This window comes from Acinetobacter sp. YH12208, assembly GCF_013418055.1.
GTDB lineage: Bacteria > Pseudomonadota > Gammaproteobacteria > Pseudomonadales > Moraxellaceae > Acinetobacter > Acinetobacter pseudolwoffii.
This window is the reverse complement of the sequence record NZ_VPCT01000015.1, coordinates 1-57671: the sequence shown is the minus strand read 5'-3', so window position 1 is coordinate 57671 and position 57671 is coordinate 1. Positions and strand designations below refer to the sequence as shown.

General features: G+C 45.4%; 48 protein-coding genes and 5 tRNA genes (1 of these 53 running past the window's edge). 28 read left to right on the top strand and 25 right to left on the bottom strand.

Features of this window, described 5'->3' with window-relative positions:
* The 4 genes in view from mnmC to FTU95_RS12575 are tightly spaced (at most 39 nt apart) and all read right to left on the bottom strand, a layout consistent with a single transcriptional unit that may run on beyond the window.
* Window positions 1-1690, bottom strand: the 5' portion of a protein-coding gene (gene mnmC, locus FTU95_RS12590; RefSeq protein WP_180078698.1) for an FAD-dependent 5-carboxymethylaminomethyl-2-thiouridine(34) oxidoreductase MnmC. The gene continues 209 nt to the left of window position 1, outside the view; only the first 1690 of its 1899 coding nucleotides appear in the window; the start codon lies at window positions 1688-1690; its stop codon lies beyond the left edge, outside the window.
* A 39-nt stretch (window positions 1691-1729) separates the two neighbouring features.
* Window positions 1730-2236, bottom strand: coding sequence for a hypothetical protein (locus FTU95_RS12585; protein ID WP_100329844.1), 507 nt, complete (start codon window positions 2234-2236; stop codon window positions 1730-1732).
* A gap of 5 nt (window positions 2237-2241) precedes the next feature.
* Window positions 2242-2544 (bottom strand): YciI family protein, encoded by a 303-nt coding sequence (locus tag FTU95_RS12580; RefSeq protein ID WP_005098111.1) that lies wholly within the window; start codon window positions 2542-2544, stop codon window positions 2242-2244.
* A gap of 28 nt (window positions 2545-2572) precedes the next feature.
* Complete coding sequence (locus tag FTU95_RS12575) at window positions 2573-3184, bottom strand: septation protein IspZ (RefSeq protein WP_005168649.1); 612 nt, start codon at window positions 3182-3184, stop codon at window positions 2573-2575.
* Window positions 3185-3228: 44 nt separating this feature from the next.
* Between FTU95_RS12575 and FTU95_RS12570 the strand changes: the two genes are divergently transcribed.
* The gene (locus FTU95_RS12570) at window positions 3229-4083 is read left to right on the top strand and encodes a PHP domain-containing protein (RefSeq protein ID WP_005098107.1); all 855 of its coding nucleotides are present in this window, start codon (window positions 3229-3231) and stop codon (window positions 4081-4083) included.
* 74 nt (window positions 4084-4157) lie between these two features.
* Here FTU95_RS12570 and FTU95_RS12565 read toward each other — a convergent pair whose 3' ends face one another.
* Both FTU95_RS12565 and radC read right to left on the bottom strand, forming a co-directional pair.
* Window positions 4158-5069 carry a bestrophin family protein gene (locus FTU95_RS12565; RefSeq protein WP_004281608.1) on the bottom strand — a complete coding sequence of 304 codons (912 nt, stop codon included), beginning with the start codon at window positions 5067-5069 and terminating at the stop codon, window positions 4158-4160.
* A gap of 65 nt (window positions 5070-5134) precedes the next feature.
* Window positions 5135-5836 carry a DNA repair protein RadC gene (gene radC / locus FTU95_RS12560; RefSeq protein ID WP_180078696.1) on the bottom strand — a complete coding sequence of 234 codons (702 nt, stop codon included), beginning with the start codon at window positions 5834-5836 and terminating at the stop codon, window positions 5135-5137.
* Window positions 5837-5949: 113 nt separating this feature from the next.
* Here radC and coaBC point away from each other — a divergent pair, with 113 nt between their 5' ends.
* The gene (coaBC, locus tag FTU95_RS12555) at window positions 5950-7224 is read left to right on the top strand and encodes a bifunctional phosphopantothenoylcysteine decarboxylase/phosphopantothenate--cysteine ligase CoaBC (RefSeq protein WP_180078694.1); all 1275 of its coding nucleotides are present in this window, start codon (window positions 5950-5952) and stop codon (window positions 7222-7224) included.
* Between the two features lie 230 nt (window positions 7225-7454).
* Window positions 7455-7967, top strand: a complete 513-nt coding sequence (locus FTU95_RS12550) for a hypothetical protein (RefSeq protein WP_180050879.1) — start codon at window positions 7455-7457, stop codon at window positions 7965-7967.
* A 75-nt stretch (window positions 7968-8042) separates the two neighbouring features.
* Here the strand turns inward: FTU95_RS12550 and dusA are convergent, their stop codons facing one another.
* Complete coding sequence (gene dusA / locus FTU95_RS12545) at window positions 8043-9068, bottom strand: tRNA dihydrouridine(20/20a) synthase DusA (RefSeq protein ID WP_100535415.1); 1026 nt, start codon at window positions 9066-9068, stop codon at window positions 8043-8045.
* A gap of 272 nt (window positions 9069-9340) precedes the next feature.
* Between dusA and FTU95_RS12540 the strand changes: the two genes are divergently transcribed.
* On the top strand, window positions 9341-9985 hold the full coding sequence (locus tag FTU95_RS12540; protein ID WP_180050882.1) for a hypothetical protein: 645 nt from the start codon (window positions 9341-9343) through the stop codon (window positions 9983-9985).
* A gap of 14 nt (window positions 9986-9999) precedes the next feature.
* On the opposite strand, the gene FTU95_RS12535 is transcribed toward FTU95_RS12540, so the two are convergent.
* Window positions 10000-11187: an MFS transporter gene (locus FTU95_RS12535; RefSeq protein WP_005168640.1), complete on the bottom strand. Its 1188-nt coding sequence runs from the start codon at window positions 11185-11187 to the stop codon at window positions 10000-10002.
* A gap of 972 nt (window positions 11188-12159) precedes the next feature.
* Here FTU95_RS12535 and FTU95_RS12530 point away from each other — a divergent pair.
* The 3 genes from FTU95_RS12530 to FTU95_RS12520 are packed head-to-tail and all read left to right on the top strand — an operon-like array spanning window position 12160 to window position 15071.
* Window positions 12160-13287, top strand: coding sequence for a Re/Si-specific NAD(P)(+) transhydrogenase subunit alpha (locus FTU95_RS12530; RefSeq protein WP_180072739.1), 1128 nt, complete (start codon window positions 12160-12162; stop codon window positions 13285-13287).
* Window positions 13288-13298: 11 nt separating this feature from the next.
* Window positions 13299-13622, top strand: a complete 324-nt coding sequence (locus FTU95_RS12525) for a proton-translocating transhydrogenase family protein (protein WP_004281642.1) — start codon at window positions 13299-13301, stop codon at window positions 13620-13622.
* Window positions 13623-13625: 3 nt separating this feature from the next.
* Window positions 13626-15071, top strand: coding sequence for an NAD(P)(+) transhydrogenase (Re/Si-specific) subunit beta (locus FTU95_RS12520; RefSeq protein WP_180078692.1), 1446 nt, complete (start codon window positions 13626-13628; stop codon window positions 15069-15071).
* 559 nt (window positions 15072-15630) lie between these two features.
* Here the strand turns inward: FTU95_RS12520 and rsfS are convergent.
* From rsfS to FTU95_RS12495, 5 genes are all read right to left on the bottom strand, one after another.
* A complete protein-coding gene (gene rsfS / locus FTU95_RS12515) occupies window positions 15631-16038 on the bottom strand; it encodes a ribosome silencing factor (protein WP_005098092.1) in 408 nt (135 codons plus the stop codon).
* A gap of 81 nt (window positions 16039-16119) precedes the next feature.
* Window positions 16120-16908, bottom strand: coding sequence for a hydroxypyruvate isomerase family protein (locus FTU95_RS12510; protein ID WP_100329839.1), 789 nt, complete (start codon window positions 16906-16908; stop codon window positions 16120-16122).
* Between the two features lie 40 nt (window positions 16909-16948).
* Window positions 16949-17818 (bottom strand): NAD(P)-dependent oxidoreductase, encoded by an 870-nt coding sequence (locus FTU95_RS12505; protein ID WP_005168630.1) that lies wholly within the window; start codon window positions 17816-17818, stop codon window positions 16949-16951.
* 36 nt (window positions 17819-17854) lie between these two features.
* On the bottom strand, window positions 17855-18643 hold the full coding sequence (locus FTU95_RS12500) for a crotonase/enoyl-CoA hydratase family protein (RefSeq protein ID WP_005098089.1): 789 nt from the start codon (window positions 18641-18643) through the stop codon (window positions 17855-17857).
* Window positions 18644-18747: 104 nt separating this feature from the next.
* Entirely contained in the window at window positions 18748-21555 is a 2808-nt protein-coding gene (locus tag FTU95_RS12495; RefSeq protein ID WP_180078690.1) for an ATP-binding protein, read from the bottom strand.
* A 366-nt stretch (window positions 21556-21921) separates the two neighbouring features.
* On the opposite strand from FTU95_RS12495, the gene cysM reads away from it, so the two are divergent.
* The 5 genes from cysM to FTU95_RS12470 all read left to right on the top strand — a co-directional run bounded on the left by cysM (window position 21922) and on the right by FTU95_RS12470 (window position 28179).
* Window positions 21922-22851 carry a cysteine synthase CysM gene (cysM, locus tag FTU95_RS12490; RefSeq protein ID WP_005168623.1) on the top strand — a complete coding sequence of 310 codons (930 nt, stop codon included), beginning with the start codon at window positions 21922-21924 and terminating at the stop codon, window positions 22849-22851.
* An 18-nt stretch (window positions 22852-22869) separates the two neighbouring features.
* Window positions 22870-23688, top strand: a complete 819-nt coding sequence (locus FTU95_RS12485; protein ID WP_100535412.1) for a 3'-5' exonuclease — start codon at window positions 22870-22872, stop codon at window positions 23686-23688.
* A 6-nt stretch (window positions 23689-23694) separates the two neighbouring features.
* The gene (gene rlmD / locus FTU95_RS12480) at window positions 23695-25071 is read left to right on the top strand and encodes a 23S rRNA (uracil(1939)-C(5))-methyltransferase RlmD (RefSeq protein ID WP_005098083.1); all 1377 of its coding nucleotides are present in this window, start codon (window positions 23695-23697) and stop codon (window positions 25069-25071) included.
* Between the two features lie 44 nt (window positions 25072-25115).
* Complete coding sequence (locus tag FTU95_RS12475; RefSeq protein ID WP_005098082.1) at window positions 25116-27425, top strand: bifunctional (p)ppGpp synthetase/guanosine-3',5'-bis(diphosphate) 3'-pyrophosphohydrolase; 2310 nt, start codon at window positions 25116-25118, stop codon at window positions 27423-27425.
* Window positions 27426-27525: 100 nt separating this feature from the next.
* Window positions 27526-28179 carry a hypothetical protein gene (locus tag FTU95_RS12470; protein WP_074383521.1) on the top strand — a complete coding sequence of 218 codons (654 nt, stop codon included), beginning with the start codon at window positions 27526-27528 and terminating at the stop codon, window positions 28177-28179.
* Between the two features lie 47 nt (window positions 28180-28226).
* On the opposite strand, the gene secF is transcribed toward FTU95_RS12470, so the two are convergent.
* From secF to queA, 8 genes are all read right to left on the bottom strand, one after another.
* Window positions 28227-29201, bottom strand: coding sequence for a protein translocase subunit SecF (secF, locus tag FTU95_RS12465; protein WP_180078688.1), 975 nt, complete (start codon window positions 29199-29201; stop codon window positions 28227-28229).
* A gap of 8 nt (window positions 29202-29209) precedes the next feature.
* Window positions 29210-31108, bottom strand: a complete 1899-nt coding sequence (secD, locus tag FTU95_RS12460) for a protein translocase subunit SecD (protein ID WP_180078687.1) — start codon at window positions 31106-31108, stop codon at window positions 29210-29212.
* A 51-nt stretch (window positions 31109-31159) separates the two neighbouring features.
* Window positions 31160-31489: a preprotein translocase subunit YajC gene (gene yajC, locus FTU95_RS12455; protein ID WP_005098077.1), complete on the bottom strand. Its 330-nt coding sequence runs from the start codon at window positions 31487-31489 to the stop codon at window positions 31160-31162.
* A 101-nt stretch (window positions 31490-31590) separates the two neighbouring features.
* Complete coding sequence (gene tgt / locus FTU95_RS12450; RefSeq protein ID WP_180078685.1) at window positions 31591-32721, bottom strand: tRNA guanosine(34) transglycosylase Tgt; 1131 nt, start codon at window positions 32719-32721, stop codon at window positions 31591-31593.
* Window positions 32722-32840: 119 nt separating this feature from the next.
* On the bottom strand, window positions 32841-33692 hold the full coding sequence (locus FTU95_RS12445) for a DUF4303 domain-containing protein (protein ID WP_100329834.1): 852 nt from the start codon (window positions 33690-33692) through the stop codon (window positions 32841-32843).
* Window positions 33693-33803: 111 nt separating this feature from the next.
* Window positions 33804-34373, bottom strand: a complete 570-nt coding sequence (locus FTU95_RS12440; protein WP_005098074.1) for a LemA family protein — start codon at window positions 34371-34373, stop codon at window positions 33804-33806.
* Window positions 34374-34430: 57 nt separating this feature from the next.
* Entirely contained in the window at window positions 34431-35459 is a 1029-nt protein-coding gene (locus tag FTU95_RS12435) for a hypothetical protein (protein ID WP_005168601.1), read from the bottom strand.
* A gap of 15 nt (window positions 35460-35474) precedes the next feature.
* Window positions 35475-36509, bottom strand: a complete 1035-nt coding sequence (queA, locus tag FTU95_RS12430) for a tRNA preQ1(34) S-adenosylmethionine ribosyltransferase-isomerase QueA (protein ID WP_180078683.1) — start codon at window positions 36507-36509, stop codon at window positions 35475-35477.
* Window positions 36510-36676: 167 nt separating this feature from the next.
* On the opposite strand from queA, the gene FTU95_RS12425 reads away from it, so the two are divergent.
* Window positions 36677-36763: transfer RNA gene (locus FTU95_RS12425), tRNA-Leu, on the top strand.
* Between the two features lie 257 nt (window positions 36764-37020).
* Here FTU95_RS12425 and FTU95_RS12420 read toward each other — a convergent pair.
* Window positions 37021-39252: an NADP-dependent isocitrate dehydrogenase gene (locus FTU95_RS12420; protein ID WP_180078681.1), complete on the bottom strand. Its 2232-nt coding sequence runs from the start codon at window positions 39250-39252 to the stop codon at window positions 37021-37023.
* A 486-nt stretch (window positions 39253-39738) separates the two neighbouring features.
* On the opposite strand from FTU95_RS12420, the gene FTU95_RS12415 reads away from it, so the two are divergent.
* Window positions 39739-40248, top strand: coding sequence for a DUF1543 domain-containing protein (locus FTU95_RS12415; RefSeq protein ID WP_005098068.1), 510 nt, complete (start codon window positions 39739-39741; stop codon window positions 40246-40248).
* Between the two features lie 136 nt (window positions 40249-40384).
* Entirely contained in the window at window positions 40385-41377 is a 993-nt protein-coding gene (locus FTU95_RS12410) for a DUF2804 domain-containing protein (protein ID WP_180078679.1), read from the top strand.
* Window positions 41378-41438: 61 nt separating this feature from the next.
* Here the strand turns inward: FTU95_RS12410 and FTU95_RS12405 are convergent, their stop codons facing one another.
* Window positions 41439-42317 carry a metal-dependent hydrolase gene (locus tag FTU95_RS12405; protein WP_100329829.1) on the bottom strand — a complete coding sequence of 293 codons (879 nt, stop codon included), beginning with the start codon at window positions 42315-42317 and terminating at the stop codon, window positions 41439-41441.
* Window positions 42318-42459: 142 nt separating this feature from the next.
* Between FTU95_RS12405 and FTU95_RS12400 the strand changes: the two genes are divergently transcribed.
* Window positions 42460-43497, top strand: coding sequence for an AraC family transcriptional regulator (locus tag FTU95_RS12400; protein WP_005098065.1), 1038 nt, complete (start codon window positions 42460-42462; stop codon window positions 43495-43497).
* 48 nt (window positions 43498-43545) lie between these two features.
* Here FTU95_RS12400 and FTU95_RS12395 read toward each other — a convergent pair whose 3' ends face one another.
* Window positions 43546-44880 (bottom strand): Na+/H+ antiporter NhaC family protein, encoded by a 1335-nt coding sequence (locus tag FTU95_RS12395; RefSeq protein ID WP_180078676.1) that lies wholly within the window; start codon window positions 44878-44880, stop codon window positions 43546-43548.
* 365 nt (window positions 44881-45245) lie between these two features.
* Here FTU95_RS12395 and trpA point away from each other — a divergent pair, with 365 nt between their 5' ends.
* The 4 genes from trpA to FTU95_RS12375 are packed head-to-tail and all read left to right on the top strand — an operon-like array spanning window position 45246 to window position 49264.
* A complete protein-coding gene (trpA, locus tag FTU95_RS12390) occupies window positions 45246-46046 on the top strand; it encodes a tryptophan synthase subunit alpha (protein ID WP_100355753.1) in 801 nt (266 codons plus the stop codon).
* 1 nt (window position 46047) lies between these two features.
* Window positions 46048-46944 carry an acetyl-CoA carboxylase, carboxyltransferase subunit beta gene (accD, locus tag FTU95_RS12385; RefSeq protein ID WP_034608357.1) on the top strand — a complete coding sequence of 299 codons (897 nt, stop codon included), beginning with the start codon at window positions 46048-46050 and terminating at the stop codon, window positions 46942-46944.
* Entirely contained in the window at window positions 46941-48224 is a 1284-nt protein-coding gene (gene folC, locus FTU95_RS12380; RefSeq protein ID WP_180078674.1) for a bifunctional tetrahydrofolate synthase/dihydrofolate synthase, read from the top strand. The genes accD and folC overlap by 4 nt, the downstream gene beginning before the upstream one ends.
* Window positions 48215-49264 (top strand): SPOR domain-containing protein, encoded by a 1050-nt coding sequence (locus FTU95_RS12375; RefSeq protein WP_373683527.1) that lies wholly within the window; start codon window positions 48215-48217, stop codon window positions 49262-49264. Before folC ends, FTU95_RS12375 begins: the two co-directional genes overlap by 10 nt.
* Before the next feature lie 398 nt (window positions 49265-49662).
* Here FTU95_RS12375 and FTU95_RS12370 read toward each other — a convergent pair whose 3' ends face one another.
* Window positions 49663-50298, bottom strand: coding sequence for a peroxiredoxin (locus FTU95_RS12370; RefSeq protein WP_179999638.1), 636 nt, complete (start codon window positions 50296-50298; stop codon window positions 49663-49665).
* Window positions 50299-50631: 333 nt separating this feature from the next.
* Here FTU95_RS12370 and secA point away from each other — a divergent pair, with 333 nt between their 5' ends.
* From secA to FTU95_RS12330, 8 genes are all read left to right on the top strand, one after another.
* Complete coding sequence (gene secA / locus FTU95_RS12365; RefSeq protein ID WP_180078672.1) at window positions 50632-53358, top strand: preprotein translocase subunit SecA; 2727 nt, start codon at window positions 50632-50634, stop codon at window positions 53356-53358.
* Window positions 53359-53495: 137 nt separating this feature from the next.
* Window positions 53496-53849: a hypothetical protein gene (locus tag FTU95_RS12360; protein WP_179999636.1), complete on the top strand. Its 354-nt coding sequence runs from the start codon at window positions 53496-53498 to the stop codon at window positions 53847-53849.
* Between the two features lie 158 nt (window positions 53850-54007).
* Window positions 54008-55228, top strand: a complete 1221-nt coding sequence (argJ, locus tag FTU95_RS12355) for a bifunctional glutamate N-acetyltransferase/amino-acid acetyltransferase ArgJ (protein WP_074383508.1) — start codon at window positions 54008-54010, stop codon at window positions 55226-55228.
* 152 nt (window positions 55229-55380) lie between these two features.
* Window positions 55381-56448 carry a quinolinate synthase NadA gene (gene nadA / locus FTU95_RS12350; RefSeq protein WP_180078670.1) on the top strand — a complete coding sequence of 356 codons (1068 nt, stop codon included), beginning with the start codon at window positions 55381-55383 and terminating at the stop codon, window positions 56446-56448.
* 151 nt (window positions 56449-56599) lie between these two features.
* Window positions 56600-56676, top strand: a tRNA-Pro gene (locus FTU95_RS12345).
* A 34-nt stretch (window positions 56677-56710) separates the two neighbouring features.
* Window positions 56711-56787: transfer RNA gene (locus FTU95_RS12340), tRNA-Arg, on the top strand.
* A 33-nt stretch (window positions 56788-56820) separates the two neighbouring features.
* Window positions 56821-56896: transfer RNA gene (locus FTU95_RS12335), tRNA-His, on the top strand.
* Window positions 56897-56913: 17 nt separating this feature from the next.
* A tRNA-Pro gene (locus FTU95_RS12330) sits at window positions 56914-56990 on the top strand.
* Window positions 56991-57671: the final 681 nt, after the last annotated feature.

Here is a 57671-nt window from a genome sequence, read left to right as displayed (position 1 = left end):
CGAGTAAAGGAAAGTAATCCTGACTTTGGGCACGTAGCGCTGCACGGCCATGCCAGGTGTCCATCGGTGCTAATGACGCGGCATAATCTGGAAAGACGCTCTGGAGCAGCTCATGATTATGTGCATGATCTTCTGGGAGCACCTCTGTATCCTCCCGACCAGGATGGAAAGATGCACCGAGAATTAAATGTGTATCATCCAGTTGCATACAATACCCACCGTAGTTATAAGCAGTCTCTTTGCTTAAAGGCTGAGCGCTATTGTTTAGCCAGCTCACTTGTCCACGAATTGGCTTGAGTGCCGGATAATGCTCAAAGAATTGTGCTGTCTCGCGCGCGCTACAAACCAGCACATGATCAAACTGACCCAAACAATTTTCATTTTCAAAAAGTTTGGGTTGAGATAGCTGCTCAATTTTGGTGATTTTTGCTTGGATATATTTAATATTCGGATGCTGTAAAATTTCATCACGCAATTGATGCGGAGAAATAGTTCCTGCTGCTAAAAGTTTTAAACTTGAATATTCAGTATGCAGTTTCTGCTCATCCGCCGTTTGCACTGAAAGAATATGTGCTGGATATTCATTTGCCAGACTTAAAAGAGTCTCGGGATGTTTGAGTGCCAATTGACTGACCTGAATCGGTCGAAAGGCTTTGAATTTTGCATAATGAGTCAGCGCATGTTGCCAAGCCAAGGTCATTAAATGTTCTGCACTCTGCTCAATCGGGCAGAGTTTTGGGTTCAGGAGCGCAAGCGGGTTACCAGAACCACCAGCAAGTGGCGCTGATTGATCGTAAATCGTGACTTGGCGGCCACGCTGCGCAAAGGCCCAAGCAGCACTTAAACCTGCGATTCCGGCACCAATAACCGCAATCTGGCGTATGTTAAATTCAAGTTCAGGATTTAATGCTGTTTTTTTTTGAGTAATATCCTGATCTGCACCCGAATTGGCTGGTTCAGATGGATTCCAGATGGCTTTGAGCATTTCACGTTTATGTCCAAAACCTCTTGGACGTGAAATGGAAATCCCATGATTCTTTAGGCCACGTTTCAGGACACCTGCGACACTAAAAGAAGCGAAAGTGGTGCCGATCTCGGATAAACGCACAATATTATTTAAAACATTTTCTTCCCACATGTCTGGATTACAAGACGGCGCAAAACCATCCAGAAACCAGGCATTGACGGCAGCTGTTTTTTTCATGACAGGAAATACATCATGGGCATCTCCGAGCCACAAGTCGATTGAGAAACGTTCTTCCGGGAAGCTTAAACGGTGGCAGCCTGCAATTGGCATCGGATATTGGGAAATCAGGTGATCTGCCAATGGCTTGAGTTCAGGCCAGACATTTAAAGCGCGAATCAGATCGGGTTTAGAGAGCGGAAATTTCTCCACTGAAATCGCATGCAAATGACTGTGATTGTCCGGACGGGTCTGTTGCCAGAGCTGCCATAACGCCAGAATATTCAGGCCTGTGCCAAAGCCGGTTTCGCCCACACAAAAATATTCAAACGGTTTTAAGTCAGTCAGGCGGGTCGGCAGGTCATTGCCATTTAAAAAAACATGGCGGGTTTCCAGCAAACCATTGTCTTTAGAAAAATAAACATCGCCAAACTGTTTAGAGACAGGCACTTCAATGCCATCCACCAATTGCCAATCGAGATCGGCGGTTTGAATTGCATGCGACAAAACGACTACAACCTTAAATAAGTCCGAAAGGGGAGTAGATTACCATTGACGGCGACGTTTGGTATAAACGTAACTGGCAATCAGAAAGCCCAGCAAAACGCCCACGGCCAACGTGGCAGCACCATACAGGAACATCTGCGCACTGCGTTCGCTTTGTAAAACCTGTACTTGCACGCCAAGATTGTCATTTCTGAGCTGTAGTTCCTGATTTTGTGCTAACGCTTCCAGATTGGCTTTTTCCAGCTGTTGCAGACGTGTCGCCTGATCTTTCACCAAGGCTTTTACTTTGGCATCTTGCTGAGCTTTATTTCTGGCGAGTTCTTCAGCAGTCAGTGGCTTATTTCCAGTTGCCGGAAGGGCTTGAGATGCTGTTGCAGCCACAGGGATGATTGCAGGTTTTGGCGTAGCAGTGGGGGGTGCGACTGCAGCTTGTACAGCGGCGGCGGCGACACTGTTCGGTGTTGTCTGAACTGTGGCAACTTCTACTGCCCATACAGAATGAAAGGTACAACAGAGGCCAATAACACTGGCAAGAACAACACGCATAAACCTTATCCTTGAGGGAATGCTTTGTTAAACGGTTTCACATCAATCTGTGCATATACACCTTCTTTCAGGAAGGGTTCATCCTCTAGCCAGGTATCCAGGTCTTCACGGCTGTCAAAATCGACAATGATGGTACTGCCATAAAAGCCGGCTTGTGGATTACTCGGATCTTTCGGCATCGCGCCTGCAACAATCAGACGGCCTTCATCATTCAGCTTTTGCAAGCGGGCAAGATGTTGTGGACGAATGGCAAGACGTTTCTCCACTGTACCTTCCTGATCGGTACAGCTAACGACAAATAATGGCATGATGATTCTCAATCGTTTGTAGTTGGATTTATTCAGCAGTCTTAAAGTATTTACGCAATACAATAAACTGGATAATGATAAAGGAAAACATCACGATCATGTCACCGAATGCCGTGAATTCGCCCCAATATTTTCCATCCAGCCACAAGTAGGCAAAGAAGGTATGTAAAAATGACATCAGTGCAAACATGGCGACCCAGGCATAGTTCAGTTTGATCCAGCCTTTTTCACTTAAGTTGAAAACCGGGCCAAACAGACGCTGAATCAGTGGCTTTTTATCTTTACTAAACCAAGGCGACAGCAGGAATACGCCCGCAAAGACCAGATTCAGCAATACCGCCTTTAAACGGATATAGAAATCGTCGCTCAGCATCAGAGTGATCCCACCAAAAATCACGGTCATAAACAGCACAATCCATTGCTGCTTATCCAAGCGGAATTTTTGCATGACAAATAACGCACCATAGACCACCAGCATAGCAATAATCAGACCAGTGGTTGCCACAAGAATATTATTATTGTCGACACCCCCCGCAGAACCGATCAATTGCAAAAGTTGATGGTCAGTGTCTTTTGGATCTACAGTTTTATATAAATAAAAGAAAATAATGAGTGGCACAAAGTCTAAAAGTGCTTTCATGTTAGAGTATCTAAATCTGATTAAATAAATGTCATAGTATAGAGATGCACGGCGTAGATTTACATACACATAGCAATATTTCTGATGGAACTTTAACTCCACAGCAATTGGTCGAGGCTGCCGTAGAGAAATCGGTGCATACTTTGGCATTGACAGATCACGACACTATGGATGGCCTGGAACTGGCACAAGAAGCCGCTAAAAATCATGAGATTAAGATCATTTCTGGGGTGGAAATCTCCAGCCAGTGGTCACGTCCAGCCACCAAGAAAAATTATGGCGTGCATATTGTTGCACTGAATATGCAAAATCCTGAGCCTTTACAAAAAGCCCTCAATCAGCAGAAGAAAATCAGGGCGGAACGCTCGAAACAGATCTGTGACTTACTGATTCCTTTAATTGGTCAGGATATTTATGCCGATGTACTGGTCAAAGTCGATAATATCCCTGATCGGGTAACACGGACGCATATTGCCAAAACCTTAGTAGAAAAGGGCATTGTGACTCGCCCGCAACAGGCTTTTGATAAGTACATCAAGGAAGGTAAGAAAGCCTATGTCAAATTTGATGGCTTGAGTCTTGAAGACACGGTTCAGGTGATTCATGAAAGTGGCGGTTTTGCAGTGCTGGCACATCCGACCAAATATGACCTATCTGCAACCAACATTCGTTACCTGATCGAGATCTTTGCCAAGTTTGGTGGCGACGCCGTTGAACTGCCGCCAGCGGTAGATCCAAGTTCTACTCGCCAGATGGTCGATCGGATGATTGCGGAGCATCGTCTGAAAGTTTCGATTGGCAGTGACTTTCATGGCGACCATATGCCATGGATCAGACTCGGGAATGTGCCGAGCCTAAAACCGGGACAAGTCGGGATTTGGGAGAGTTTTGTTGATTGAGTGCTTTACTCGAACTTTGTTCTTGCAAAGCAGAAGTGCCCTTTGCTGATAGAAAAGGGCAAGAGAAAAATAAATTACAGTAGGTTATGATCTTTGGCCTGAATCGGTGGTGGGGTTGGTTTGCCTAATGTGCCTAAGAGTTCAATTTCAATGGTACGTACCATCGAATCGAGTGGCAAATCATTACTTTGCGTGCCAAAAGGTTCTTCAATTTCTGAGCTTAAGGCATCTAGTCCTAAAAAGGTATAAGCTAAAATACCGACCAGTAAAGGCGTAAATAAACCTAATGTTGAACCCAGGCTAAAGGGCAAAATAAAACAGAAAAAATAGACGGTACGATTCAGCAAGACTGAATAGGCAAAAGGTAAAGGCGTCGTCGCAATCCGGTCACAACCAGTCTGGACAATACTCAACTCCGCCACGTGATTATTCATCTGCATATAGATGATGTCTGAGATTTCACCTTCTTTGAGCGCCTGCATTAACTCCCATTGAATCAGGCTTAAGGTATATTGCGGCGCGTTGGCCTGTTGATAGAGCTGGGTCACAGCTTGCTGGCTCATGCCGCTGGTTTCAACCAGTTCGGTCGGATTGGCTGTCTGATGGCGTAGCCGGTCACGGAGAACATTGGCAAAGACAATCACGTGCTGAATTACACGTTCACGGCGACCTTGAGACAGCATCCGGCAATCCCGGTCAAAATGTCGTGAATTGGCAATCAGAATACCCCAGAGTTTGCGGGCTTCCCACCAGCGGTCATAACAGGCCGAATTCTTAAATCCGAGAAAGATCGACAGTACCACCCCAATCAGGGTAAAGCCGACTAGGGGCAATTCTGGAAAATGAAAATAACCAATATGTGACAAGCCACCAATGATGGCTGACATCAGCATGACCACGCCTAAAGGCGGTAAAACTTTAGGTAAAATCGTCCCCCGCCAGGAAAACAGCAGTTTAAAAACAGTCGGCTGGTCACGTACGATCATTTATTGGAATCATCACAATTTTTTTCATGATCTTGTGGAGTTGTGTCTGCTTTGTCAAGTGCTATTCAATACTGCATTTCCGGTTTGATGAGTTGCTGCTCGGCAAAGGAAAAACTTCCCTCCAAAGCGATAATGCAGTGGTCAATTAAATGGATATCTACCAGTTGGCAAGCCTGTTGAATCTGGCGGGTCAACCCCAGGTCGGCCTTGGATGGAGAGGGCCGACCCAGCGGATGATTATGCGCAATGACAATTGAGGTCGCCTGTTGGCTAATGGCATAACGCAATAACTGATTAATGGAAATATCACATGCATTGATGGAGCCATAAAACAGTTTTTTAAAGGCAATTTTTCTTAAACTGGCATCCAGACACAGCACGGCAAACACTTCCTGAGTTTCACCGAGCAGTTCAAAACGTAAGTAATCTCTCAGCCGTTTGGAATTGGTGAGTTCCAGTGCATCCTGTTTCAGGTGCTCGGCAATGTAACGCCGTCCCAGTTCCTTGACGGCCATCAGTTGGGTATATTTACTGATGCCCATGCCATGAAACTGGCTGACTTCCTGTAAAGGTGCATCCAGTAGCGCAGTCAAATGACCAAAATGCTGAACCAGCAAACGCGCCAGATCAACTGCCGAATGTTGCTGAGAACCGGAACGCAGGAAAATGGCCAGTAGCTCGGCATCGGACAGACTTTCTGCGCCATATTGAATTAAGCGTTCTCGCGGCCGTTCTTGTTCCGGCCAGTTTTTAATAGAAAATTGCATAGTTATTAGACTTATTTATTATGAATTATCAGTTTTCCCGCAAGCCGATCTCTTGGGAATGCGATTATTTAATGCTATTGTGAGCCCCACTGCAACAGCAAGGTAATCTGTTTGTGAGCTTTGATCTAAGTGTAATTCCTCATAAAAATATCATTTTGGCCGTCACTGGCGGCATTGCTGCCTATAAAAGTGCAATTCTGGTCCGCCGTCTGAAAGATGCCGGATTTGATGTGCGGGTCGTCATGACTCACGGTGCACAGGCTTTTATTACACCTTTAACCTTTCAAGCCTTATCGGGCAATCCCGTACATACTGAATTGCTGGATACTGAAGCAGAAGCCGGCATGGGCCATATCGAGCTGGCACGTTGGGCAGATCTGTTATTGGTAGCACCGGCCAGTTGTGACACCCTGGCAAAATTTGCCGCAGGCCTGGCTGATGATCTGCTCAGTACTTTATATCTGGCGACCAAGGCACCGGTCTGGGTAGCACCTGCCATGAACCAGCAAATGTGGGCAGCTAAGCCAACACAACGCAACTTGGCCACTTTAATTGAAGATGGTGTGCATGTGATCATGCCGGATGCCGGATCTCAAGCCTGTGGCGATGTGGGTTTAGGCCGTATGCCTGAGCCGGAAGATCTGGCACGACAAGTCACAGAATATTTCCATCAAGCACAGCGTGCGATCGCAGAAAAATTTGGTCAGCTTGCGGGTAAACGTGTCACCATCACCGCCGGTCCAACCCGTGAAGCGATTGATCCGGTACGTTATATTTCCAATCACAGTACCGGTAAAATGGGCTTTGCTCTGGCAGCTGCCTGTTATGCCGCTGGGGCAGATGTGACCCTGATTGCAGGGCCAGTGACTCTGGATACACCAAATGGCGTCAAACGCAAAAATGTCAGTTCTGCCGTAAAAATGCTCAATGAAAGCATGCAGATGCTGGAAGATGGCTGTGATATTTTTATTGCAACTGCTGCGGTGGCGGATTACCGCGTGGCCGAAGTTGCGGAACACAAAATTAAAAAATCTGGCGATGAGCTGAATGTGGCGCTTGTGAAAAATCCGGATATTGTGGCGACCATTGCCCAGCAAGAGAAACGTCCGTTTATGGTCGGTTTTGCGGCGGAAACCCGCAATATTGAAGAATATGCCGCGGGCAAACTGGTCGCGAAAAAACTGGATATGATTGCCTGCAATGATGTCTCACGTGCCGATATCGGTTTTGCGTCGGATGAAAATGCCATGACCGTATTTTTTGCCGAACAGTATCAGATGGATAAGCGTGATCTGGAAAAAGCCTCCAAGCAGGAAATTGCCCAGCAGCTGATCGAAGCGATTCATGATGCCTTGCATCGTGATCCATCCAGTGATGACGATTTTTAAAAGAATCTTCACAAACAAAAGCCCTGTTAGATTCAGGGCTTTTTTATGAGTAAATTTTTATCATTTATTCAAAAAGCTGTAGAAATCTTAAATAATTTAGTCATGATTCATGCACTGCTTATTTCTTGTTTTTTCAAAAAAGCATAAAATAGGTCACAGAATAAGCAAGCATAACAATACTGCATATATCAGCTATAAGCAGGAACAGGAAAGAAAAAGAAGGAGGCGCTATGAGAACAATCATTGTGTTATGGATGATCGCCTGTCTGGCTGGATGCAGTTACTTTGTCTCGATGGATGAATTGGCCAGAAATATTCAAGCGCAGATGCAACAGGAATTTAATTCCAATCAGGATTATCAACGCTATCGTTTTACTGTGCAGAAGGTCAAAATTGTCCAGCGGCAGGGCAATCAATTTAAAGCGATTTCTCATCTGAATTATCAGGGGGAGGCATATCCGGTCAATGTCAAAATTTTTAAGGTCGATGGAGGCTATAGGTGGTCGATCGAAGAGGATGCCTTTGCTTTTATTGATGAAATTGAAATAGAGCAATACCGGCAGCAACTGGATCGGGAGTTACAGCAGCTGGCTGCAGCCTTAGATGACCTGGAACCTGTAGATGAGTCAAAAGAGCATGAGCGCGGTTCTCTGGTCACACCCATTGCCGAGCCAGAATTTCAAGGTGTTTCTTATCAGGAAGAACCGGTTCCGGTCGGCAATATCACCGCATATACTCAATAACTCCTTCAGTCATTTCTATAAAAAAGCACCGATGATCGGTGCTTTTTTATATCGATTAGACTTTTAAATTCGTATTTAGGATTCAACTTGCTGATGTTCACGCACATAGTCTTCAGTACGTTGCATTGCTTCTTGAATATTAAACAGCGCAGTTTCCACATCTTTCAAGGTTTTGGCATTGCCACCGCTTAGTGCCTGACGCCATTTACGTGCACCCGGCAAGTTCTGGAACAGTCCTAAAATATGACGGCTAATAATTGACAATGGTGCACCTTCTGCCATGCGCTGGGCAATATAAGGCAGCATTTGTTGCATGATCTCGAAACGATCAGGTGCATCCAGATTCCACAATTGGCCCAGTTCAGCCAATAAGTACGGATTATGATAGGCTTCACGACCAATCATCACGCCATCGACATGTTTGAGATGTTCCAGCGTTTCGGCATAGGTCTTGATCCCGCCATTGATTTCAATCAGCAGATCAGGACGATCCTGCTTCAGGCGATAAACATCTTCATAACGCAGGGGCGGCACATCGCGGTTTTCTTTAGGCGATAGGCCTTTTAATAAGGCAATTCGCGCGTGTACGATAAAATTATTGCAGCCGGTTTTGGCCACGGTATCGACAAAATGCAGCATTTCTTCATAAGACTGCATATCATCAATCCCGATCCGGTGTTTTACAGTCACTGGAATATCCACCGCATGCTGCATTTCAGCAATACATTCTGCGACTAAATCGGGTTCAGCCATGAGGCAGGCCCCAATTTTATTATTCTGTACCCGGTCACTCGGGCAACCCACATTTAAATTGACTTCGTTATAACCCCAATCCTGTGCCATCTTGGTACAGGTCGCGAGATCTTTAGGATTCGAGCCACCAAGTTGTAGTACGATCGGCTGTTCTTCGGTGTTAAAGTCCAAATGCCGTTTGGCATCCCCATAAATGATGGCACCTGTGGTGACCATTTCAGTGTACATAATCACATTTGGGTTAAACAGACGGGCAAAGAAGCGATAGTCTTTGGTGGTCCAATCCATCATCGGCGCCACACTGATTCGTGGTTGAAGTTTATTTTCAATGGTGGTCAGATCAGTCATTCAAAATTACGCCTTAACGAAATGGAAGAAGAAGGGATGAATAAATCGCCCAAAGATTATTTTTTTGCCCAAGCCCGCTAGGCCAATATCGCAAAAAAAGAGGGCGTAATACTAGCATAAAATCAGCAGAACAACCCGGCGAACTTGAGTCAAGCCAGTAAGTCCAGGACATAAAACAAGAAATAAAATTAGAATTCCAAGTCATTCCAGAATGGTATATTTTGATAGTAGAAACACCAATATAAAAAATGATAGAAATAAGGAGAATAATTATGCTGTTATTGGAGGAGATTTATAAAAGCCATAAAGCACAAAATTCAGCACATTTTAACTTAAAAATTCATCGTGGCTTAGGCTGGTTTAAAAAAGCGCTAGACTTGGATCAAGATCTGGATTTTAAATTCATCAGTCTATGGATTGGTTTTCAGGCTATTTATGCAGAAGAGGATGATCGGGTTCAGGGAAAGGATAAGCTGCGTCAATTTCTAGAAATACTTTGCCAAAATGATCTGGACCAGAAGATTAATCATATTGTCTGGGAAAAATACAGTCAGCCAATCCACTCACTCTTAGCGAACCCCTATATGGAACAAAGTTTTTGGGATTATCGTCACCAGAAAATTAGTCTGGAATGCTGTAATGCTGAACTGGAAACACAGAAAAAAATCATACAGCATGCTTTAAATGAGCGGAATTCTGTCGAAATTTTAGTCGGGGTGTTTCGTCGTTTATATACATTACACCATCAGCTCATGCAGGGCGGAATTACCTATCATAGTTCCCTGAACCACAAGTTACTCGAGGAAAGCTGTCGGATTCTGGCCGCTTTGCTGCCGGTCTTTATCTGTATTTTATTGGAAAATTCAGTTGCTCTAGATTTAAATAAACCTTTCTATCCAGCGGCTCAAGTCAGCTAAGTATAGTTAAGCATCTAGGCTGCTGTCCGGGCGTGATGCCATTGATCCAGTAAGGCGAATAGGGTAGCGCCTAGGGCCAGCCCGAGTCCTGCCATACAGGTCATGCTCCAGCCCCCATGATGCCAGGCATAAACCCCTAAGGCTGAACCACAGGCACCGCCAATAAAATACAGGGTCATATACAGTGAATTGACCCGTGATTTGGCATCCGGGCGCAGGCGGAAAATCACATTCTGATTACAGCTATGCGTAATCGCCAACCCCAGATTAATCAGTCCATAGCCCAGAATATAGCTCAGCAGCGATACCGCACCAAAATATAGGAACAGCCAGCTCCCAATCAGGATCGAACAGCCAATCCAGCTCAAGGTTTTGATATGGCCCCGATCGGCCCATTTACCAATGAATTGAGTCGACAATGCGCCAAAGACGCCGACCAGTGTCACCAGACCGACCATGACATCAGATAGCTGGAAAGGTTCTTGGGTCAGCAGCAGGGCAATGGTCGAGAACAGCATGCTCATGGCGGCAAAAGCACAGGCACCGGTAAGAGAGCGCAAGACCAGTCGTGGTTCATGTGTTAATAAGCTCGCCATAGATTTGAAAATCGCTGTATAGCTGATTCTTAGGCGTGGCAGACTCGGTAATTTTCCTCGCAGATAAAAACTTAAAGCCAGCATGCTGATGCCACTGACGATATAGATCATTTTCCAGTGAAACAGGTCGGACAATAATCCCGCAATACTGGTCGAGAGCAGAATACCGACCAGCAAGCCGCTCATCAGGAAACCCACTACTTCTCCAGTTTTTTCCGGTTTGACTGCCATGGTGGCCAGGGGAATCAGAATCTGTGCAGCCACGGAAAACAGTCCGGCAATGATGGTGCCAACCCACAGCATCGGCAGGTTTATCGCACTGGCACAAATAAATAAACCTGCAGCTGCACCCAGCATGAGAAAGGGAATCAGCTTGGTTTTATTCAGCATATCGCCCAAAGGTACAATAAACAGCAGGCCTAATGCATAAGAGATTTGAGCAAAGGTAACGGTGAGCGCCACTTGTGATTCCGGCACCTGATAATATTGCTGAATCGATGAAATCAGTGGCTGGCAATAATAGTTGGCGCCGGCACATAAACCACAGGCAATCGCCATCAGCCATAATAAGGGCTTGTTTTGACTGATATCGAGGGGCGTGTTCATAGCAGCAACCTTATCTAAGCCGAGGAGAATTTAAAACAAGCAGCGCATTGATGCAGGAATGAAAGGCACTATAAGTGAGAACTTTAGGCTTTAAAAGTAGAAAAATATTACAATGACTCAATGAAAAGATCTTAGATCGCAAGGATTACACAGGACTTGAATTAGAAAAACAGTCAGGAATAATCAGGTTGCCAGATTTTTGATCAATAGTTGGCTTTATTACAACGCATAGGACAAAGAAAGAACGAAAAATCCCCTGGAAATGAAAAAAATTAAATAATAGCTCTCATTTTATGCGCAGATATGGTGCATAAACTTTATTTTAGTCACTTATTCGGTTTATGACATTAATATAATAAATGGTCAGCAAGATTTTTGTTCCTCTTGGTCTGATCATTTTAGAGATAAGTGACCTTTACACCCACAGATCTCGTTGTGTCACATCCATCAATTCAACCTCAGCCTGATGGGTGCTAAATCATAACTAAATTGAATAAAAGGTATTACTTTACAGATCAGATAGCTTATCTGGAATAAGTTCTTTATTTGTCAATAAAGTCAAATTTAGAAAACTTGGAAAGCTAAAGTGCCGCTGTCCTTAGCAGAGAGACCTATTCAGAAACGGGTAGCATAAAGAACCAAAACAGGAATTTTGGTCAGAAAGATCAATGTAACAAAAAAAATCTCAAGTAGGCGGCTTATCAGCCGAGCGCATTTTCAGGTTTTCATTCAGGTAAATGAATATCGTTTATAAAATAATCAAATATAAATATTTGGCGTATGTAAGCCATGCACTAGTACAGCAATATTTTTATGAATCATCAGTTCAATATATAGGCATTTATTAAATAAATAGTAGGTAGTAATTTCAAACAGTTTGATTAGAATCCAAAAATTCAACAAGAACACATCCTGAGGGGAAGCATCGTTTAAGCGATGTTTACTTAAGAAAAATTAGCTTGAGGAACGCTCATGCAGATCGGAATTCCAGCCGAAACTGTTGTCGGTGAAAATCGCGTCGCTGCGACGCCAGAGACAGTAAAGAAATTGATCAGCGCAGGACATAGCGTGATTATCGAACGTAGTGCAGGGCTTAAAGCTGCCTATATTGATAGTGCCTATGAACAAGTTGGTGCCAAAATTACGGATGATGCCTACACCGGCAGTCAATTGATTTTAAAAGTTCGTGCACCGAAAGGTGAGGAAATTCAAAAACTCAATCCGAACACCGCCATCGTAGCGATGTTTGATCCTTACCGTAATACTGAGCTTGACCAATTTGCGGCACAGAACGTGTCTGCATTTGCATTGGAACTTTTGCCACGGACCTTGTCTCGTGCGCAGAATATGGATGTCTTGTCTTCTCAAGCCAACCTTGCAGGATACAAGTCAGTCCTTCTGGCTGCGGCTGAATACCAGCGCATGTTCCCGATGCTAATGACGGCTGCGGGTACAGTCAAACCGGCCCGTGTGGTGATCATGGGAGTCGGTGTCGCGGGTCTGCAAGCGATTGCCACTGCAAAACGCTTAGGCGCTATTGTGGAAGCTACAGACTTGCGTCCAACAGCAAAAGACCAAGTGGAGTCATTGGGCGGTAAATGGCTGGACGTGCCGATGTCTGCCGAAGAGCAGCAAAAAGCGGCGGATGCGGCCAAGAATGGTTATGGCTGGATGCCGGGTGAGGAATACATCCGCGATCAGGCTGCCATTGTGGATAAAGCCGTATCAAATGCTGACATTGTGATTACCACAGCGCTTTTACCCGGCCGTGATGCACCGCGTTTAATCCGTGCTGAAACAGTGGCGAAAATGAAACCGGGTTCAGTCATTTTAGATATGGCAGTGGAATCGGGCGGTAACGTTGAAGGTTCGAAATGCGGTGAAACTGTGCATACCGGCAATGGTGTCAAAATTCTCGGTATTCCTAATATTCCTTCGACAGTCTCGACTGAAGCATCGGCTTTATATGCACGTAACGTCTTTAACTTCGTGGAAACACTATTTGATGCCGACAAGAATTTTGTCCTGAATCCAGAAGAAGAAATTCAAAAAGCCCTACTTGTCACTCATGCCGGCCAAGTGCTGCTGAAACGTGGTTAAGGAGAAGACTCATGGTTGAAACAATTACGATTTTTGTCCTTGCCATTTTCGTAGGTTACTACGTGGTGTGGGGTGTAACACCAGCATTGCATACGCCGTTGATGGCGGTCACCAATGCCTTGTCATCGATCATTATTGTCGGTGCGATGATCCAGACCGTTGGTCTGCCGGTGATCGGCGTTGAAGGCAGCGTGGATTTCCAGACCATTAACGTGGTGAGCGTGCTGGGTGCAATCGCGGTGTTCCTGGCCAGTATCAATATTTTCGGTGGCTTTGCCGTGACTGCACGTATGCTGGAAATGTTTAAACCTAAGCAAAAGAAAAAAGAGGGTTAATCCATGGAAATGATTCGAGAATATGCGGATTGGTTCTACCTGATTGGTGCCGTTCTTTTTATCCTGACGCTACGTGGTTTATCAGGTCCTAAAACTGCAATTCAAGGTAACCGTTACGGTATGATCGCCATGGCGATTGCAGTATTGACCACCTTCTTTGTTGCAGATAATCCTGTGGTGTGGATGATTGTGGGCGCAATGGTAGCAGGTGCGGTGGTGGGTATTGCCCGTGCGCGTACTGTCCCTATGACCCAAATGCCAGAAACTGTGGCGCTGATGCACTCATTGGTGGGTCTGGCTGCGGTCTTGATTGCGATTGCTGCAATTATTCATAACAACAAACTGATTGAACTCGGTCCAGACCTTTTGGCGGCCAATGGTGTCAATTTCCATGAAATGAGCCGTGTTCATTTATTTGAACTGTTCGTGGGTTGTTTCGTGGGTGCAATTACCTTTACAGCATCAGTCTTTGCTTATGGAAAACTGGCTGCGAAGAAATGGGCAAAAACCATTTCTGGCGCATGGGTAAAACCTGTTCAGGCCATCATCTTTATTGCCATGTTGGTGTTTGGTTTCATGTTCTTCTCAACAGGGAATATGACCGCATTCTGGGCAATGACAGCACTTGCACTGGTCTTTGGCTGGGTATGGATTGCACCTGTCGGCGGTGGTGATATGCCGGTGGTGGTCTCGCTACTCAACTCATTCTCTGGTTGGGCTGCAGCCGGGATTGGTTTCACGCTTGAAAACAACATGCTGATTGTGGCAGGTTCACTGGTCGGTTCTTCAGGTGCGATTCTGTCTTATATCATGTGTAAAGCCATGAACCGTTCAATCATCAACGTTCTGTTTGGTGGCGCAATGGGCGGTACAGCTGCGCCGACAGCAGGAGCAGGTGAACAGGTTCAACGTAATCACCGTTCTGGCTCGGCAGATGATGCAGGCTTCCTGATGTCAAATGCAGACAGCGTGGTGATTGTACCGGGTTATGGTATGGCGCAAGGCCGTGCACAGAATGCGGTAAAAGAATTGGCTAACTTGCTGAAAGAGCAGGGCGTAACGGTTCGTTTTGCGATTCACCCTGTAGCAGGTCGTATGCCGGGTCATATGAATGTATTGCTTGCTGAAGCTGACGTACCCTATGAAGACATCCTGGAAATGGATGAGATCAATTCGGACTTCCCGGCAACAGATGTGGTGCTGGTGATTGGTGCCAACGATGTTGTAAACCCTGCGGCGAAAGATGATCCAACATCGCCAATTTATGGCATGCCGATTCTGGAAGCGCATAAGGCACGTACCATTATGGTGATCAAGCGTTCTATGGCAACCGGTTATGCGGGTCTAGACAATGACTTGTTCTATAATGACAAGACCATGATGATCTTCGGTGATGCCAAGAAAGTGGTGGAAGATATGACTAAAGCTATTAATGGTACGGGTCATTAATTCAAAATCTCCCCTAACCCCTCTTTAATAAAGAGGGGGAACTTCCAAAATCAAATTGGTTACTCAGGTAAGTCCTCCTTTTTTAAAGGGGGACTTTTTTGATAAAGGCTCCCTCCTTTGAAAAAGGAGGGTCGGGGAGGATTAAATAAAAAACCACCTTCGGGTTAATGCTGATCAGTTAAGGAATTTAGAAATAGACTCTTTAACTTTTTAGTCGTTCACGACAGAGTCTTAACGTTTTAAATCAAATATTTGCAATATCATTTGTTACTTTGGTTTCGCCCAAAGTAACCAAAAGCATTTGTCATCCGCAAAACTCGTCAGCCACCATCCACTAGCAAATTTGTCGCAGAAACAATCATTTTTTAATGTAGTCCTGCCTCAGACAGTTGCGGATGACTTTTCCAGCTATCAAATATAATCATGAATTTAAAAAAGAAAATGCCAGTCAATTGCTTAACTGACTGGCATTAACCTTCGGGTGGTTTTTATTTCGTATTCTTTTTATACGCACATAAAAAAAGCGACCTACACAGGTCGCTTTTTTGAATATTTGATTTTACGCTACAGAGTTTGTATCTGCAGGATTGCGCCATAAGCTTTCTAGATCATAGAATTTACGCGCTGTTGGAAGCATACAATGAACCACTACATAACCGAGGTCGATGAGGATCCATTCAGCATCACGTTCGCCTTCAATACCAAGCGGACGGAAGCCAGCTTTACGTGCTTCTTCAGCAACGTTATTGGCCAGTGATTTGATATGACGTGTCGATGTGCCGCTTGCAATGACCATAGCATCAGCCACATTACTGATACCGCTGACATCAAGCTCAACAATTTCTTTTGCTTTTACATCTTCAAGTGCAGCATGTACGACTTTTAAGCAGTCCTGTACAGCTTGAGAATTTGAATTCATAGTAAGATCGTGAGAATTAGAAGCGCTGGGCGATGGTTCTAAATTCATGGGGTGTGTAATTTCCTAACAATTATGCATGGTCTAATATAGCGGTTTTAGTGCTGAATTTCAAATGAAGCCGCAGTCCACTCAGTCATGCTCCGGAAAGAATTCGGCTTTCCAGACAAAGGAGTCATTGGAATGCTGCATCGGCTTATATTCGGCAGCGACATAAGCTTGATATTGACTATGTTTTAACCACTGAAATATATCATGATATTGAATAGACGCCGTATTGGGTTGATGTCGTCCCGGACAATCCGCAAACTGGATATGACCAATCAGGTGAATATTTTCTTTTAAATTTTCCAGTACATCTTCGCCCATCATCGCCATGTGATAGCAGTCATACTGCATTTTTAAGGCCGGATGATTGACTGCTTCCAGCATTTCCTGAGCTTGTGCAACATTTTGAATCAAAAAACGTGGCATATCGGTGCCATTGACCATTTCAAAGACCGGTTCAATTTGATGCTCGAGCAGCATTGAACAGGCCATTTTCAGATTACTTGCCAGCGTATTCAGGCAGGGCAACAGGTCACAATCCAGAGGCTGTTTGCCTGCCAGAATATTGACCCGAGGTACATTTAAGGCCGTGGCATACTGGATGGCTTGTTCAACAGCATGACGGAACTCGATTTCCCGCCCCGGGATACCGGCCAGGCCATGGCCGCCCTGCATTAAATCACCGGCAGGCACATTAATCAGGCATAAGTTCAGTTGATGGATGCTGAGCTGATTTTGAATCTGGCCAATCGTCAATTCATAAGGAAACTGGATTTCGACATGATTAAAGCCCTGTGCTCGAGCCAGTGCGAAGCGTTCGATGAGTGGCACTTCGGTAAAAATCATCGACAGGTTAACGGCGAGTTTAATCATGTATTTTCCTTATACATTCAGGGTATTACAAAAGTAAAAATTATGCGTGCTTGAGCTGTTGAATCACAGTGGCCAGATCGGCCTCGGCAAAGCCCTGGGCCTGATGGATTTGCAGCTGTGATAAGGCCTGAGTCGCGACCGGAACATCCAGGTCAAAGCTTTGGGCCAGTTGCACGGCATTGTTCAGATCTTTAGATAAGGTCTGCACTTTCCATTGCACCGGTTCGAAAGTTTGTGTGGCCATACGTGGCGCCAGAATCTGGAAAGGTTTGGAATCGGCAAAACCACCCGCCAAGGCAGGTGCCAGTAGGCGTGTATCTACACCTGCAAGGCCCGCCAATGCCACTGCTTCCGCGATCAGGGTACTATTGGCTGCGACAATGAGCTGATTACAAATTTTGGTCGCCTGACCAGTACCGGTGTCGCCCATACGGGTAACGCGCTGTGAAAGTGCTGCATAAATTGGGTCAAGATGTTCAATCATTGTGGCATCACCACCGGCAAAAATCACCAGACTGCCTTGTTCAGCACCTGCGGTACCGCCTGAAACTGGGGAGTCAATCCAGTTCACCTGTCTGGTCTGTGCTTGTGCTGCAAGCGCGTGGGTTTGCTGCACCGAAAGGCTGGAAAAATCCACAATGATTTGATCGGCAACCAAATACGGCACGATCTGCTCAAAGACCGATTGCACCGCCTGATCATCTGCCAAGCAAGTCAAAATCACTGGATAATCCGCAATCTGATTCAAAGACAGCGCAGTTGCACCCAAGTCGATTAAGGGATGGCAAGCCGCCGAGGTACGGTTCCATACCGCGACCTGAAAACCTGCCTGTAGTAGACGGGTCGCCATCCGGCGTCCCATCAGGCCCATACCCAAAAAGGCAATCTTAGTATCGCGATTTAACTGCATGCTTTTTCTTATTCCTTGCTTGGACTCTAACTCGATTTAGTTATATTGGCGTGGCACGAACTGGACTTCCGGATTCTTGTCCTTTTTGCGAGCCAGCTGACTGTTTTTACCTAGCAATAATTTCAGCTGCCAGATTTTTTCCATACGTAAAGATTTATTTGGACGATGCTGCATGGCATCCAGTACAAACTTAGAGGCCATCAGGGCATCCGGAGAACGTTGCAGCATTTCCTCAGCCAATGCTTGTGCGCGTGCCAACGGTTCTTGATCCACATGGGTAACCAGACCAATCTCTTTGGCATAGGCACTGTCAAAAATCCGGGCAGTCAAAGTCAGTTCTTTGGCCAGATCAATCCCAATCAGGCCTTTCAGCGAACGGCTGAGCCCCATATCTGGTACCAGTCCCCAACGGGTTTCCATAATCGACATTTTGGTATCAGGATGTGCAATACGGATATCTGCGGCCAGAGCAAGCTGCATACCAGCGCCAAAACAGAAGCCCTGCATCGCAGCGATCACCGGCACCGGTAATTCCTGCCAGACCAGAAAGGCTTTCTGGAACAGACTCTGACCCGGACGGATTAACTCCCAGGCCGCATAGGCACGATTTTTAGGATTATTTAAATCGGCCAGATCAATGCCGGCACTAAACACCTGCGCCTCGCCGGTTAAAATGACGCAACGGATACTTTTATCTTTTTTGATTTTCTGCGCAGTCGCAACCAGTTCACGCAGCAGGGCAAAGCTCATGGCATTGCGTTTATCCGGGCGATTCAGTGTAACTGTGGCAATGCCGTTATTTTTTTCCAAGCGCACGAGTGACATGGCATTCTTCCTTATTTTCCTGAACCGAGCATAACATGCGGCCCGTGAGCTTGCATGACAGCTCAGTCATACTTTCTAAATCACGGACTGAGCAGCTTCAAGTTTTAATTCAAATGTTGTTTCAGAATTTGCTGGGCGGCCTGTTCAACTTGTTCGACCACGGCTTTAAGTTCATCAAAATGTTTCAGCACGTCTTGAACAAAGTTTTCGTCGGCCTTGCGACGTTCTTTACGCAGGGTTGAAACGAACTGTTCGAATCCGCCCGTGATTTTCTGCAAAGTCGGTGCGCCGACATAGCGGGTTGCACCATATAAACGATGCAAGACATGTTCCAGTTGCGGGAAATCTTCCAGCTCAATTAACTGCTGCATTTCAGTGAGTTCATCGGCAAAACTGTCGACCAGCATGCGCAACAGGTCTACTGCCAGATCTTCCTTATTGGCTGCCAGTTGCAGGCTTTGCTGCCAGTCCAGAATATTCGGATCCAGTGCATCAATCACATGGGCGCGTTCCAGCACTGGAAGCCGTTTAAAATGTTCGGTGGTCCAGTGGGTCAGAATCTGCACAATCTGCTCGATCTGGATCGGCTTGGTGACATAATCATCCATGCCATTTTGCAGCAGCTTATGTTTTTCATCCGACAGCGCATGTGCAGTCAGGGCAATAATCGGCAGTCGGTTATGGTTTTCAAAGGTCGATTCCAGTGAGCGAATCGCACGTGTGGTATCAATTCCCGACATCACCGGCATCTGAATATCCATAAAGACCAGATCAAAAGCCGGCTGTTTCTGCTCATAACGGCGCTGGATGATATCAATCGCTTCCTGTCCGCTCAGGGCTTTGCTGGTGGTGACATTCAGTTCAGCGAGTAATGCTTCCAGAACAATCAGGTTGGGCAAATGATCATCGACGGCCAGAATATGCAGACCCTGACCATTAAAGTCTTCATGCTGTTCCTGATCGAAGACCGGGTGATTGCCCAGCAGCTGAATCAAGGCACTGCGGCTGAGTGGCTGATGCAGAGCACGGGCACGATGGTCGTTCAGCATGCTTGGATCGAGTTGCATCTGATAACCATATACGGCCAAATGACCCTGATAACGCGAGCGGATCTCGCGTAACAGGACTTCGCTGTCGCCACTATGATCGACGATGAGCCAGGTGTTTTCAGAGTTCTGTAGATGATTCAGGCGGCTAAACAGATCCAGAATCGATGCGCATTCAATATGCTTGACCTGATAATTTTCCAGATAATGACGCAAGACGTTCGCGGTTGCCGGATGGGCCAGATAAGACACCACCGTCAATTCATTGAAATCTGGATGTTCAATTACAGTATCTTCATCGACCAGGAACTGCGCAGTAAACCAGAAGGTCGAGCCTTTTTCGGTTGGGGCACGTTCCTGATTATCTTCAAAACCAATCTGGCCATGCATCAGGCTGACCAGCTGTTTGGAAATGGCCAGCCCCAGTCCTGTACCGCCAAACTGACGGGTGACCGAGGTATCGCCCTGTGAGAAAGACTCGAATAATTTTTTACGATCGGTACCACTCAGGCCAATGCCGCTGTCCTGTACACTAAAATGCAAGACACATCGATCGATCCCCTCATGTTCCATACGTGCCCGCACGATGATTTCGCCATCCGGCGTGAATTTGATCGCATTGGAAATCAGGTTGGTCAGAATCTGCTTAAAGCGTAGCGCATCGCCAATCACATGTTTCGGTACGCTGTCTGCGTAGTAGAAGGCCATATCAATATGTTTTTGTGCCGCCAGTGGCGAGAGCATGTCCATCACATCAAAAATGGCTTCTTCCAGATCGAAAGCTGCGGTTTCCAGTTCCAGTTTGCCGGCATCAATTTTGGAAAAATCCAGCACATCATTAATCAGCGCCAGTAAATGTGCGGAAGATTTACGAATGGTTTGCAAATATAGACTTTGCTCATTGCTGAGATTGCCCTGACGCAAGAGCAGATGAATAAAGCCATCAATACTGTTGAGCGGGGTACGCAGTTCATGGGAAATATTGGCCAAAAACACCGACTTGGCCTGGTTGGCTGAAATCGCCTGGTCACGTGCCTGACGGTAAGTAATATTCTGTACTTCGAGCGTATCTAAAGTACGACGTAAATCATCTTCAGTCTGTTCAGTATGTTCGCGCAGTTCTAGAAAACTAAAATGTAGACGTTTTACCACATTGGCAATATCCCGTTGCAGTAAACGCAGCTCTCCGGTGCTGTTAATCACCATATGCTGGCCGAGGGTATCGGCATTCAGTCGCTGCAACTGCATGCGAATTTCATACATCGGTGCAATCCAGCGCCGTGAGTAAAAGTTCAGACAGAGTAATAACAATAATAAGGTTAATAGACCCGTTGCAATCAATACGATCAATACCCGGTAGCGAGCAATGGCCAGCGGCTGATTATCCAGCTCAATTGCCAGCCAGCCTTTAGAAAAACTGTTTTCATTCACTTTAATGGCATAAATATGATTGTCTTTATGCAGAATCGGGCCAATAAAGTTACCGCTTTTATCAAAATCGGGCCAAGCGGCCTGTTCCTGAAAGCCGATACCTAAACGATTCTTGCCACTGTCATCCAGAATGGCTGCCCGAACCAGATGTTTTTCATTGAGCATATTCTGCATGGCATTGTGGGCCTGATCATATTGCCAGGGATACAAGCTTAAAATATCCAGTGCATACTCAGACGTGCCTTGAAAACGCGTCATAATGGCAATTGCCATCTGCTTTTGCTGGGCACGTGCGGCATTCGAGGTTTCAGTCAACACCAGCATCGCGCCAACACAGGCCAAAATAGTAATCGGCACAAAAATCAGCGCAATCAACTGTCCATAGGCGTGATTTAAGTGTAGGCGTTTAAACAGCTTTTTATTGATCGTTGACATGATTTAAGCAGTATTTTCTTTATGTTTGGCATATTAGCATGCTTTAAATCGACAGTTAAAATTTAAGCATTATTTTTATAAGGGTTCAGATCAACCTTTAAAAATACAAGAGATTTCAGTTAAATGATTGCTGAAATACAGTGAAAAGCGGGCGATGAAGACTTCAGTCGTCTGAAAGTCCGGGGCTGAAAATAACGCTTTTATATTCACAGCCGAGCTGCTTGATCTTGCTAAATCACAGGGAAATGAAGTTTATAGCAGGATACTGAGTTTGTTTTAGAGAGTTTCCTGAAAAAGCAGTGCTAAATGGATGCAGGGAAAAGCATTTTTTCATACAATAGCCGCACCTCGATATAGGTGCACACAATGAGTAATACCACCCCCGATTTTCAAGCAGATGAATTTTTGTTAGACCACTATGTTGGCAAAACGCCATTGGTGCGTTTACAGCGTCTGGCAAGTCACACTCAAGCTACAGTACTCGCGAAACTCGAAGGCAATAATCCGGCAGGATCGGTCAAAGACCGTCCGGCCTATAATATGATCATGCAGGCCGAGAAGCGTGGACAGATCAAGCCGGGTGATACCCTGATTGAAGCAACGAGCGGAAATACGGGGATTGCATTGGCGATGGTCGCAGCGATGCGTGGCTATAAAATGAAGCTGATCATGCCGAACAATATGAGTCAGGAACGTAAGGATGCGATGCGTGCTTATGGTGCCGAGCTGATTGAAGTTACCAAAGAACAAGGCATGGAAGGTGCACGTGATCTGGCCGCTCAAATGCAAAATGATGGCGTGGGTCTGGTACTGAATCAGTTTGGCAATCCGGATAATGTCGAAGCACATTATCTGACTACAGGTCCTGAAATCTGGCAGCAAACCGGTGGCAAGATTACCCACTTTGTCAGTTCTATGGGTACAACCGGCACTATTATGGGTGTCTCGAAATATCTGAAGGAAATGAATCCGGAGATTCAGATCGTGGGTTTACAGCCATCTGATGGTTCAAGCATTGCCGGAATCCGTCGCTGGCCGGAAGAATATCTGCCGACCATTTTTGATCGCAGTCGCGTGGATCGTATTATCGATATTCCACAAATTGAAGCTGAAAAAACCATGCGTAAGCTGGCGCAGAAAGAAGGCATCAGTGCTGGTACTTCATCTGGTGGTGCAGTGTGGGCTTCCATAAAGCTGGCGGAAGAACATCCGGATGCCGTCATTGTGTGTATTATTTGTGACCGTGGTGACCGTTACTTGTCTACAGGGTTATTCTCTGTGCAAGATTCTGAATAATTATTTGAGCACTGTGTTATGCGCCTGCCTGTTTTAACTTTCGATATTGAAACCCAAACCGATCTCAAATCAGGCGCGCATTTATTTGGTCTGGACCTGCCTGAAGCAGATCTGGATCAGGCCTTGACCAAACTGCGCCGTCAGGATTCAGGCTCTGATTTTCAGCGTCCGCCCTTGCATGAAATTGTCTGTATTTCCGGTTTATGGATCGATGAGCAGGGCATGAAGCTGTTTTCCTTTAGCCGGGAACAGCATTCTGAAGCGGAAATTTTAAGAAAATTCTTATCGATTTTTGATAAGCGTCATCCGACGCTGGTCAGTTGGAATGGTTCACAGTTTGATTTACCGGTGATTTTATACCGTGCCATGTATCATGGACTCTCTGCACCGAGTCTATTCGATCAGGGCGAAATTGACACGCAAAAGCGTTATAATAACTACCAGAATCGTTACCATCATCGTCATGTTGACTTAATGGATGTGATGGCCATGTTCCATACGCGTCATTTCCAGAAGCTGGACGATGTTGCACATTTGCTGGGTTATCCGGGTAAACGCGGTGACGGGGCCTATCGGGTTCCTGAATATGTCCGCAATCAGCAATGGATCGAACTGACCTCTTATTGTGAAGGCGATGTGCTGAATACCTGGCTGGTCTATATCCGCTGGCTGTTGTTAAAAGGACAGCTGTTATTGCCGGATTATCAGCATTTGCTGCACAGTACGATTCAATATTTGCATACGCAACCGCAGCATGCGGACTTTTTATCGGTTTGGCGTGAAACGTCACAAAGAACTGACTTTACCCGTTTTGATTTTCCAACTCCCACATCCTAGGTTTTCATGAAGCATCGAGCACACACACGTCCTACCCAGCAACCCGAGTACATTTTTCAGGTTGAGTCACTTTCGCATGAGGGACGTGGCATCGCTCATTATGGTTCACACCCGGATCATCCACCGCATAAACACGGCAAGAAAGTCTTTATCCGTTATGCCTTGCCCGGTGAAACCGTGCGTGCTCGCATTACCCGTGAAGTTAAAAAACTGGAAGAAGCTGACAGTCTTGAATTACTCAGCGAAGCTTCCGAAATTCGCGTCAAGCCGATCTGTGCACATTTTGGGGTCTGTGGCGGCTGTAATATGCAGCATATCGCAGCCGATGCACAGATTGAACTAAAACAGAATGTGCTGAAATCGCATTTACAGCATTTTGCTGGCATCCAGCCTGTGCAGTGGCTTGCACCGCTACGTTCCGAGCGTGAAGATTATCGCCGTAAAGCCCGGATCGGAGTGCGTTATCTGCCGGCTAAAGACACATTGGTGGTGGGTTTTCGTGAGAATCAAAGCAATAAATTAACCTCGATTGATCGCTGCATGATTCTGGATCGTGAATTTGGATCGCTTACAAGCCTTAAACAATTGCTGCAAAGTCTCAATGGCAAGGCTGACATTGGTCATATAGAATTGGCCATGGGGGATCAGGATATTGCCTTACTGGTGCGTGAAACTGCAAAATTATCAGTGGCTGATGTCAACCAATTGCGCGAATTTACGTTACAGAAAGGCTGGCAACTGTATGTGCAGCCTGCCGGCAAAGATACACTCTCGCGAATTGATGCTCCAGATGCCGCGGCGCGCTTGCACTATAGTCTTGATGACTTTGATGTGAAATTCGGTTTTAATCCTGTGGACTTCACTCAGGTGAATTCGACTATCAATCCGCAAATGGTAGCGCTGGCATGTAATTTGCTACAGCTGCAACAGGGTGAGCGGGTTCTGGATCTATTTTGTGGATTAGGAAATTTTTCTCTAGCACTGGCACGCTGTGTAGGCACATCTGGTCAGGTGATTGCGGTGGAAGGGAGTGAAGAAATGGTGCAACGCGGTGCGGAAAATGCCAAAAATAATGGTATTGCCCAAGTTGCTTTTTATTCACAAGATTTAACCAAAGATTTCTCGCACCAGACTTGGGCAAATCAAGGTTTTGATGCATTATTGATTGACCCGCCACGTGCTGGCGCAGAAGAAGTCATGCATTATCTTCCTCAGTTTGGCGCAAAAAGAATCGTTTATGTGTCATGTAATCCTGCGACACTCGCAAGAGATGCAGGGCTCTTGGTACAACAGGGTTATCGCCTCACTCAAGCCGGAGTGATGGATATGTTCACGCATACTGGGCATGTTGAATCGATTGCATTGTTCGAAAAAGAAAATTAAATGAACGATTGAAGAAATGATGTATTTACAAGTAGGAGAAGGGTATGGTCACAGTACGTGAGCAACTCCCTGGACGACTCAATGAGTTGTCACAGGAGACGACTGTAGAACATGCCGAACAAGCACACCACGATCTGACTGAGTGGTTGGATCGGGTTCGTGGCATATTAGATGGGGCACCTTTACAGCAGCTCGAAGAAGTCGCCCACTTAACATTAGAAAGAGAGCTGCAAAGTACGGTTCAGCATCGTTCCAATACCTTTTATACCGGTATTGAGATGGCGGATATTTTGGCACATCTGCATGTCGATGAAGATACCCTGTCCGCGGCCATGCTCTATCGTTCGGTGCGTGAAGGCGTCATGCCACTGACTGAAGTGTTAGAGAAGTTTGGCGAGCAAGTGCATAGCCTGGTCAAGGGCACGCTGGCCATGGGTAAACTGTCTGAACTGATCGAAAAAAATAAACGTCTGGAAGACCATTTCGATAATAATCAGCGTGAACATCTGTCCGGCATTTATAAAATGCTGATTTCAGTGACCGAAGACGTGCGTGTGGTTCTGGTGAAGTTGGCAGAGCGTACCTATGCCTTGCGTGAGCTGACCAATTCCTCGCGTGAGCGTCAGGAGCGGGTTGCCCGAGAAATTCTGACGATCTACTCACCACTGGCGCACCGTTTAGGCATCGCCCAGTTAAAGTGGGAACTGGAAGACTTGGCCTTCCGTTATCTTGCGCCAGAACGTTATAAAGAAATTGCTTCTTTACTGAATGAAAAACGTTTAGAGCGAGAGCAATATATTCAATTCGTGATTGATAAATTACGCAATGAATTATCTGAATATGGCATCGAAGCTGAAATTAACGGACGCGTAAAACACATTTATTCGATTTATCGAAAAATGAAAAGCAAGAGCCTGAGTTTTGACCAGCTCTATGATATTCGTGCCTTAAGGGTATTGGTCAAGAGCGTACCGGAGTGTTACCACAGTTTAGGGATTGTACATCAGATCTGGCGACATATTCCGCATCAGTTTGATGACTATATTACCAATCCAAAAGCCAATGGCTATCGTTCCCTGCATACGGCTGTAATTGCCGAGAACAAATCACTTGAAGTGCAGATTCGTACTTACAGCATGCATGAAGAAGCAGAGCTGGGGGTGTGTTCGCACTTTAATTATAAAGAAGGCTCGAAAACCACCGATCATTCTTTTAATCATCGTTTGCATTCTTTACGCGCAGTTCTCGAGCATTATCAGGAACGCAATGAGTCCAGTGCACATAAAGAAGCAGAAGATGAAATCGAAAACTTCGAACATATTCAAGACTTCGAAGGCTTCGAAAAAATTTATGTGTTTAGTCGTGATGGTGATATCAAAGAGTTGCCGCGTGATTCAACTGTGCTCGACTTTGCTTATCATGTGCATACCGAAGTTGGTAACAAATGCTATGCCGCGCGTGTCAATCAGCGCTATGTGCCACTGACCTATACCCTGAAAACCGGGGAACAGGTCGAGATTCTGACCAAAAAAGACCGTGAGCCGAATCGGGACTGGCTGGTTAACTCTCTGGGTTATATCAAGACTGCACGTGCGCGCGACAAGTTGCGCCACTGGTTCCGTCAACAGGACCGCAGTAAAAACCTGGAAGTCGGCCGTGAAGTGCTGAATAAAGAATTGTCACGTCTGGCGATTCATCCAAAATCGATCGATTTGAGTGATTATTGCAATCATTTTAATGTCAAAACCGGTGATGACATTCTGGTGAATCTGGTCAATGGTGATATCAGCCTGCATGCCTTGATTAATCAGGTGAATCGTCATATGCATCTGGATCAGGATGAACCTGAGCTGGTGCTGAAGCCAGCGCTGAATCCGCGTGCCAGTCATACCCTGTCAGCGCACGGTATTCTGATTGACGGGCTGGATAACGTAGAGCTGCATGTCGCGCAATGTTGCCAACCGGTGCATGGTGAGTCGATCGCTGGCTATATCACCCTGAATCGTGGGGTAAGCATTCATAAGGTGGCTTGTCCGGACTATGTGCGCATGATCACCCAAGAGCCTGAACGTGCGGTAGAAGCCGACTGGGAAATGCAGCCAACACGTGGCCAGAGCGTACAGATTGTGGTGGAAGCCTATGATCGACGTGGTCTGCTCAAAGATCTGACGCAAGTGATTTTTTCCGACCAGATCAATATCCGTCAGGTCAATACTATTTCGGAAGCGGACGGTATTGCCAATATGAAGCTATTGATTGAAGTTAAAGGTCTGGCGCAACTTTCCAAACTGCTGGCGCGTCTTGAACAGCAGCCGGGCATTATCAGCGCCCGCCGTCTGGTACAGGGCACTTAATTCTTTATTTCTAAGCTGAAGAAAGCCTGCAATTCAATTGTGGGCTTTTTTATTGTAAGGTATTTGAACAAAATGGATAAAAACAGATCAACAGACCGATATGAGTGCGCCAGAAATATTTGAACGAAGACGACATCATCTGACAAAAGTGATTGATCAGCTGATTGACACCCAGCAATTTAAAACCGGCAAAGAGATCTGCGAGCATTTTGGCTTGTCTGCTGCTTATATCGCGCAGTTACTGAATAGCAAACGCCAGATCGGAGAGAAGGTGGCAAGGGAACTGGAACAGCAGCTTGGCTTAGCCCGTTTAATTCTGGATCAGACGGTCGAACCGAAGATTGAACTTGCTACAGCTATAGATCGGGTCGTTTTGTTTCAGATGCAGGTGGTACAACAACAGGCCTTTAAACTCAATCCCATAGATTCTACGGTTTCGTTCAATCCGGATATTTTTCATCTGCAAGCACAGCATTATGCGATTCAGGTGGCAGAGCGCTATTATTTTCCCAGTCTGAAACCGGACTGGTGGCTGGTTTGTGATAAAGAGTTGCCAGTTTTTGGGATGTGCTGTGTGTATCTGGCCAACGGCTTGCAGCTCATTTTGGAGGGGGTGGGGGAAGCTCAAGATACTTATGAATTTCAAAGTCTGGATGAAAATCGGAAAGTCATTTTCCAAAAAACAGATATTGAAAAAATCCATCCAGTGATTGCGATTCTGCCGGCTACTTCAACATTCAAACAGCAGAAATAATTCAGCCCATCCTAGGACGGGCTGAACGATGAAAATGAAATATCAGATTAGGGAATCTGGTTTTCGTCTTCAAATTCTGGCTTGACTTGTACGATAAAGTCCTGACGGTTTAAACCACGCCAAAGTGCAAATCCAGTCCCGATATAGATTGAAGAGTAGGTACCGACAAAAACGCCGACAAACATCGCAATCGAGAACCATTTCAGGCCATCACCACCCATGAGCATCATTGCAACAACAACCAGCAATAGCGTCATAGAGGTATGAATGGTACGGCGTAAGGTTTCGGTCAGGGCAATGTTAATCACTTCAAGCGGTTCTGCACCCCGAATCTTACGGAAGTTCTCACGGATACGGTCAGAGACCACGATATTATCGTTCAGTGAGAAACCAATGATCGCAAGGAGTGCCGCAAGTACCGTCAGGTCAAATGGCCACTGCGTCATGGCAAAAATCCCGAGGGTCACCACGATGTCATGGAACAGCGACAGTACTGCACCGATCGCCAGTTTGAGCTCAAAGCGGATGGTGACATAGACCAGCATCAGTAAGAGCGCCAGTGCCACCGCGCCACCAGAGCGGACATACAGCTCATTACCCACCTGTCCGCCGACCACATCAAGCTTCGGTACCTCTGCCGCATTATTTGGCAGTTGAACCGCTGCAGTAACTGCTTTGGTCAGGTCTTCAGCTTCCACATCTTCCTGAACTGGCATACGCACCATCAGGTCACGTTCCGAACCCAAAGTTTGTACGACAGCATCGTTGAAACCGGCCTGGCTCAGTGCCTTGGAAACATCTTCAGGCTTGACCGGATTGGTATAGTTCAGCTCGGCTGCCACACCACCGGTAAAGTCTAGCCCCAGGTTAAGGCCTTTGGTCGTAATAAAGAACAGACTCGCAACAGTTAAGATGATTGAAAACAATGCCGCAGGCAAAGCAATCTTCATAAACGGAATGACGCGTTCGTCTTCAGGGCGACCGTACTGTTTTTGATTCAGTTGAGTATTTTCAGTCATCATCGATCTCCTTAAATGCTCAACTTTTTCAAGTTACGTTTTTTGCCATAAATGAGCTGTATCACGGCACGCGTTACTGTAATCGCAGTAAACATCGAGCAGACAATACCAATCATCAGGGTCACGGCAAAGCCTTTGATCGGACCTGTACCAATCGCGAACAGAATGAAGGCTACCAGGAAGGTAGTAAGGTTCGAGTCGAAAATGGTGTTATAGGCCCGATCATAACCGGCCACAATCGCCTGTTTCGGCGAAGCTCCCCATTTCATCTCTTCCCGTATTCGTTCACAGATCAGAACGTTGGCATCGACTGCCATCCCGATGGTAATCACGATACCGGCAATACCAGGCAAGGTCAGAGAAGCACCAATCCATGACATGACGGTCAGAATCATTGCCAGGTTAAAGACCAGGGCAAAGTTCGCAATCACACCAAACAGACGGAAGAATACCACCATCCAGATCGCCACCAGAAGGAAGCCAATTTGTGTTGAAAGTACACCTTTGTCGATGTTTTCCTGACCCAGACTTGGACCAATCACACGTTCTTCAACAAAGTACATTGGCGCAGCCAGGGCACCGGCACGTAGCATCAAGGCAAGTTCAGCAGCTTCCTGTGGTGAGTCCAGACCGGTAATACGGAACTGGGAACCGAGTACCGCCTGAATGGTTGCCGCATTAATCACGACAGATTCAGTATATGGCGTACGCACTTCAGTTTGAGTCCCAGTCGCTGGATCTTCTACATAGCTAATGCGCTGTTTGTTCTCGATGAACAATACTGCCATCCGTTTGCCGACCGCATTCCGGGTCGCATCCGACATCAGTTTGCCGCCTGCGCTGTCTAGGGTAATGTTGACCTCAGCACCGCCAGTGTCCTGGCTAAAGCCGCTTGATGCATTCTGAACACGTTCACCGGTCAAGATACGGTTACGGTTCAACAGCAGCTGACGACCGCTGTCCAGGGATTCATAAGCGAATACTTCTGTACCTGGTGGCAATGTGCCAGTCGCCTGACCGGTATATGGATCAATATATTGATCATTCAGGTCAGAAACCAGACGAAACTCAAGGTTTGCGGTACGACCCAAGACACGTTTTGCTTCTGCAGTATCCTGTACACCCGGCAATTCAACCACAATACGGTTGCTGCCCTGGGTTTGCACCAGTGCTTCTGCCACACCTAACTCGTTAATACGGTTACGTAACGTGGTCAAGTTCTGGTTGACTGCATAAGACTCGATTTCTTGCTTACGTACATCAGTATAAGTCAAACGTAAAGTCGAACCGGTATCAGTCGCAACAGCCTGCTGGGTAAACTCATTGCCATTACGGCGCAAGAAGTCCATCGCTGCAGCACGATCATCATTGCTGGCAAACTGCACCACAATGGTGTTGCTGCTTAAGTTCAGGCTATTAAATTTCAGGTTGTTATCACGCAACTGACGACGTAGGTCTGTCGCAGAGGTTTCCATGCGCTGCGCAATCGCTTTGTCCATGTCCACTTCGAGTAAGAAGTGAACACCGCCACGTAAATCCAGACCCAGCTTCATTGGCTTGGCACCAATTTTTTGCAGCCATTCCGGCGTGGTCGGGGCAAGGTTCAATGCAACCACGTAATCATCACCTAATCCGCGACGTAAAGCTTCTTTGGCTTTAAGTTGCAATTCACTTGAATCTACACGTAATAAGGCAGCATTGTTGCTAAAGCTATTGTCATGGGTGGCAATATTTTCAGTTGTTAAAATTTGCTCTGCTTTTTGTACGATGCTTGCATCAATTTGAGTACCGGCTTTGGCACCCGAAATCTGTACAGCAGGTTCATCTGGATACAAACTTGGCAGGGCATATAAGGTACTGATGACTAGTACAACTAGAATCAGTACATATTTCCATGCTGGGTAACGCATTTATTTTCTTCTTAAAATGAAAAAGTCGTGCAAGGGCACGACTATTTTTGATTAAAGGTTATTTAAAGTGCCTTCAGGAAGGACTGAAATCACACTCGCACGCTGAACTTTAACTTCTACGCCACGGTTCAATTCAACCACTGCGAAGTCACCTTCAATCTTGGTGATTTTGCCCATTAATCCGCCTGCAAAAACGACTTCACTGCCAACACCAAGGCTTTCAACCAAAGCACGATGTTCTTTGGCACGTTTAGATTGAGGGCGCCAGATCAAAAAATAGAAGATTGCAATAAAAACCGCAATCATCAAAAGGTTCGCCATCATGCTGGGTTGTTGTGCAGCTTCACCTGCAGCGTGAGCAGTCGAAATAAAAAGGCTCATTACATTTTCCTAAAATAAAAAAACTGGTGATCAACTTGATAATAAATTGACATATTCTTGCAATTTACATTGTCTTTTTCCTCAGCGCAAATGCTGATGGATTAATCTTGCGGGCAAGGGGGTACTTCCAGGCCACGACGGGCATAAAAGTCCTGCACAAACGCATCAAATGTACCGTTGTCCAAGGCATCACGCATGGATTCAGTCAAGCGCAGGTAATAACGCAAGTTATGAATGGTACCGAGCATCGAACCAAGCATTTCCCCACATTTTTCGAGGTGGAATAAATAAGCACGAGTGAAGTTGGTACAGGTGTAGCAATCGCAATGTGGATCAAGCGGGCTTTGATCGTGACGATATTTTGCATTACGGATCCGTACCAGACCATCTGTGACAAAATAATGACCATTACGTGCATTTCGGGTTGGCATCACGCAGTCAAACATATCGACACCACGGCGCACCGCTTCCACAATATCTTCAGGCTTGCCGACCCCCATCAAATAGCGCGGTTTATCTGCCGGCATTTGTTCTGGAAGATAATCCAGTACCTTGATCATTTCTTCTTTAGGCTCGCCAACGGACAGACCGCCAATCGCGTAACCATCAAAGTCAATATCAAGCAGGCCTTTTAACGATTCTTCACGTAAGCCTTCATACATGCCACCCTGAATAATCCCAAACAGTGCATTACGGTTTTTCAGAACCTCGTGATGTTGGGTTTTACAGCGCTTCGCCCAGCGCAAAGACAGTTGCAAGGATTTTTGCGCTTCTTCATGCGTCGCAGGGTACGGCGTACATTCATCAAAAATCATCACAATGTCAGAGTTCAGCGTGTGCTGAATGTCCATTGAAATTTCAGGCGATAAAAATACTTTTGAACCATCGATGGGTGAGCGGAAGGTGACCCCTTCTTCTTTAATTTTACGCATTGCGCCCAGACTGAACACCTGGAAGCCACCGGAATCGGTCAAAATGGGATTATTCCACTTCATAAATTCGTGCAGGCCACCATGTTCACGAATCACATCGAGTCCTGGACGTAAATACAAATGGAAGGTATTGCCCAAAATGACTTGAGACTTGATCTCTTTAATATCACGCGGCAACAGGCCTTTCACCGTACCGTAAGTGCCGACAGGCATAAACATCGGGGTTTCAACCACACCATGTTCAAGCGTTAAACGACCACGACGGGCGCGACCCGACTGACCTAATTTTTCAAACTTCATAGGAGTTCCACATCCAGGCGAAAAAACAGTTCGCTGCTAGTTCATAGCTAAAGGGCGCTATTTTCCTTGATTCTTACGCTAAACGCCAGCATTGTAGAGCATTCGCTCTGTAATTTTATTTATCGTTGAATAAATGCAAGATCAGGTGAAATAGTCGAATTTGCAGAAAACTGTTGCAAGCGCTGCTGGATATCTTCCCGGCTAAGAGCACAGCTGCCATCCGGCTCAGAGGCCATGGCAGCGATATGCTGGATCAGTTTCTGGATATAGATATTGCTGTCGATAAAGTAGGATTCCAAGGTCAGCAAATAGGCATCGTGCGCCACTTGCAGATAATCATAAGGCTCCATCACCAGCATTTGTTCCAGATCAATCAGAATGTCCTTGTCATTTTGCGAGAGTTTTAATCGCTTGCTGATTTCAGAAAAAGGCTGGGCATGTCGGGAGACTAAAAAGTTTTGCAATAAGGCGCTTTCTGGGTTGATTTCCAGTGCAGATCGGCGCTCAAATTCGACTTGGTTTGGCAGGCTCAGGAAAAAAAGTATATTGCCCAGATCCAGACCATAGGCTTCGGAGAGGCGATATTTGGCCTGTTTGAACGTTTGCAGTAATAAGTCCAGATGTGTTGTGTGGAGCTGTTGCTGTCCCAATAGCGGATGACCAAAACTATGCTGGGTTTTAAAATAATCGGCCAGCAAAGTTTTGAACGGGATCAGTCCGGAGTCGGGCGCAGCTTGTGCCCGATAACGCCATTTTGGGACATTCCAGCGATCTTGTTTAGCCAGATATTGCCGCTGATCTTCCGGATCTTTAAAAATACTGCACTCAGTCGAAATAGCCAGATCATCCAGCAGTAAAAATTCGTCAAAGACCAGACTACAGGCATAGATTCCATCGTCCTGATAATGGTCATAAAGCGGATAAAATTCTTCCACCAGCGTCTGCTCTAAGCGCTCTACATAATTCAGCATAATTTTTATTCTTTATTTTATTGGTTTTATAAAGGTGTAGCTTCATCCTGGGGCATTTTATTATAAGTTGAGTACGCCAGGATGAGAAAGTCGATCAGATGAGATAGTTGCTCAGTGAAAATTTGGACGATAGTCAAAACTCTGGGTTGCGCTCTGATCGCGAAAAGGGCGAACTGCTTTTTTTCCTAACAGCATATTATTAATCACATTGTGTGGGAAAATCTGGATCTGGTTATTAAACAGTTCCACATTGCGATTATAAATGGTAATTGCCGCACCGACATTTTCATTCTGTTCTTCAATTTCAGCCATCATTTTCAGATAAATGTCATTGGCTTTTAGCTCGGGATAGTTTTCAACCACTACATTGAGGCTATGCATGAGTTGTTTGTTCAGGCTTTCAATGCGCTGTAACTGAGAAATGTCGGCATCGTTGATATTTAAATTCATGATGTTCTGACGCAGTTCGGTGACTTTTTCCAGTGTGCCTTTTTCAAAAGAAGAATATTGCTCGACCAGCGGCTGCAGTCCATCCAGAATTTTCAGTTTCTGCCGTTCATAACTGGCAACATCCGACCAGGCGCGAATCGTCGCGTTGTGATGACGGACAATACTGTTGCGGATCATAATGATCAGCACAATCAGCGCAATAATGATCAAACATAAAACCAAAAATCCCATGCGAGATATCCCCAATTCATATTTATATTCTGAAAATATTGATTTAAAAAAAAGCAGTTATTTTAAAAACTGCACAAGATCATGTTGTAACTGTTCGAGTTGTCTTAATTTAAACGTTCTGAGATGGCCGCGCAATGTCGAAATATCATTGATATGACGATGCTTGCTCGACACCTGAAATAAATCATGAGGCCCCAGATAGCAGAGCATCCGATTTTCCGGATGAAACAGTAAATCCCCCTGACGCTGTGCAAAAAAATCGGCCAGACGCAGTACAAAACCCGGACTGAGTAATTTGGCGGTTTGCATCGGATCACTGCCATAAAAGCTTAAGCGTTGATTGGTACGAATATCGCTACTATGCCAGGGATGGCTATAAGGATAATAAAATTTACGTCGAGAAGTCGTGACCGCCAGTCCCTGAATCTGGATATCAAAGACAAACACGCCCCACAGGTCTTTGTGAACCTGCATTAATTTAACCGGCTGCCCTTGCTTGTTGCGAACCTGTACTTCATCAATATAGTGATATTGAAACAGCAGCACCTGATGTTGCTGGCCGTTTTCATCTTCCCATACCGTGCTGGCATAACGTGTAATCTCATTACTCAAAGAACCTTGATTGAATAAGGGGAATAAACGTTTTAAATGTCCAATAAAATGCAGGGGATTTAAAGGAATTGAAATATGCTGTGGCTGTTGCTGAAAGGCAAGCTGATATTTTTTGGCCAGTGCTGCATCTTCCAGAAAGCCAATAACTTCATCTAATGGTTGTTGTTGCTCATAGCAAAGATAGGCCCAGAACAGCAGCAGACCGCCCAGAAAAACGCCACTTTGAATCCAGATATTTTCCGGTGCAATAAAAATGCTGACGATGAGCAACAAACCAATACCAGCCAGCGCCAATGGCAGATTATTTTCAAATTTTAGCGTTATCGGGCCATTCCAGGGATGCAATCCGTCCAGCAGGTCTTGATGACTCTTGGCTTGACGGCCCAAATCCCACAGCCGGGCGATATTCTGAAACACCACTGCATTTTTCTTGCGGCGAATATGAATGGACTGTTGTACAGACTCGATCGGCATGGGCAGCTATTCTCGCTATTGTGCCTGATCAATCAGCATGGCATCGCCATAACTGAAGAAACGATATTGGCTGTCTACTGCATGCTTGTAGGCATTCAGAATGTTGTCACGATTGGACAGGGCAGAAACCAGCATTAACAGGGTCGATTCCGGTAAATGGAAATTGGTAATCAGACGATCGACCACTTTGAACTGATAACCTGGATAAATGAAAATCTGGGTATCACCGGTCCAGCCTTTTAGTTCACCGCCATTGGCCTGCGCCGCACTTTCTGTGGCACGGGTAGCCGTTGTACCGACAGCAATCACTTTATTGCCACGCGCTTTAGTTGTTTTGATGAGTTCCATCGACTCATCGGACACCTGGCACCATTCGCTGTGCATGATGTGATTTTCAATATCGGTAGTGCGTACTGGTAAGAATGTACCTGCGCCCACATGTAGTGTGACAAAGGTGGTTTGAATTCCTTTGGCTGCTAACTTTTTCAATAAGTCTTTATCGAAATGCAGAGAAGCCGTAGGTGCTGCGACACTGGCCAGCTTGGTTGGATCATTAAACACAGTTTGATAACGTTCGGTATCAATTTCTTCTGCTTCACGGTTGAAATAGGGCGGAATAGGGAGGGCGCCATATTTGTCTAAGACTTCTAAAATCGGCTGTGAAAATTCCACAATAAACAGGTTTTCATGACGACCTTGCACGGTCACTTTTACTGCATCTGGGCCAATAAACAGTTCTGCACCGGCTTTCGGTGAGTTGCTGGCCTTGATATGACAATGTGCAATGAACTGATCCATCATGCGTTCAACCAGTACTTCTATGGCACCGCCTGAGGCACGTTTGCCTTTTAGACGTGCTTTCATGACTTTGGTGTCGTTCAATACCAGTAAGTCGCCGTCTTCAAGCAAGTCCAGAATGTCGGTAAATTGATGGTCGTGATATTGACCGTGTGCGTCGAGGTGCAGCAGGCGAGAGGCACTGCGTGTTTCCAGAGGATAGCGAGCAATCAGCTCATCGGGGAGATCAAAATTAAAATCAGAAAGTTGCATGATGATTTACGCTAAAAAAACTGCGGCTAGTATAAACTTTTTTCTTTTTTATGGCGGGAATTGCTCGATTTTAAAACGAAAAAATGCCATTTGTTTTAAAAATAAACAAATGTAAATATTCTGCGTTGACAGTGCCGAGAAATCGCGTATTATACCTTTCATCCACTCCCGAGGTGGTGAAATTGGTAGACGCGGCGGACTCAAAATCCGCTGTCAGAGATGACGTGTCGGTTCGAGTCCGACCCTCGGGACCAAAATTCTAGAAAACCCCAAGCACATTCAGTCTTGGGGTTTTTTATTGTCTGTATATTTAAAAGTATTTATTTTCATCATTTCTTAAAATGGTTTTTGACTGAATTTGAGTGGTTTTGTCAGTAAGATGATGATTTATATCTATAGCGAAAAATAGATTAATTGAATAACTTTGATACATCAATCAGACATAAAAAACCGGCGCCTAGACGCCGGTTTTTTTATTTTACATTACTGATCAAGTCAGTTTTGCAAAAGCTTAGATCGTAGCAAGTGCTGCATTCAAAGTAGCACTTGGACGCATCACTGCATTTACTTTCTCTTGATCAACTGCGTAGTAACCGCCGATGTCTACTGATTTGCCTTGAACTGCTGCAAGCTCAGCAACGATTTTCTCTTCATTTTCAGCTAAAGTTTTTGCAAGTGGTGCAAATTTCGCTTTCAATTCAGCATTTTCGTCTTGAGCAGCAAGTTCTTCAGCCCAGAATTTCGCCAGGTAGAAATGGCTACCACGGTTGTCGAGTTCGCCAGTACGACGAGAAGGTGACTTGTCGTTATCTAGCAATTTGCCAGTTGCACGGTCTAAAGTTTTAGCAAGTAACTTGATGTTGTCATTGCCTTCTTTAATACCCATTTCTTCTAGAGAAACTGCAAGCGCCATGAATTCACCGAGTGAATCCCAGCGTAAGTGGTTTTCTTCAACTAACTGCTGTACGTGTTTAGGCGCAGAACCGCCTGCACCTGTTTCATACATGCCGCCACCCGCCATTAACGGCACGATTGACAACATTTTTGCAGATGTACCCAATTCCATGATCGGGAACAAGTCAGTCAGGTAGTCACGTAAAATGTTACCTGTTACAGAAATGGTATCTAGACCGCGCGCAACACGTTCAAGCGTATAACGCATTGCACGTACTTGTGACATGATCTGGATATCAAGACCGGTAGTGTCGTGATCTTTCAGGTATTTTTCAACTTTCTTGATCAGTTCATTTTCGTGTGGACGGTACGGGTCAAGCCAGAAGATTGCCGGCATGCCAGAGTTACGTGCACGCGTTACTGCAAGTTTCACCCAGTCGCGGATCGGTGCGTCTTTCACCTGACACATACGCCAGATATCGCCTTCTTCCACGTTTTGTGACATCAACACTTCGCCAGTTTCAAGATCAACGATGTTAGCAATACCCGCTTCAGAGATCTCGAAAGTTTTGTCGTGTGAACCGTATTCTTCCGCTTTTTGTGCCATCAAACCAACGTTCGGTACTGTACCCATTGTACGTGGATCAAAATTGCCATTCCACTTACAGAAGTTGATCATTTCCTGGTAAATACGTGCGAATGTTGATTCAGGCATGACGGCTTTACAGTCATAAGGTTTGCCATCAGCGCCCCACATTTTACCGCCACCACGGATCATTGCAGGCATAGAAGCATCTACAATCACGTCATTTGGTGAATGGAAGTTCGTGATGCCTTTGGCAGAATCAACCATCGCAAGTGCTGGACGATGTTCTTGGCAAGCATGTAGATCTGCAATGATTTCTTCACGTACAGAGGTTGGTAGAGTTTCGATCTTTTCATAAAGACCAGCCATACCGTTGTTTACGTTCACGCCAAGCTCATCAAATAACTTGCCGTGTTTTTCAAATGCGTCTTTGTAGTAAATTCTCACACAGTGACCGAATACGATCGGGTGTGAAACTTTCATCATGGTTGCTTTCACGTGAAGTGAGAACAAGATGCCGGCTTCTTTACAATCATCTAATTCTTTTTCATAGAAATCGCAAAGCGCTTTTTTGCTCATGAACATTGAATCGATGATTTCGCCATCTTGAAGCGCAACTTTTGGCTTAAGAACGATGGTTTTACCAGACTTGGTGATCAATTCCATTTTCACATTACGTGCACGGTCTAAAGTCATCGACTTTTCGCCATGGTAGAAGTCGCCTTCGTCCATGTGTGAAACGTGAGTTTGAGACCACTGTTTCCACTCGCTCATAGAGTGTGGGTGTTTTTTCACATAGTTTTTAACGGCAGCAGGTGCACGACGGTCTGAGTTACCTTCACGTAGTACCGGGTTTACTGCTGAACCAAGACATTTGCTATAACGTGCCTTGATTGCTTTTTCTTCTTCAGTGGCCGGGTTTTCAGGATAGTCAGGAAGGGCATAGCCTTTAGACTGGAGTTCCTTGATACACGCTGTTAGCTGGCCAACAGAAGCACTGATATTTGGGAGTTTGATAATGTTCGTGTCTGGATCTTGTGTAAGACGACCTAGCTCAGCTAGAGTGTCAGGCACCTTTTGCTCTTCGCTTAGGTAATCTGTAAATTCAGAGAGCACGCGCACAGCTACAGAGATGTCACTTTTGACGATCTCAACGCCAGCTGGCTTAGTAAAGGTCTCAATGATCGGCAGCAGAGAATAAGTCGCCAGTAATGGCGCCTCGTCGGTCAGTGTGTAAATGATAGTTGACTTTCCACCAGCCATATATAGCCCCTTGCGTTGGATTGAGTTTCTGAGGGCCGAACTTTTGGTCCAGCCTCATTGAACCGATTTGCTTAAATAAAAACATTGAGAGTATCGTCTTTCAGCGCATTTCAGTCAACGAAATATGCTTTTAGATTGAAATTTGGGCGAAAATTTGTACAGATTTGTATGGTTTAGCTGTGTTTGTATTTTGTACAAAAAAATAATTTTCTGCGATTAGAAATCATTATGGTGCTGGAAAGAAATTTTATGCTACCAGATTGTATTCACTGAAGATGAGTTTTTGAGCATTGGGTGGGATCGTGATGATCCCGAAATACAAATGAATGTTGAGTGATCAGATGCTATTTCGGGGCAGTTTCTTCGGGTCAATTGAGGCAATTTGCCTTGACGAATCGCCACCTCAATATCATGGAATTACTTTGCGATATACTTCTAAGCATTGATCAAATCATTCTTAAAATTGCAGCGAAATAAGGAAATCGGATGCCCAGTTTATTTATTGTGATGCTTGGTGGCCGTCATGCCCGTGCCAATACAGAAGTTCATGATGTGGTACTGGCAGTAGGCGAAACTCTGGAAGAAACCTATCCTCAACTGAAAAATGCCTGGTTTGCCGAGCAAAAAGGGCTGCATATTGATGCTTGGGCGCAAATTAATGGACTGGAGTTCGAGGGCAAAAATTATCACGTTCAATTTAGCGATGCTGCCCCGAATCAGGCTGCCGAAAAGCTTTGGCTGATTAATTTAGGGGGTTATGATGCACGTGAATTTGGTGAGCTGCACCGTTATGTGCTGGTGGTGGCACAGAATGCCATGGTGGCAAAACAGCGCGGTAAAGCTTATTTCGCCAAGCACTGGCAAAAACAGCATACTGACCGGGTGCTGGATGTCGATGATTGCATTGCGATTGATCAGGTGTATGGCCGATATGTACAGCTGGTCGAGGGACATTTTAGTGCGAATCGCTGGGAAAATACCTATCTCACGATTTAAAACTGAAGCATAGGGCTATAGCGTGGCTGAGTGTCAGGATTCGACGAGTGACTTAAAAAAAATCTTTATCAAAGTTCAATAATCTGCATAATACCGGAAAGGAAAAACAGCTTTTGACTGAGATGGAACATCTTAAATGGATTTAATTCAGGCAAATGGACAACCGCACTATGGACGTTTCAAGGAACTTCCAAAAAGTATTGACTATCAGGCATATCAATACAAGAACCCTTATGGTCAGGTGCTGTCAGGCTGGCGTAAGCATCTAAAATATAAGAAATTCAAATTTTGTAGTATTCAGCACGAACATTATACCATTGGGCTGGCGATTGCCGATATTGCATGGGCAGGGCACAGTTTTGTCTATGTCTACAACCATATGACCAATGACGTTCTGGAATGGAATGCGATTAATTTCCTGTCTCGCCATACTGTGCTGGATGAACAACCATTATTCAATCACAGTTATTTTCATAAATCGCCTTTTCAGGTCGATATTCAGCATGCCAACGGTGTGCGCTATATCAAGGTCAGTAAATACGGCGAAATTCAGCTCAGTGCACGAATCTTTTGTGCAGGAACCGATCCTTTAAGTATGTGTAGCCCAACTGGTATTAATGGTTGGACTTATACGCAAAAGCTCACGACCTTAGGTTGCGAAGGCTATTTTCTAAATAAACAAAAACAAAAGATTCAATTTAACGAACGAACTTTTGCCTTGCTGGATGACACCTGTGGTTTTCTACGTCCAGAAACTGCCTGGTTTTGGTTGTCGTGTAACTTTTGGGATGCGACCAATCAGCGGATTGGAATTAATTTAGCATCCGGTGTTAACGAAAGCTTTGGTAATGAAAACTGTTTGTGGATCAACGGAAAAATTTATCCATTGGCTGATGTGCTCTTTCAGCAGGAAACTGAAACTCAATGGACGATTCAATCACTAGATGAAAAGCTGAATCTAACGGTGACAACCGGTTGGCGACGTTATGAAAATCTGAATTTGCGTCTGGTCGGCAGCCAGTTTAGCCAGTGGCAGGCCAAAGTCTGTGGCACCATTCAGCAGGATGATCAGGAAATTATTTTACTGAATGAATATGCCTTGCTTGAGCAGCATTATGCCAAATGGTAAATCAGCTTAAATCAAAAAGCCTTCAATTTTGAAGGCTTTTTGATTTAAGCGATGCTCACGTTTAGTCTTTCGCGGCCTGCCAGAAGGCTTCACCGGCTTGAATCGGATCGCCGGTTTCATTTAGGGTGTTGATCCAGACCTCGTATTGGGCAATCACTGGGTGCTGACTCGGATGAAAGTCTTTTTTAAACCAGTCTCGATACTGTTTGCCCATTCGGGTCAATGTGCCTTTTGGGCCAAAAAACCAGGGTAAGCTCTTGATATTCATCTGCAAGCGTTGCAAGAGGCTAAAGCCATCATGTTTCAGCATGACATTGGCACGGTAGACGGTAAAACTAAACATTAAAATGGTCGTGCTGACTAAGGTGGCTCGACGGGTAAATTCTGGGGTTTTAGCCACATTTTTCATCACATCAAAAGCTACATCGCGGTGTTCCATTTCCTCAATGGCATGCCAGGCCAATAATGCCCGTACAAAAGGATGGGCATCTTTCAGGGTCTGTTTTTGTCCATAAAAAGTTTCTGCCATAAGCGCCGTTAAATGCTCTGCCGCAGCGGTAATGGCAATATTAAACTGGGGTGAGCGGTGCTTCAGATCATAATTGAAAATTTTATTTAAACGTTCAATAAATTGGTCTACAGGCATGCCTTGCTCGCGCATCAACTGATTCATTTTGTCATGCGCGATGCCGTGCTGGGCTTCCTGGCGGATAAAATCCGCGACACGTTGTTGCAGCTCTGGGTCCTGGATCTGATCGCGGAACAGGCGGACACTCTGAATAAAATAGCGCTCGCCGTCTGGAAAGGTCAGGCTCAGAGCATCGAACATGCGCGTCATGAAGGGATCGCCGCCGAACCAGTAACGTGGAATTTCATCCAGTTTAAAATCAAGTTGGGTGCGAACCACAGGCTGTAGGGCGGATTTTAATATGGCGTTCATCTTGTAGATTCTTTTTTGTGACGATGCTGACAGTATGTCGGCGAATCTCGCCATTGTTTTGACAGAGCTTGCCAATTTTTATACATTTTATGCCAAATGAAAATAAAACTGGTCAGATTAGAGCTGCCAGCGAGAATCGCACATGCAAGACATAAAAATATCCAATGGTTATCTTCAGCTCTGGGCGACTTATTTGCGTGATGTGGGGATTGAACCCTTAACTGCCGACTTTCTGCAAGATGTGCATGACTCGCTTGTGACACTCATCGATCAGCCTTTTGATACACAAGTACCTTTGGAATTGTTGAATCATATTATTTTAACTACTCGGCAACATCTGAACTGTCCGCAGCTGATTTTTGAAATCGTGCAGGTCATTCGTCCTGAGCATTTTGGTGTACTGGGTTATATGGTTTCACGTAGCAGTAGTGTCGCGGAAATGATCGGCTATAGCATGCGCTTTCAGCGGCTGGTGATTGATGGCAGTGAATTCGTGCCTTTACAGTTGAAGCAGCATGAACACAGTATGGAACTCTATTGGGGCTATTTAGATGAAAAATATAATTTGTTAAATGAGCTCACCATGGCAGCAATGGTGCAACTGGGACGGGTTATTTTGCAAGAGCAGCCACTTTTATTGCGTTGTGTACGACTGGCTCATGCAGCTGAAATGGCACAAATGCATTATCAAAAATTCTTTGCCTGTGAGGTTCAGTTTTCTCAAGATTATTATGCTCTGGAACTGGATGTACAGGGGTTAGCTCATGGGTCTGAGCATGCTGACCCCATATTATTGCAGTTGCTGACTCTTCAGGCGGAACAGGCGATTGCAGCAAAAGTACCTGTTGAAAATACCTTGCAGCAAGCACAGCAAATCATTGCCGAACAGTTGCGAACCAGGCAACAGGCGATCAAAATTGAGCAGCTTGCCCAGCAGTTGTGGATGTCGACCCGAAGCTTGCAACGCTTATTCAGCATATATCAAACTTCATTTAAAAAACTGCTGCAACAGCAGCGCATCAAACGCTGTGAGATTTTGTTACAGCAGGGGCTTAGTCTGAGCGAGATTGCTGAAGCGCTGGATTATTCCGACCAGTCGGCCTTGGCCCGCGCCTATAAAGCAGCCACCGGACAGACTTTGTTCCAGCGCAAGAAACAGTTAAAGCATGCACAGCAATAAAAAAGCGACCCAATCAGATCGCTTTTTGATGTGAGGATGATACAGAGATTAAGCGGTTGCTTTAAGGTTGGGGAATCTCAACGCAATCGCAGCAATTGCGAAGATGGCCAGAATCCAGCAGTAGTACACACCACCAATCAGTTCGACAGGCGAGATTTTTGCAATGGAACAGGCCAGTAGTAACTGTGCACCATAGGGAATCAACCCTTGCACCACACAGGAGAAAATATCCATCAGTGCCGCAGAACGCTTGGGATCTACACCATATTCTTTGGCCACTTCACGTGCCATATCACCAGACAGAATAATCGCCACGGTATTATTGGCCACAAAGATATTCGAAAATACGACCAGGAAGCTGATCCCGATTTCGCCGGCACGTTGTTGACCGACTTTAAACAGACGGGTCAGGCTATAAATACGCTCGATCAGCCAGCGTAAACCGCCTTCATGTTGCATGATCGCCGACAGGCCACCTAGGAACATGGACAATAACGCCACTTCAAACATGCCGACAAAGCCATCATAAATTGAAGTATTCAGTTTGAGCAGATCGAATTCAGCTGTGGCAAATAGGCCAAACAAGCCGGAAAGTAGTACGCCAATGGTCAGTACAGCCAGAACGTGTAAACGGCTAAAGGCTAAAATAAATACGGCGATATAAGGTAAAACCAGAAGCCAGTTAAAATCCTTGTATTCCACCGCATTGCTACTGCCAGTACTCAACACGTAAATCAGAATAGTGACAATCGATGCAGGAACCGCAATCCAGACATTGACTCTGAACTTGTCACGTAATTGTACGCGTTGGCTGGTGGTCGCCGCAATGGTGGTGTCTGAAATCATGGACAGGTTATCACCGAACATGGCACCGCCTACGACTGCACCAATGGCGTAGATCACATTAATATCGGTGACCTGGGTAAAACCAAAGGCAATCGGGGCACAAGCTGCAATGGTGCCCATGGAGGTGCCCATCGCCGTGGCAATAAATGCCGAGATGATAAACAGCATCGGCAAGATAAATTCAGGCGGAATAATCGACATGCCCAGTTGTACCGTGGCATCCACACTGCCAATCGCACTGCTGACACTGGCAAAGGCACCGGCCAGCATAAACACCATAAACATCAAAATTAAGTTCGGATGACTGGCCCCTTTTAGAAAGGCTTCAATGCCCTGATTGAGTTTGCCGCGATACACCAATGCAGCCAAAATAATCGCAGGCAGGGCAGCAACAGGCGCTTTCACCTGATAGAACGCAAATTCGGTTCCAATCAGGGAATGATAGATCCCGCTACCCAAAAATAGGGTTAAAAATACAATAAGCGGCAGCAGTGCAATGGCGCGTGCCTGCACTGTAGCCTCAGAATCAGTCTGCATAGGAGATAAAAAAGTAAGAGAATAGGACTAGTATAAAGCAGGTTTTGCAATTTCAGAAAACTTTAAATGAATGCGCTAACATCTGCATTTTTATTAATTTTTGCATGATAAAAATAAGTTTATCTAAATATTCAGGATTTTAGCTAATAGCAAAATTAGGCATCTTTGATCATTGTGAAAAAAATCAAAATAATCGTAAATAGACCCTTCCGAATTGTTTTGAAATCTTCGTACAGGAAATGAAATACTCGAGGTCGGTATCGCAGACTGTTCATTGGACAAAAAATAGCGTTACAATGCGACGTCTTGTATTTTTACATAGTCAATGCCTCAAGTTTGAAACACGTTAAGGAAAGCTCAGCCCTATGTCACGTTTAGCCACACGATTTGAACAACTTAAATCTCAACAGCGTAAAGCTTTAGTTTCTTATGTGATGGCTGGTGATCCGCATCCAGAGGTCACTGTATCTTTGCTCCATGCAATGGTAGAGGCGGGTGTCGATGTGATTGAGCTGGGTCTTCCTTTCTCCGACCCGATGGCAGATGGTCCCGTAATTGCTTTAGCGGCTGAACGTGCGCTGGCAGGCGGAACCAATACTTTGGACGCACTGCACATGGTGAAAGAATTTCGCTTGAAAGATCGCGAAACACCTGTGGTGCTGATGGGTTATCTGAATCCGGTCGAAGTGATTGGCTATGAAAAGTTTGTGGCTTATGCTTACGAATGTGGAGTAGATGGCGTGCTGCTGGTGGACTTACCGCCAGAGGAAGCACAAAGTCTGGGTGAAGTACTGGAAAAATATGACATGGATCAGATTTTCCTGCTGGCACCCACTTCAACCGATGCACGTATTCAACACGTAGCGAAACAGGCCACTGGCTTTATCTACTATGTATCCTTGAAAGGCGTGACCGGTGCAGCAACTTTAGATGTCTCTGAAGCCGCTGCCCGCATTCAAAAGATTAAAGCTGTGACTGATGTTCCTGTAGGCGTAGGTTTCGGTATCAGCGATGCTGCATCTGCGAAAGCGATGGGTGTTGCTGCCGATGCAGTTATTGTGGGAAGTGCGTTTGTAAAGCAGTTTGCAACGCTTGCACCAGAACAAGCCGTTATTGCGACGGTGAATAAAGTCAAGGAGCTTCGAGCAGCGCTCGATGAGTTATAGTATGAGTCAACCCGTGAAATCAGGCAAAATTCTGAGCCCATCGACCCCATGGACGGAACGCATTGTTCCAGGCATTCATGTACCTGATGAGCAAACGATCTACAAAGCGACATTTACCGAGCCTACGGTCGAGTGTCCTGAATGTCATGCTTTGGTGACCCGTACCGCGATGTCATTCAATGCCTATGTTTGTCCGCAGTGTGATGAGCATTTACGCATGAAAGCCCGTGATCGCCTGAACTGGTTCTTTGACCAGGTACAGACTGAACTGGGTCAGGAGTTTAAGGCTAAAGATCCGTTAAAGTTTGTCGATAGCAAAGCTTATCCAGAGCGTATGGCAGAAGCGCAAAAGAAAACCGGCGAAACCGAAGCGTTGGTCGTGATTCAAGGCCTGCTAAAAGATGTCCCAATGATTGCCTGTGCATTTGAATTCGATTTCATGGGCGGCTCTATGGGGACAGTGGTCGGTGACCGTTTTGTTCAGGCGGCAGAGCGTGCGATTGAAGCCCGTCAGCCCTTGATCTGCTTTGCTGCTTCAGGTGGTGCACGTATGCAGGAAGGCATGTTGTCCTTGATGCAAATGGCACGTACTTCGGCTGCTATCCAGCGTTTAAAAGAAGCAGGCCTGCCTTATGTGGTGGTATTGACGCATCCGGTATACGGTGGTGTCACTGCATCATTGGCGATGCTGGGTGATGTACATCTGGCTGAACCGAAGGCGATGATTGGCTTTGCCGGTAAACGAGTGATCGAACAAACTGTCCGTGAAAAACTGGAAGAACCGTTCCAGCGCGCGGAATATTTGCTTGATCATGGGGTAATCGATCAGATTGTTCACCGTCACGCATTACGTGATACAGTTTACCGTATTGTTACGAAATTGATGAACCTGCATTGAACACAGCACCGCTAGCAACAGATTCTTTAAGTACATGGCTCGATTATTGGAGCCATGTTCACGTTACGGGTATTGATTTAGGTCTGGAACGGGTTATTCCGGTGGCTGAAAAGCTCGGTGTGACACGTCCGGCGGCCAAAGTGCTGACGGTGGCTGGAACCAATGGTAAGGGGTCAACCACCACCACATTGGCTGCGATTTTGAATGCACAAGGCTTCAAGGTCGGGCTGTATCAATCTCCACACGTGTACCGTTTCAATGAGCGGGTAAAATTGCGCGGCATTGAAGTTGAAGATCAGTTGTTGGTGGATGCTTTTGTTCAGGTGGACCAGGCTCGTCGCGAATGTGATTTGAGCCTGTCTTTCTTTGAAGCGACCACTTTGGCCGCTTTTGTGATTTTTAAAGATCAGTTATGTGATGTCTGGGTGCTGGAAGTCGGTCTGGGCGGTCGTCTGGATGTGGTCAATGTGGTTAATCCGGATGTAGCAGTGATTACCAATATTGGTCTGGATCATACCGATTGGCTCGGTGATAGCATCGAGAAAATTGCCTTTGAAAAAGCCGGAATTATCCGGCCGAATATTCCGGTGGTGTTTGGTGGACAGCAACAGATTCCACAAGCCATTTTAGCTAAAACTCAGCAATGCAACGCGCCCCTATATGCGGTGAATCGTGATTATTTCTATGAAGCCTTTGAAGATGGGCAAAGCTGGGCATTTGCTTCTTCAGGTACGACCTTAAAACTCCCAACAGGTTCACTGGCGCTAGATAATATTTCTACCGCTGTGGCTACCATTCTGCTGAGCGGATTAAACGTCAGTCAGCAGGCGATTGCACAAGGGATTCAAACGGCAAAGTTGCCGGGACGTTTTGAAGTCTGTCAAATCCAGAATAAAACCGTGATTTTTGATGCCGGACATAATCCGCATGGGGTCGAGTTTCTGCTGAAACAGTTGCGAAACTATTTAAATTACAATCAAAACTATAAAAATATCGTTTGTGTGTTTTCAATGTTGGCAGATAAAGATATAAATTCTGTCACCAAGTTATTGAAAGACACGGTTCAATTGTGGAAAATTGCACCATTATCCGTCCCACGTGCGGCAGAGCTCACAGTTTTGGCTGAAGCTCTAGGCGGTGAGGCGGTAGAACAATTTGACAATGTGAAATTAGCTTTTAAATCAGCACTGGATCAAACAGATAATAATCAGCTGATTTTGGTATGTGGATCATTTCATACCTTAGAAGCGGTATGGGAGTATTTGGAAGAATGTCAATGAATAACAAACAGCGCTGGATGGGCGGTGTTGTTTTACTCGGTGGTGGTGTTTTATTGGCAGCATTACTCCTGAAAGGTCAAGATGAAATCAAGCAGGATCGTCAGCAGAAACCGGCACAGGTTGCGGAAGTGGAAACTAAGGATGCAGTGAATCATTCGCTGGGTTCCTTGACGGTCGATGTGGAAACAGAAAAGCGTTTACTTGAACAGCAACGCCGTGATCGGGAAAAATCTGTGGCAGAGCAGGAGGCTCGTGCGGCTGAATTTTTAGCGATGCAGCAGCAGGCAGAAGCAGATGCGGCGCGTAAAGCGGCTGAAGAATATGCTGCACTTAATGCGCATCGTATGGGACAGCAAAGCTCGGATAATATTCCACCAGAACTGGTCGAAGACGAACAGGCCAAACAGAAACGCTTGGCTGAAGAAAAGGCTGCACAAGACAAAAAGCTAGCCCTGCAGAAGCTTGAGCAGCAAAAAGCCAACAGTTCAACTGAAGCGGCCAAGAAAGAAGCGGAGCGTAAAGCCGCTGAAAGCAAAGCGGCTGAAGAAAAACGTAAATTGGAGCAACAGCAAAAAGCCGAAGCAGAACGTAAGACGGCTGAGGCAAAACGTAAGGCTGAGGAAGAGCGTAAGGCAGCCGAGAAGAAAGAAGCTGAACGTAAAGCCGCCGAAGAAAAACGTAAAGCCGAAGACAAACGTAAGGCTGAAGAAGCCAAGAAAAAGGCAGCAGAAGACGCCAAAAAGAAAGCAGAAGCTGAGCAGGCACGTAAATTGCTGGAAGGTGAAAGTGACAAGCAGTGGATGGTGCAGGTCGCACTGGCAGCCAATGAAGCCAATGCAGATGCGGTTGCGGCAAAACTGCGTGCCAAGGGTTATAAAGTGACCAAGAGTCCAACCTCTAAAGGGATTCGCATCATGGTCGGTCCATCAAAGGATCGGGAAACTGCTGATGCTTCGCGTAAAAAAATCGCTGCAGATGACAGTCTGAATATGAAATCTGCCTGGGTGATTGACTGGGTGCCCTTAGATAAGCGTAACTAAGACAGCGTATTACTGTACTTTGGTTTAAAATGGATTCAGGTTATGCCTGGATCCATTTTTATTGGGGAGCAAAAATTAAAAAGGTGACAAAGCTCTCAGGATTAAAAAAGCCTATCTAAAGATAGGCTGGTGATGAACTTCGAACTCGGCACGTCATTCGGGTTAGAAATTCAGTTTTAATCTTGCTGCTTTTTATATAGATACATCAACGTTAAGAGTGGATGTACTTATACATATTCTTTATGAACAGAGCAGTGCTCTGCTTATCTATTACTGCGCACTTCACTTGTGTTGCGCAAAATTAAAAAGGAGTCCTTTTAATTTGTGTCACTCGAAGCGTAGCTTCTCGTCTTCTTGCGGAATATATTCCTCAGGGCGAAGCAGTGCCTTGCTGATCCTCACTCAGGATGTGGCGTTAAGCGCAGGTAAGGCGTGACCGCGGTATACCCTTTGGGAAAACGTTGTGCAATTTCAGTCTCATCTTTTAGCGATGGCACAATCACCACATCATCGCCATGCTGCCAATTGGCCGGTGTTGCGACTTTATGGCTGTCGGTGAGTTGCAATGAATCCACCACACGCAAGATTTCATGGAAATTACGACCCGTCGATGCCGGATAGGTAATAATCAAACGGACTTTTTTGTTTGGATCGATGACCACCAAAGAGCGAACTGTGAGCGTTTCACTGGCATTCGGGTGAATAAAGTCATATAGTTCAGACACTTTACGATTCTGATCGGCAATGATCGGAAAATTGACCGTGGTATTTTGCGTTTCATTGATGTCTTTAATCCAGCCATGATGTGATTCAACATCATCAACCGATAAGGCAATGGCTTTGACACCACGTTTTTCAAATTCATCTTTCAACTTTGCGGTATAACCAAGTTCAGTAGTACATACCGGCGTATAGTCCGCCGGATGTGAAAATAAAATGCCCCAGCTATCGCCCAGAAAATCATAAAAATTAATCAGGCCTTCACTGGATTGCTGTTCAAAATTCGGTGCGGTGTCGCCTAGACGTAAACTCATCTTTTTGCCTCAATTGGTCTTTTAATGTAGAGATGAGATTTAATATGAACTAATTTTTTTATGATTAAAAATAGTGTTTTTAGCTTTCTTTATGAATAAATAGCATAAGTGATTTGTTTTATCTATCTAGAATCAAACAAATCAGTCGTCTAATTGACTATATTGCACAGCTAAAGTTTGCTACATTACTTTGCCTTAGATCTCGGGGCTAGAACTCAGGATCAGATTTTTTTCAGCGGTTTTATAGCAAAACCCTTGTAGTTCAAATTTCTAGCACCATAATAACGACTAAGAACATATTCATTTGACAAGCAAGATTTAGAGAGTCTATTCATGTTGGCAAGTCTGATCGGAGGAATCTTCGGTACCAAAAATGAGCGCGAACTCAAACGCATGCGTAAAATCGTAGACAAGATTAATGTGCTCGAGCCGACGATATCTACCCTTAGCGATGCAGACTTATCTGCGAAAACTGAAGAATTCAAACAACGATATAATAAGGGTGAAAACCTCGATAAATTATTGCCTGAAGCATTTGCAGTCTGTCGTGAAGCCGCCAAGCGGGTGATGGGCATGCGTCATTATGACGTGCAGCTGATCGGTGGTATTACCTTGCACGAAGGTAAAATTGCAGAGATGCGTACCGGTGAGGGTAAAACCCTGATGGGTACCTTGGCCTGTTACCTGAATGCCATCAGCGGTCAGGGTGTGCATGTCATTACCGTGAACGATTACCTGGCACAACGTGATGCCGAGCTCAACCGTCCATTATTTGAATTTTTGGGTTTAAGCATCGGGATTATTTATTCCATGCAAAATCCGATGGAAAAAGCGGAAGCTTATCGTGCCGATATTACCTACGGTACCAATAACGAATTTGGCTTTGATTACCTGCGTGACAACATGGTGTTCTCGCTGGCTGAGAAAAAGCAGCGTGGTTTAACCTATGCGATTATTGATGAGGTCGATTCGATCCTGATTGATGAAGCACGTACTCCGCTGATTATTTCAGGTCAAAGTGAAGACTCTTCGCAGCTTTATGCAGCCATTAATAATATTCCACCAAAGTTAAAACCACAGAAAGAAGAAAAAGTGCCGGACGGTGGCCACTTCTGGATTGATGAAAAACAGCGTTCAGTTGAAATTACTGAAGTGGGCTTTGAAACCATTGAAAGTGAACTGATTGAAATGGGCCTGCTGGCTGAAGGTGAGAGCCTGTATTCAGCGGCGAACCTGAACCTGTTGCATCATGTCACTGCAGCGATTCGCGCCCATTATCTTTATCAACGCAATGTGCAATACATCATCAACGATGGTGAAGTGATTATTGTCGATGAAAATACCGGTCGTACCATGCCGGGACGTCGTTGGTCTGAAGGCTTGCATCAAGCCGTAGAAGCCAAAGAAGGTCTGGAAATCCAGCCGGAAAACCAGACTCTGGCAACCACAACCTTCCAGAACTATTTCCGTCTGTATAAAAAACTATCCGGTATGACCGGTACTGCTGATACTGAAGCAGCGGAAATGAAAGAAATTTATGGTCTGGATGTGGTGCTGATTCCAACGCACCGTCCAATGATCCGTGATGACCAGAACGATTTGATTTATTTAAATCGTGAAGGAAAATATAACGCCATTATTCAAGAAATTCAGCGTGTGCATGAAGCCGGTGTCGCACCGATCCTGATTGGTACAGCCACTATTGAAGCGTCTGAAATCCTTTCAGACAAGCTAAAAGCAGCTGGCATTGAGCATGAAGTGCTAAATGCCAAGCAGCATGAGCGTGAAGCCGATATTATTGCCCAGGCGGGTGCACCACGTGCTGTAACCATTGCTACCAACATGGCCGGTCGTGGTACCGATATTTTGCTCGGTGGTAACTGGAAAGCATTACTGGCGAAAATTGAAAACCCAACTCCTGAAGATGAAGCGCGTCTGAAAGCAGAATGGGAGGTCAATCATCAGGCAGTGCTAGATTCGGGCGGCTTGCATATTATCGGTTCTGAACGTCATGAATCACGCCGTATCGATAACCAGTTGCGTGGTCGTGCAGGCCGTCAGGGGGATCCGGGTGTATCGCGTTTCTACCTGTCGCTTGAAGATGACTTGATGCGTATTTTCGCCGGTGACCGTGTGGTGGGTATGATGCGTGCCATGGGCTTGCAGGAAGATGAAGCGATTGAACACAAAATGGTGTCTCGCTCGATTGAGAATGCACAGCGTAAAGTCGAAGCACGTAACTTCGATATTCGTAAGAACTTGCTGAAATACGATGACGTGAATAACGAACAGCGTAAGATTATTTATAGTCAGCGTGATGACATTCTGGCAGAAAATTCGCTGCAAGATTATATTGAAGAAATGATTCGTGAAGTGATGCAGGGTGTAATTGCCAATTATATTCCGCCTGAGTCGATTCATGACCAGTGGGATATTGAAGGTCTGGAATTGGCTTTGCGTGAAGACATGTCACTCGATCTTCCTATCGCACAATGGCTGGAACAGGACCGTCGTCTCGATGAAGATGCCTTGGTGGTGCGTATTAGCGATGAAGTACTGAATCGTTACCGTTCACGTCGTGAACAAATGGGTGCGGAATCTGCAGCATCGCTTGAACGTCACTTTATGCTGAATTCTCTGGATCGTCACTGGAAAGAACACTTAGCAGCGATGGATTACTTGCGTCAGGGCATCCATTTACGTGGCTATGCACAGAAAAATCCAGAGCAGGAATATAAAAAAGAAGCCTATAACCTGTTTGTGAATATGCTGGGTGTCATCAAATCGGATGTCGTTACAGATTTATCGCGTATTCATGTTCCAACACCTGAAGAGCTGGCTGAAATGGAAGCGCAGCAGCAGGCACAGGCTGAGGCAATGCGTTTGCAGTTATCTCATGATGAGTTCGACGGTTTACTGGCAGATGAACATGAAAATACGACTGAACAAAATGCTGAGGCAAGTCCGGTAGCGCCAGTCTTTGAAGCGCCGGCAAGCCGTAATGCACCTTGTCCATGTGGTTCAGGCCTGAAATATAAACAGTGTCATGGCAGAATCTAAGCGATATTGAAAATCAGAGCCACATGGCTCTGATTTTTTATGTATAAAGATTTTTCAGAAACTGAATACTATTTGCAGTCCTGCGGATTAAATGGTATTTAATGGCTCATTCAACACCGAAAAGTGGAATAACCTGAATGAAAAAAGTATTAAAAACGCTCATGATTGCCGCTTTGGCCATGCCTGCTTTAAGTTCTGCAGAAACTGCAGCCACCACGACACTTGATAAAGTTCAGCAAGCAGTGGGTTCTACTACAGCTCAAGTACAACGTACAGATGAACAAGTGACCGTGGCCAGCCCGCGTACCGGGATTCGTTATACCTTTGCCAATCAGAATCGCCCGATTGTGTTGCAGACCGCTGCGATCGCACCGGCCAATGCGGCCAATGCAGATCGTATTGTGGCATCTAATCCGGCACTTTCTGCCGCGAGTCAGCAGCAAGCGAAGCAGGCTTTATTAAATGAAGCAGGGCAACTTGCGAAAAATTAAAATCTCCGATTTTTTAAAATGCAGAAACCAGTCTTGATGACTGGTTTTTTATTGTGAAAATCCATCATAAATCTCAAGCTGACTCAGGCTTTGGCTCGATTTTTTGTTGCAGATCAACTAAGCTGTATTTTTCCGAAACTTCAATATTGGACTTTAAAATGGCAGTTGGTGACGTATCTATGCCACAGATGCATGTGGTGAAAGGGGTTAAAATTGGTTCGGCTGAAGCCTATGTGCGCTATCAGAACCGACGTGACCTGGTGATATTTGAACTGGCTGCAGGCTCCAATGTTGCAGGGGTATTTACTCAAAATGCCTTCTGTGCAGCCCCTGTGCATGTATCTAAAGCGCATTTACAGGTAGGGAATCCGCGTTACCTGGTGATCAATACCGGCAATGCCAATGCAGGAACCGGCCCTACAGGCATGGCAAATGCAGAAGCCACCTGTGCCAAGCTGGCTGAACTGGCAGGGGTACAGGCTGCTGAAGTTTTACCATTCTCTACGGGTGTCATTGGCGAGCAATTGCCAATGGAGCGTTTGCTCAGCGGTTTACAACCTGCGCTAGACTCATTGCGTGATGATGCCTGGGTCGATGCTGCAACGGGAATCATGACCACAGACACTACACCGAAAGGCGCTTCAGAGCAGTTCGAGCTGGATGGTGCCACCTATACCATGACCGGTATTTCCAAGGGTGCCGGCATGATTCGTCCAAATATGGCGACTATGCTGGGTTATGTGGCAACCGATGCTCCAATCAGCCGTGAACTGGTTCAGCAGTTATTAACAGAAACAGTAAATGTGTCGTTTAACCGCATTACTATCGATGGTGATACTTCAACCAATGATTCCTGCATCTTGATTGCCACAGGTCAAGGCGGGGGGGCTGAAATTACTTCGACTGAAGATCCACGTTATGCAGTCGTGCTTGATGTGTTAATGCGTACCATGAAACGCTTGGCGCAACTGATTGTGCGTGATGGTGAAGGTGCCACCAAATTTATTACAGTTGCGGTAGAAGGTGGTGCTAATATTCAGGAATGCTGTGATGTGGCTTATAGCATTGCACATTCGCCATTGGTTAAAACTGCGATTTTTGCTTCTGATCCAAACTGGGGGCGTATTCTGGCAGCGATTGGTTATGCTGGTGTGCCGAATTTAGACGTTGCAAAAATTCAGGTTTGGTTAGATGATGTACAAATCTGTAAAGATGGTGGTGCGGCGGCAGACTATACTGAAGCAGCTGGTGCAGGTGTGATGGCCCAAGCTGAAATGACGATTCGTGTTGATCTTGGACGTGGTACAGCGAAAGACACGGTCTATACCTGTGACCTGTCTTATGATTACGTCAAGATTAATGCAGATTATCGTTCATAATTCAGATCGTTTCTAAAGCCTCCGTTGTGGGGCTTTTTTTATATCTTATGATTTTTAATGACTGGTCAAAAATGGCATTTTGCCAATTGTGATTAGGGTGTAGGGTAAATGTCCGTGTCATAACGGATAATTAGGGTAGAGTAAGAGTTGTTATGAATAGTGCGACCAAATTAATAGCCAATGAAGCAAAGTCGATTGTGCAGGCGCATTTAGATCGTTTAGGCGTTCCTCAAGAACATCAAATGAGCCAGCAGGAAAAATTAGACAAATTTGCACAAATCAAGGCTGAACTGGAAAAACAGGATGCCGTTTTGGTGGCGCATTATTATTGCGATCCTGAAGTACAAGAACTGGCTGAGTTGACCGGTGGTTGTGTTTCGGATTCTCTGGAAATGGCACGTTTTGGTCGCGATCATTCAGCCTCTACGTTGGTAGTGGCAGGAGTGAAATTTATGGGTGAAACCTCAAAAATTTTATCTCCAGATAAAACCGTGCTGATGCCAACCCTGGAAGCGACCTGTTCACTGGATCTTGGTTGTCCGGTTGATGAATTTACAGCTTTCTGCGATGCGCACCCCGATCATACCGTGGTGGTGTATGCCAATACTTCCGCAGCGGTGAAAGCACGTGCCGATTGGGTAGTGACTTCTAGCTGTGCAGTGGAAATTATTGAACATCTGGATAGTCTCGGTGAAAAAATTATCTGGGCGCCGGATCAGCACTTGGGCCGATATATCCAAAGCAAAACCGGTGCAGAAATGTTGCTCTGGGATGGTGCCTGTATCGTGCATGAAGAATTCCGTTCACGCGGTATTGTCAATATGAAAGCACTCTATCCCGATGCTGCGGTGTTGGTACATCCGGAATCCCCCATGTCTGTAGTCGAGATTGCCGATGCAGTAGGCAGTACCTCGCAACTGATTAAAGCCGCACAGACTTTGCCACATCAGCGTTTAATTGTGGCTACGGATCGTGGTATCTTCTATAAAATGCAGCAAGCAGTTCCCGATAAAGTCCTGATTGAGGCACCAACTGCGGGGGAAGGGGCAACCTGTCGTTCTTGTGCGCATTGTCCGTGGATGGCAATGAATGAGCTGGATGGTATTTTGCATGTATTACAGCATAAGGATCAGGAAGTACATGTCGATCCTGTACTGGCTGAACGCGCAAAACTGCCTCTAGATCGCATGTTGAATTTTAGTGCCGGACTAAAACGTTAAAATTTGTATAAAAAATGTCTGAAGCGCTTGATAAATAAACGCTTGGCGCGTTTTTTAGGTTTTTTTTTAAGATAGGTGTTGACGTCTCCGGGCGTCACGCCTAGAATGCACACCGTACCGAACGATGTTCGATACGAAAGCTGAGATGAATCGGAGCATAGCACAGCCTGGTAGTGCACCTGGTTTGGGACCAGGGGGTCGTAGGTTCGAATCCTACTGCTCCGACCAATTCTTCAAGGCAAATGATGTTTGCATCAGTAACGCGCTTGTAGCTCAGTTGGATAGAGCATCCGCCTTCTAAGCGGATGGTCACAGGTTCGAATCCTGTCAGGCGCGCCATTTGGTCGCTTGATGTTAAGAATCAAAATGATGGTGGATGTAGCTCAGTTGGTAGAGCCCTGGATTGTGATTCCAGTTGTCGCGGGTTCGAATCCCGTCATTCACCCCAACTTTTAAAGTTGAAATCGGAGCATAGCACAGCCTGGTAGTGCACCTGGTTTGGGACCAGGGGGTCGTAGGTTCGAATCCTACTGCTCCGACCATTTCCTTAAAGATGGTCGAGATAAAAGATACCGCGTTAAGCGGTTTTTTTATGCCTAAAATTTAATAAGTATAAAAAATACACAATATTATTTATAGTCGCCTTTTTAATAATTGTTTATGTAATCACTTGTATCTCTATATCAATTTATTTTTCACTCAATATAGCTATGCAGGTGAGATGGGTTTTTTATTTTATGTCTTTTGCTGAAGAAGGATTATGATGCGTTTAAGGATGGGGGAATATTGAGGCATTCTCATTTTCATACTATTTTATTTTGGTGAAGTGTATGCGTTCCTCAGCATTTATATAAAAGGGAAATATAAATAATTTATCAGTCTTGATATCTATATTTTTCTTACTAAAGAAAAGATGAATTACAATATAAATCTAAAATCCACCAGAAATATCTTTTATAAGTAAATAAACACTATAAACCTCCTTGGAATGTATATTTTTTACTCAGGAAATAGGAAAACCTGCACTTTTTGTAGAATAAATAAACAGTCGTTGGGTTTTTGCTGAATTATTTAGAAATAGGGGTTGTGTTGGGTGTGAAATGCTGTAGAATGCACATCCATCGGCAGTGATGAAGATTAAAACTTCTGATAAAACAGCAACTTAGCACGAAGTGTTAAGATTGGGTTTTGTTTGATAAGTTTAAATTAATTTGAATTACGGA

Excerpts from the sequence above, each read along its gene's own strand:
- FTU95_RS12565 (WP_004281608.1), bottom strand. The coding sequence starts at position 5,069 with ATGATCGTACGTGACCAGCCGACTGTTTTTAAACTGCTGTTTTCCTGG.
- secD (WP_180078687.1), bottom strand. The coding sequence starts at position 31,108 with ATGCGTTACCCAGCATGGAAATATGTACTGATTCTAGTTGTACTAGTC.
- FTU95_RS12485 (WP_100535412.1), top strand. The coding sequence starts at position 22,870 with ATGCGCCTGCCTGTTTTAACTTTCGATATTGAAACCCAAACCGATCTC.
- FTU95_RS12435 (WP_005168601.1), bottom strand. The coding sequence starts at position 35,459 with ATGCCGATCGAGTCTGTACAACAGTCCATTCATATTCGCCGCAAGAAA.
- accD (WP_034608357.1), top strand. The coding sequence starts at position 46,048 with ATGAGTCAACCCGTGAAATCAGGCAAAATTCTGAGCCCATCGACCCCA.
- FTU95_RS12370 (WP_179999638.1), bottom strand. The coding sequence starts at position 50,298 with ATGAGTTTACGTCTAGGCGACACCGCACCGAATTTTGAACAGCAATCC.
- secF (WP_180078688.1), bottom strand. The coding sequence starts at position 29,201 with ATGATGACTGAAAATACTCAACTGAATCAAAAACAGTACGGTCGCCCT.
- FTU95_RS12575 (WP_005168649.1), bottom strand. The coding sequence starts at position 3,184 with ATGAAAGCACTTTTAGACTTTGTGCCACTCATTATTTTCTTTTATTTA.
- tgt (WP_180078685.1), bottom strand. The coding sequence starts at position 32,721 with ATGAAGTTTGAAAAATTAGGTCAGTCGGGTCGCGCCCGTCGTGGTCGT.
- FTU95_RS12415 (WP_005098068.1), top strand. The coding sequence starts at position 39,739 with ATGCCCAGTTTATTTATTGTGATGCTTGGTGGCCGTCATGCCCGTGCC.
- FTU95_RS12505 (WP_005168630.1), bottom strand. The coding sequence starts at position 17,818 with ATGCAGTTAAATCGCGATACTAAGATTGCCTTTTTGGGTATGGGCCTG.
- FTU95_RS12405 (WP_100329829.1), bottom strand. The coding sequence starts at position 42,317 with ATGAACGCCATATTAAAATCCGCCCTACAGCCTGTGGTTCGCACCCAA.
- FTU95_RS12510 (WP_100329839.1), bottom strand. The coding sequence starts at position 16,908 with ATGATTAAACTCGCCGTTAACCTGTCGATGATTTTTACCGAAGTGCCA.
- rlmD (WP_005098083.1), top strand. The coding sequence starts at position 23,695 with ATGAAGCATCGAGCACACACACGTCCTACCCAGCAACCCGAGTACATT.
- FTU95_RS12360 (WP_179999636.1), top strand. The coding sequence starts at position 53,496 with ATGAAAAAAGTATTAAAAACGCTCATGATTGCCGCTTTGGCCATGCCT.
- FTU95_RS12470 (WP_074383521.1), top strand. The coding sequence starts at position 27,526 with ATGAGTGCGCCAGAAATATTTGAACGAAGACGACATCATCTGACAAAA.
- secA (WP_180078672.1), top strand. The coding sequence starts at position 50,632 with ATGTTGGCAAGTCTGATCGGAGGAATCTTCGGTACCAAAAATGAGCGC.
- FTU95_RS12570 (WP_005098107.1), top strand. The coding sequence starts at position 3,229 with ATGCACGGCGTAGATTTACATACACATAGCAATATTTCTGATGGAACT.
- FTU95_RS12550 (WP_180050879.1), top strand. The coding sequence starts at position 7,455 with ATGAGAACAATCATTGTGTTATGGATGATCGCCTGTCTGGCTGGATGC.
- dusA (WP_100535415.1), bottom strand. The coding sequence starts at position 9,068 with ATGACTGATCTGACCACCATTGAAAATAAACTTCAACCACGAATCAGT.
- FTU95_RS12395 (WP_180078676.1), bottom strand. The coding sequence starts at position 44,880 with ATGCAGACTGATTCTGAGGCTACAGTGCAGGCACGCGCCATTGCACTG.
- FTU95_RS12525 (WP_004281642.1), top strand. The coding sequence starts at position 13,299 with ATGGTTGAAACAATTACGATTTTTGTCCTTGCCATTTTCGTAGGTTAC.
- FTU95_RS12585 (WP_100329844.1), bottom strand. The coding sequence starts at position 2,236 with ATGCGTGTTGTTCTTGCCAGTGTTATTGGCCTCTGTTGTACCTTTCAT.
- FTU95_RS12530 (WP_180072739.1), top strand. The coding sequence starts at position 12,160 with ATGCAGATCGGAATTCCAGCCGAAACTGTTGTCGGTGAAAATCGCGTC.
- FTU95_RS12400 (WP_005098065.1), top strand. The coding sequence starts at position 42,460 with ATGCAAGACATAAAAATATCCAATGGTTATCTTCAGCTCTGGGCGACT.
- argJ (WP_074383508.1), top strand. The coding sequence starts at position 54,008 with ATGGCAGTTGGTGACGTATCTATGCCACAGATGCATGTGGTGAAAGGG.
- FTU95_RS12475 (WP_005098082.1), top strand. The coding sequence starts at position 25,116 with ATGGTCACAGTACGTGAGCAACTCCCTGGACGACTCAATGAGTTGTCA.
- yajC (WP_005098077.1), bottom strand. The coding sequence starts at position 31,489 with ATGAGCCTTTTTATTTCGACTGCTCACGCTGCAGGTGAAGCTGCACAA.
- rsfS (WP_005098092.1), bottom strand. The coding sequence starts at position 16,038 with ATGAATTTAGAACCATCGCCCAGCGCTTCTAATTCTCACGATCTTACT.
- FTU95_RS12440 (WP_005098074.1), bottom strand. The coding sequence starts at position 34,373 with ATGGGATTTTTGGTTTTATGTTTGATCATTATTGCGCTGATTGTGCTG.
- FTU95_RS12580 (WP_005098111.1), bottom strand. The coding sequence starts at position 2,544 with ATGCCATTATTTGTCGTTAGCTGTACCGATCAGGAAGGTACAGTGGAG.
- trpA (WP_100355753.1), top strand. The coding sequence starts at position 45,246 with ATGTCACGTTTAGCCACACGATTTGAACAACTTAAATCTCAACAGCGT.
- cysM (WP_005168623.1), top strand. The coding sequence starts at position 21,922 with ATGAGTAATACCACCCCCGATTTTCAAGCAGATGAATTTTTGTTAGAC.
- FTU95_RS12500 (WP_005098089.1), bottom strand. The coding sequence starts at position 18,643 with ATGTCACTCGTGCGCTTGGAAAAAAATAACGGCATTGCCACAGTTACA.
- radC (WP_180078696.1), bottom strand. The coding sequence starts at position 5,836 with ATGCAATTTTCTATTAAAAACTGGCCGGAACAAGAACGGCCGCGAGAA.
- FTU95_RS12410 (WP_180078679.1), top strand. The coding sequence starts at position 40,385 with ATGGATTTAATTCAGGCAAATGGACAACCGCACTATGGACGTTTCAAG.
- nadA (WP_180078670.1), top strand. The coding sequence starts at position 55,381 with ATGAATAGTGCGACCAAATTAATAGCCAATGAAGCAAAGTCGATTGTG.
- FTU95_RS12535 (WP_005168640.1), bottom strand. The coding sequence starts at position 11,187 with ATGAACACGCCCCTCGATATCAGTCAAAACAAGCCCTTATTATGGCTG.
- FTU95_RS12520 (WP_180078692.1), top strand. The coding sequence starts at position 13,626 with ATGGAAATGATTCGAGAATATGCGGATTGGTTCTACCTGATTGGTGCC.
- FTU95_RS12375 (WP_373683527.1), top strand. The coding sequence starts at position 48,215 with ATGTCAATGAATAACAAACAGCGCTGGATGGGCGGTGTTGTTTTACTC.
- FTU95_RS12540 (WP_180050882.1), top strand. The coding sequence starts at position 9,341 with ATGCTGTTATTGGAGGAGATTTATAAAAGCCATAAAGCACAAAATTCA.
- FTU95_RS12495 (WP_180078690.1), bottom strand. The coding sequence starts at position 21,555 with ATGTCAACGATCAATAAAAAGCTGTTTAAACGCCTACACTTAAATCAC.
- FTU95_RS12445 (WP_100329834.1), bottom strand. The coding sequence starts at position 33,692 with ATGCTGAATTATGTAGAGCGCTTAGAGCAGACGCTGGTGGAAGAATTT.
- queA (WP_180078683.1), bottom strand. The coding sequence starts at position 36,509 with ATGCAACTTTCTGATTTTAATTTTGATCTCCCCGATGAGCTGATTGCT.
- FTU95_RS12420 (WP_180078681.1), bottom strand. The coding sequence starts at position 39,252 with ATGGCTGGTGGAAAGTCAACTATCATTTACACACTGACCGACGAGGCG.